Source organism: Emticicia sp. W12TSBA100-4 (assembly GCF_040253585.1).
Classification (GTDB): Bacteria; Bacteroidota; Bacteroidia; order Cytophagales; family Spirosomataceae; genus Emticicia.
Genome location: NZ_JBELAU010000014.1, coordinates 57,672 through 115,342, shown reverse-complemented (window position 1 = coordinate 115,342; position 57,671 = coordinate 57,672). Strand labels below are relative to the sequence as shown.

Annotated in this window: 51 protein-coding genes and 1 tRNA gene (2 of these 52 cut by a window edge); 33 read left to right on the top strand and 19 right to left on the bottom strand. The window is 36.9% G+C overall.

The window, feature by feature from the left end; genetic code table 11:
• The 3 genes in view from lpxK to queG are tightly spaced (at most 15 nt apart) and all read left to right on the top strand, a layout consistent with a single transcriptional unit that may run on beyond the window.
• On the top strand, nucleotides 1-439 hold the 3' end of the coding sequence (gene lpxK / locus ABR854_RS20480; RefSeq protein WP_350267716.1) for a tetraacyldisaccharide 4'-kinase. It extends 620 nt beyond the left edge of the window; the window shows 439 of its 1,059 coding nt (coding positions 621-1,059); the start codon falls outside the window, past its left edge; it ends in the stop codon at nucleotides 437-439.
• A gap of 6 nt (nucleotides 440-445) precedes the next feature.
• Nucleotides 446-1,531, top strand: a complete 1,086-nt coding sequence (locus ABR854_RS20475) for a Tudor-knot domain-containing protein (protein WP_350267715.1) — start codon at nucleotides 446-448, stop codon at nucleotides 1,529-1,531.
• A 15-nt stretch (nucleotides 1,532-1,546) separates the two neighbouring features.
• Nucleotides 1,547-2,485, top strand: a complete 939-nt coding sequence (queG, locus tag ABR854_RS20470) for a tRNA epoxyqueuosine(34) reductase QueG (protein WP_350267714.1) — start codon at nucleotides 1,547-1,549, stop codon at nucleotides 2,483-2,485.
• On the opposite strand, the gene ABR854_RS20465 is transcribed toward queG, so the two are convergent.
• Entirely contained in the window at nucleotides 2,477-3,082 is a 606-nt protein-coding gene (locus tag ABR854_RS20465; protein ID WP_350267713.1) for a Uma2 family endonuclease, read from the bottom strand. The two genes, queG and ABR854_RS20465, sit on opposite strands and share 9 nt — an antisense overlap.
• Before the next feature lie 66 nt (nucleotides 3,083-3,148).
• Here ABR854_RS20465 and ABR854_RS20460 point away from each other — a divergent pair, with 66 nt between their 5' ends.
• A complete protein-coding gene (locus ABR854_RS20460; RefSeq protein ID WP_350267712.1) occupies nucleotides 3,149-3,883 on the top strand; it encodes a class I SAM-dependent methyltransferase in 735 nt (244 codons plus the stop codon).
• Between the two features lie 32 nt (nucleotides 3,884-3,915).
• Here the strand turns inward: ABR854_RS20460 and ABR854_RS20455 are convergent, their stop codons facing one another.
• The 5 genes from ABR854_RS20455 to ABR854_RS20435 all read right to left on the bottom strand — a co-directional run bounded on the left by ABR854_RS20455 (nucleotide 3,916) and on the right by ABR854_RS20435 (nucleotide 9,383).
• The gene (locus ABR854_RS20455) at nucleotides 3,916-4,533 is read right to left on the bottom strand and encodes an ABC transporter ATP-binding protein (protein ID WP_350267711.1); all 618 of its coding nucleotides are present in this window, start codon (nucleotides 4,531-4,533) and stop codon (nucleotides 3,916-3,918) included.
• Nucleotides 4,534-4,580: 47 nt separating this feature from the next.
• Nucleotides 4,581-5,375: an acyl-ACP--UDP-N-acetylglucosamine O-acyltransferase gene (gene lpxA / locus ABR854_RS20450; protein ID WP_305952891.1), complete on the bottom strand. Its 795-nt coding sequence runs from the start codon at nucleotides 5,373-5,375 to the stop codon at nucleotides 4,581-4,583.
• Nucleotides 5,376-5,480: 105 nt separating this feature from the next.
• The gene (locus ABR854_RS20445) at nucleotides 5,481-6,872 is read right to left on the bottom strand and encodes a bifunctional UDP-3-O-[3-hydroxymyristoyl] N-acetylglucosamine deacetylase/3-hydroxyacyl-ACP dehydratase (protein ID WP_305952890.1); all 1,392 of its coding nucleotides are present in this window, start codon (nucleotides 6,870-6,872) and stop codon (nucleotides 5,481-5,483) included.
• Nucleotides 6,873-6,944: 72 nt separating this feature from the next.
• Nucleotides 6,945-7,997: a UDP-3-O-(3-hydroxymyristoyl)glucosamine N-acyltransferase gene (gene lpxD, locus ABR854_RS20440; RefSeq protein ID WP_350267780.1), complete on the bottom strand. Its 1,053-nt coding sequence runs from the start codon at nucleotides 7,995-7,997 to the stop codon at nucleotides 6,945-6,947.
• A 153-nt stretch (nucleotides 7,998-8,150) separates the two neighbouring features.
• Nucleotides 8,151-9,383 (bottom strand): HD domain-containing protein, encoded by a 1,233-nt coding sequence (locus ABR854_RS20435; protein ID WP_350267709.1) that lies wholly within the window; start codon nucleotides 9,381-9,383, stop codon nucleotides 8,151-8,153.
• Between the two features lie 175 nt (nucleotides 9,384-9,558).
• Between ABR854_RS20435 and ABR854_RS20430 the strand changes: the two genes are divergently transcribed.
• The 5 genes from ABR854_RS20430 (at nucleotide 9,559) to ABR854_RS20410 (ending at nucleotide 11,539) form a co-directional block, all read left to right on the top strand.
• Nucleotides 9,559-9,632, top strand: a tRNA-Ile gene (locus ABR854_RS20430).
• A 265-nt stretch (nucleotides 9,633-9,897) separates the two neighbouring features.
• Nucleotides 9,898-10,047 (top strand): transposase, encoded by a 150-nt coding sequence (locus ABR854_RS20425; RefSeq protein ID WP_350267708.1) that lies wholly within the window; start codon nucleotides 9,898-9,900, stop codon nucleotides 10,045-10,047.
• Complete coding sequence (locus tag ABR854_RS20420; protein WP_350267707.1) at nucleotides 10,029-10,301, top strand: hypothetical protein; 273 nt, start codon at nucleotides 10,029-10,031, stop codon at nucleotides 10,299-10,301. Before ABR854_RS20425 ends, ABR854_RS20420 begins: the two co-directional genes overlap by 19 nt.
• Nucleotides 10,302-10,358: 57 nt before the next feature.
• A complete protein-coding gene (locus tag ABR854_RS20415) occupies nucleotides 10,359-10,718 on the top strand; it encodes a DDE-type integrase/transposase/recombinase (protein ID WP_350267706.1) in 360 nt (119 codons plus the stop codon).
• Nucleotides 10,719-10,816: 98 nt separating this feature from the next.
• Nucleotides 10,817-11,539, top strand: a complete 723-nt coding sequence (locus ABR854_RS20410) for an SP85-like N-terminal domain-containing protein (RefSeq protein WP_350267705.1) — start codon at nucleotides 10,817-10,819, stop codon at nucleotides 11,537-11,539.
• A gap of 294 nt (nucleotides 11,540-11,833) precedes the next feature.
• Here ABR854_RS20410 and htpG read toward each other — a convergent pair whose 3' ends face one another.
• Nucleotides 11,834-13,642: a molecular chaperone HtpG gene (htpG, locus tag ABR854_RS20405; RefSeq protein WP_350267704.1), complete on the bottom strand. Its 1,809-nt coding sequence runs from the start codon at nucleotides 13,640-13,642 to the stop codon at nucleotides 11,834-11,836.
• Between the two features lie 331 nt (nucleotides 13,643-13,973).
• Here htpG and ABR854_RS20400 point away from each other — a divergent pair, with 331 nt between their 5' ends.
• Nucleotides 13,974-14,555, top strand: a complete 582-nt coding sequence (locus ABR854_RS20400) for a hypothetical protein (RefSeq protein ID WP_350267703.1) — start codon at nucleotides 13,974-13,976, stop codon at nucleotides 14,553-14,555.
• Nucleotides 14,556-14,631: 76 nt separating this feature from the next.
• On the opposite strand, the gene ABR854_RS20395 is transcribed toward ABR854_RS20400, so the two are convergent.
• Nucleotides 14,632-15,675, bottom strand: coding sequence for a DUF4249 domain-containing protein (locus tag ABR854_RS20395; RefSeq protein ID WP_350267702.1), 1,044 nt, complete (start codon nucleotides 15,673-15,675; stop codon nucleotides 14,632-14,634).
• Between the two features lie 125 nt (nucleotides 15,676-15,800).
• On the opposite strand from ABR854_RS20395, the gene ABR854_RS20390 reads away from it, so the two are divergent.
• Both ABR854_RS20390 and ABR854_RS20385 read left to right on the top strand, forming a co-directional pair.
• Complete coding sequence (locus tag ABR854_RS20390) at nucleotides 15,801-16,856, top strand: LacI family DNA-binding transcriptional regulator (RefSeq protein WP_350267701.1); 1,056 nt, start codon at nucleotides 15,801-15,803, stop codon at nucleotides 16,854-16,856.
• A gap of 34 nt (nucleotides 16,857-16,890) precedes the next feature.
• The gene (locus tag ABR854_RS20385; RefSeq protein WP_350267700.1) at nucleotides 16,891-17,760 is read left to right on the top strand and encodes a glycoside hydrolase family 16 protein; all 870 of its coding nucleotides are present in this window, start codon (nucleotides 16,891-16,893) and stop codon (nucleotides 17,758-17,760) included.
• A 128-nt stretch (nucleotides 17,761-17,888) separates the two neighbouring features.
• Here the strand turns inward: ABR854_RS20385 and hemF are convergent, their stop codons facing one another.
• Nucleotides 17,889-18,785: an oxygen-dependent coproporphyrinogen oxidase gene (gene hemF, locus ABR854_RS20380; protein ID WP_350267699.1), complete on the bottom strand. Its 897-nt coding sequence runs from the start codon at nucleotides 18,783-18,785 to the stop codon at nucleotides 17,889-17,891.
• 235 nt (nucleotides 18,786-19,020) lie between these two features.
• Here hemF and hisC point away from each other — a divergent pair, with 235 nt between their 5' ends.
• Nucleotides 19,021-20,067, top strand: a complete 1,047-nt coding sequence (gene hisC, locus ABR854_RS20375; RefSeq protein ID WP_350267698.1) for a histidinol-phosphate transaminase — start codon at nucleotides 19,021-19,023, stop codon at nucleotides 20,065-20,067.
• Between the two features lie 46 nt (nucleotides 20,068-20,113).
• Here the strand turns inward: hisC and ABR854_RS20370 are convergent, their stop codons facing one another.
• Nucleotides 20,114-20,461 carry a hypothetical protein gene (locus ABR854_RS20370; protein WP_350267697.1) on the bottom strand — a complete coding sequence of 116 codons (348 nt, stop codon included), beginning with the start codon at nucleotides 20,459-20,461 and terminating at the stop codon, nucleotides 20,114-20,116.
• 529 nt (nucleotides 20,462-20,990) lie between these two features.
• On the opposite strand from ABR854_RS20370, the gene ABR854_RS20365 reads away from it, so the two are divergent.
• Nucleotides 20,991-24,032 carry a beta strand repeat-containing protein gene (locus tag ABR854_RS20365; RefSeq protein WP_350267696.1) on the top strand — a complete coding sequence of 1,014 codons (3,042 nt, stop codon included), beginning with the start codon at nucleotides 20,991-20,993 and terminating at the stop codon, nucleotides 24,030-24,032.
• 25 nt (nucleotides 24,033-24,057) lie between these two features.
• On the opposite strand, the gene ABR854_RS20360 is transcribed toward ABR854_RS20365, so the two are convergent.
• Complete coding sequence (locus tag ABR854_RS20360) at nucleotides 24,058-24,939, bottom strand: LysR family transcriptional regulator (RefSeq protein WP_350267695.1); 882 nt, start codon at nucleotides 24,937-24,939, stop codon at nucleotides 24,058-24,060.
• A 157-nt stretch (nucleotides 24,940-25,096) separates the two neighbouring features.
• On the opposite strand from ABR854_RS20360, the gene ABR854_RS20355 reads away from it, so the two are divergent.
• From ABR854_RS20355 to ABR854_RS20345, 3 genes are read left to right on the top strand one after another with little or no spacing between them, the layout of a single operon-like run.
• A complete protein-coding gene (locus ABR854_RS20355) occupies nucleotides 25,097-25,843 on the top strand; it encodes a hypothetical protein (RefSeq protein ID WP_350267694.1) in 747 nt (248 codons plus the stop codon).
• A 4-nt stretch (nucleotides 25,844-25,847) separates the two neighbouring features.
• Complete coding sequence (locus ABR854_RS20350; protein WP_350267693.1) at nucleotides 25,848-27,269, top strand: pyridoxal phosphate-dependent decarboxylase family protein; 1,422 nt, start codon at nucleotides 25,848-25,850, stop codon at nucleotides 27,267-27,269.
• Entirely contained in the window at nucleotides 27,229-27,588 is a 360-nt protein-coding gene (locus tag ABR854_RS20345; RefSeq protein ID WP_350267692.1) for a VanZ family protein, read from the top strand. Before ABR854_RS20350 ends, ABR854_RS20345 begins: the two co-directional genes overlap by 41 nt.
• 45 nt (nucleotides 27,589-27,633) lie before the next feature.
• Here the strand turns inward: ABR854_RS20345 and ABR854_RS20340 are convergent, their stop codons facing one another.
• Both ABR854_RS20340 and ABR854_RS20335 read right to left on the bottom strand, forming a co-directional pair.
• The gene (locus tag ABR854_RS20340) at nucleotides 27,634-29,091 is read right to left on the bottom strand and encodes a S41 family peptidase (RefSeq protein WP_350267691.1); all 1,458 of its coding nucleotides are present in this window, start codon (nucleotides 29,089-29,091) and stop codon (nucleotides 27,634-27,636) included.
• A 98-nt stretch (nucleotides 29,092-29,189) separates the two neighbouring features.
• Nucleotides 29,190-30,701 (bottom strand): S41 family peptidase, encoded by a 1,512-nt coding sequence (locus ABR854_RS20335; protein ID WP_350267690.1) that lies wholly within the window; start codon nucleotides 30,699-30,701, stop codon nucleotides 29,190-29,192.
• A 166-nt stretch (nucleotides 30,702-30,867) separates the two neighbouring features.
• Here ABR854_RS20335 and nusB point away from each other — a divergent pair, with 166 nt between their 5' ends.
• The 8 genes from nusB (at nucleotide 30,868) to ABR854_RS20295 (ending at nucleotide 36,512) form a co-directional block, all read left to right on the top strand.
• Nucleotides 30,868-32,004, top strand: coding sequence for a transcription antitermination factor NusB (gene nusB, locus ABR854_RS20330; RefSeq protein ID WP_350267689.1), 1,137 nt, complete (start codon nucleotides 30,868-30,870; stop codon nucleotides 32,002-32,004).
• Nucleotides 32,005-32,096: 92 nt separating this feature from the next.
• Nucleotides 32,097-32,417 carry a YtxH domain-containing protein gene (locus ABR854_RS20325; RefSeq protein WP_064198399.1) on the top strand — a complete coding sequence of 107 codons (321 nt, stop codon included), beginning with the start codon at nucleotides 32,097-32,099 and terminating at the stop codon, nucleotides 32,415-32,417.
• A gap of 125 nt (nucleotides 32,418-32,542) precedes the next feature.
• The gene (locus ABR854_RS20320; protein WP_350267688.1) at nucleotides 32,543-33,013 is read left to right on the top strand and encodes a DUF1573 domain-containing protein; all 471 of its coding nucleotides are present in this window, start codon (nucleotides 32,543-32,545) and stop codon (nucleotides 33,011-33,013) included.
• Between the two features lie 49 nt (nucleotides 33,014-33,062).
• Nucleotides 33,063-33,341 (top strand): preprotein translocase subunit YajC, encoded by a 279-nt coding sequence (gene yajC / locus ABR854_RS20315; RefSeq protein WP_350267687.1) that lies wholly within the window; start codon nucleotides 33,063-33,065, stop codon nucleotides 33,339-33,341.
• Between the two features lie 113 nt (nucleotides 33,342-33,454).
• Nucleotides 33,455-34,108, top strand: coding sequence for a YbbR-like domain-containing protein (locus ABR854_RS20310; protein WP_350267686.1), 654 nt, complete (start codon nucleotides 33,455-33,457; stop codon nucleotides 34,106-34,108).
• A gap of 110 nt (nucleotides 34,109-34,218) precedes the next feature.
• A complete protein-coding gene (locus ABR854_RS20305) occupies nucleotides 34,219-34,524 on the top strand; it encodes a DciA family protein (protein ID WP_350267685.1) in 306 nt (101 codons plus the stop codon).
• 88 nt (nucleotides 34,525-34,612) lie between these two features.
• The gene (locus ABR854_RS20300; RefSeq protein ID WP_350267684.1) at nucleotides 34,613-35,572 is read left to right on the top strand and encodes an ion channel; all 960 of its coding nucleotides are present in this window, start codon (nucleotides 34,613-34,615) and stop codon (nucleotides 35,570-35,572) included.
• Between the two features lie 25 nt (nucleotides 35,573-35,597).
• Nucleotides 35,598-36,512 (top strand): S66 peptidase family protein, encoded by a 915-nt coding sequence (locus tag ABR854_RS20295; protein ID WP_350267683.1) that lies wholly within the window; start codon nucleotides 35,598-35,600, stop codon nucleotides 36,510-36,512.
• Between the two features lie 161 nt (nucleotides 36,513-36,673).
• Here ABR854_RS20295 and ABR854_RS20290 read toward each other — a convergent pair whose 3' ends face one another.
• Entirely contained in the window at nucleotides 36,674-37,435 is a 762-nt protein-coding gene (locus ABR854_RS20290; RefSeq protein WP_350267682.1) for a hypothetical protein, read from the bottom strand.
• Between the two features lie 54 nt (nucleotides 37,436-37,489).
• Between ABR854_RS20290 and ABR854_RS20285 the strand changes: the two genes are divergently transcribed.
• The 3 genes from ABR854_RS20285 (at nucleotide 37,490) to ABR854_RS20275 (ending at nucleotide 40,927) form a co-directional block, all read left to right on the top strand.
• The gene (locus tag ABR854_RS20285; protein ID WP_350267681.1) at nucleotides 37,490-38,002 is read left to right on the top strand and encodes a hypothetical protein; all 513 of its coding nucleotides are present in this window, start codon (nucleotides 37,490-37,492) and stop codon (nucleotides 38,000-38,002) included.
• Nucleotides 37,992-40,151 carry a 3-hydroxyacyl-CoA dehydrogenase NAD-binding domain-containing protein gene (locus ABR854_RS20280; RefSeq protein WP_350267680.1) on the top strand — a complete coding sequence of 720 codons (2,160 nt, stop codon included), beginning with the start codon at nucleotides 37,992-37,994 and terminating at the stop codon, nucleotides 40,149-40,151. The genes ABR854_RS20285 and ABR854_RS20280 overlap by 11 nt, the downstream gene beginning before the upstream one ends.
• Nucleotides 40,152-40,411: 260 nt before the next feature.
• Nucleotides 40,412-40,927 carry a hypothetical protein gene (locus tag ABR854_RS20275; protein ID WP_350267679.1) on the top strand — a complete coding sequence of 172 codons (516 nt, stop codon included), beginning with the start codon at nucleotides 40,412-40,414 and terminating at the stop codon, nucleotides 40,925-40,927.
• A gap of 208 nt (nucleotides 40,928-41,135) precedes the next feature.
• On the opposite strand, the gene ABR854_RS20270 is transcribed toward ABR854_RS20275, so the two are convergent.
• Entirely contained in the window at nucleotides 41,136-42,758 is a 1,623-nt protein-coding gene (locus tag ABR854_RS20270; RefSeq protein ID WP_350267678.1) for a glycerol-3-phosphate dehydrogenase/oxidase, read from the bottom strand.
• A gap of 509 nt (nucleotides 42,759-43,267) precedes the next feature.
• On the opposite strand from ABR854_RS20270, the gene ABR854_RS20265 reads away from it, so the two are divergent.
• The 5 genes from ABR854_RS20265 to ABR854_RS20245 all read left to right on the top strand — a co-directional run bounded on the left by ABR854_RS20265 (nucleotide 43,268) and on the right by ABR854_RS20245 (nucleotide 48,861).
• Nucleotides 43,268-43,858 (top strand): hypothetical protein, encoded by a 591-nt coding sequence (locus ABR854_RS20265; RefSeq protein ID WP_350267677.1) that lies wholly within the window; start codon nucleotides 43,268-43,270, stop codon nucleotides 43,856-43,858.
• 119 nt (nucleotides 43,859-43,977) lie between these two features.
• Entirely contained in the window at nucleotides 43,978-44,769 is a 792-nt protein-coding gene (locus tag ABR854_RS20260) for a hypothetical protein (RefSeq protein ID WP_350267676.1), read from the top strand.
• Nucleotides 44,770-44,884: 115 nt separating this feature from the next.
• The gene (locus ABR854_RS20255) at nucleotides 44,885-47,818 is read left to right on the top strand and encodes a hypothetical protein (RefSeq protein ID WP_350267675.1); all 2,934 of its coding nucleotides are present in this window, start codon (nucleotides 44,885-44,887) and stop codon (nucleotides 47,816-47,818) included.
• A gap of 2 nt (nucleotides 47,819-47,820) precedes the next feature.
• Nucleotides 47,821-48,360 (top strand): hypothetical protein, encoded by a 540-nt coding sequence (locus ABR854_RS20250; protein ID WP_350267674.1) that lies wholly within the window; start codon nucleotides 47,821-47,823, stop codon nucleotides 48,358-48,360.
• Nucleotides 48,361-48,363: 3 nt separating this feature from the next.
• Complete coding sequence (locus tag ABR854_RS20245) at nucleotides 48,364-48,861, top strand: hypothetical protein (RefSeq protein ID WP_350267673.1); 498 nt, start codon at nucleotides 48,364-48,366, stop codon at nucleotides 48,859-48,861.
• Nucleotides 48,862-48,872: 11 nt separating this feature from the next.
• On the opposite strand, the gene ABR854_RS20240 is transcribed toward ABR854_RS20245, so the two are convergent.
• From ABR854_RS20240 to ABR854_RS20225, 4 genes are all read right to left on the bottom strand, one after another.
• On the bottom strand, nucleotides 48,873-50,051 hold the full coding sequence (locus ABR854_RS20240; protein WP_350267672.1) for a galactokinase: 1,179 nt from the start codon (nucleotides 50,049-50,051) through the stop codon (nucleotides 48,873-48,875).
• A 339-nt stretch (nucleotides 50,052-50,390) separates the two neighbouring features.
• Nucleotides 50,391-53,735: a VCBS repeat-containing protein gene (locus tag ABR854_RS20235; protein WP_350267671.1), complete on the bottom strand. Its 3,345-nt coding sequence runs from the start codon at nucleotides 53,733-53,735 to the stop codon at nucleotides 50,391-50,393.
• 179 nt (nucleotides 53,736-53,914) lie between these two features.
• Nucleotides 53,915-55,771, bottom strand: coding sequence for a RagB/SusD family nutrient uptake outer membrane protein (locus ABR854_RS20230; RefSeq protein ID WP_350267670.1), 1,857 nt, complete (start codon nucleotides 55,769-55,771; stop codon nucleotides 53,915-53,917).
• Nucleotides 55,772-55,782: 11 nt separating this feature from the next.
• Nucleotides 55,783-57,671 carry the 3' portion of a SusC/RagA family TonB-linked outer membrane protein gene (locus ABR854_RS20225; RefSeq protein WP_350267669.1) on the bottom strand. 1,303 nt of this gene lie beyond the right edge of the window, so the window shows 1,889 of its 3,192 coding nt (coding positions 1,304-3,192); the start codon falls outside the window, past its right edge; its stop codon occupies nucleotides 55,783-55,785.

Genomic DNA, 57,671 nt, shown 5'->3' with positions numbered 1-57,671 from the left:
TCGGAGAGAAGTTTGGGCTTACACAAAAGCGGAAGTTTCCGTGTTTTTTTCGAAAATTAGTTATCAAGAAATTACTTCTTATGCTTCAAAAAACAATTTTGATGCTACAAAAAATATTGGAGTTTTGACGGCTATCGCTAAACCCGAAGCTTTTATAAAATATCTTTCAGATAAGCCTTTAAAAATTGAAAAAAACTTTGATTTTCCTGACCATCATGCCTTCTCGAGAAAAGATATTGATAAAGTTTTGGGAGAAAGCAACGAAAGCTTACAAATAATTACTACTGAAAAAGATATGGTAAAGCTAAAACCACAACTTTCGGAGAACGAGATAAAACGTTTTTTTTATGTGCCTATCGAAATTGAGATTGAAAATAAAACTGCGTTTGATGCGTTAATAAATGCTGAAATAAATACATTCATTTTACCAAGTAAATAGCCGATAATGAAAGAAAAAGTCCTATTATTTATACTTACGATATTGAGCTTAAAAGGAATTTCTCAAGAAAAATTGGACTATAAACGAACATGGGTTTTTATGGTCGGAGTCTTAGAATGGGCAGATGCCAAGACTTTTGCATCGTTTGATAAAAGAGGTAGAGTTGATGCCAAAATTATGAAATTCTTTGAAAAACAAGGTGTGCCAGCTAACCAGATGCTTTATATAAAAGACCAAAATGCTACCACAAATGCTGCCAGAGAGGCATTTTCATCTTTTCTGAAACAAGCCAAGAAAGGCGATATTTTGTTCTTTTATTATTGTGGACACGGCTATAAAAATGATGGTGGAAAGGTCTGTTTTGCCAATTACAAAGGTGCAGATTGGACTGCCGAAGAAATTGTGAAGACTGTAAACGAAAATTTTGCTGGAAACACCGCATTGTTTACTGCTGATTGTTGTAATTCGGGTGGTTTGGCTAAGGAAGTTCAGAAATATAAAGTCCGAAATTACGCTGCTCTCAACTCAGTTGTGCCAACCAATGTTTCGACTGGAAACTGGACTTTTTCAAATGCTTTATTATATGCCCTCGAAGGCCGAAATTTTGTTGATACCGATAATAATGGGGTAATTCAACTTGAAGAATTATCGCAATATATTGATGCTGAAATGGCAGTTGTTGAAGGTCAAAAAGCATCCTATTTTATTCCCGCAAGTATGAAAAACTGGACTTTGAGTAGCGGAATAAAAGCCAAGAAAAATAATAGAATTGGCGAGAGAGTGATGGTAGATTATGACGGAACCGATTGGCTTGGATTTATTGAAGGCGTAGAAGTAGATAACAAACTAAAAGTCAGGTTTTATAGCTATACTAACAACGAAGTTGATATTGTTGAGCCTTCAAGAGTGAAGCCTTTTAAGTGTGCCAGTGATTTCCCGATTGGGGCATCTGTAAAAGTGTATAGTTCAAGTGATGAAAAATGGTATCCAGCAAAGGTTTTGAAGAAATTTTCGTGCCTGCATTATATTCATTACACTGAATATGATAATGAGTGGGATGAATGGGTAGCACCAACTAATATTAAAAAGTAATAATTTTTTTAAAATATGCAGCTACTGCTTCAACAAAAGTTTTCTCAACTCATCAAATTAAAAGCCGATGAATTAGGCTTTGATGCTTGCGGTATATCGAATGCTGAATTTTTGGAGGAAGAGGCCCCACGTTTAGAAAAATGGCTCAACCTAAATTATCACGGAAAAATGGCCTATATGGCCAATCATTTTGATAAACGCCTTGACCCACGTAAATTAGTTGATGGAGCAAAATCAGTTATTACAGTCATTCTAAACTACTTTCCTGAACAAACTTTACCCGAAAACGATGATAATTATAAAATCTCAAAATATGCTTACGGCACAGATTATCATTTTGTGCTGAAAGATAAACTCAAAGATTTGATGACCTATATTTCGGAAGAAATCGGTGAGGTAAACGGTCGAGTATTTGTAGATTCTGCTCCTGTGATGGATAAAGTTTGGGCAAAAAAGAGTGGAATCGGCTGGGTTGGTAAACACACAAATCTGATTACGAGAGAAATCGGGAGTTTTTTCTTCATTGGAGAAATCATTTGTGATTTAGAGCTTCAAGCCGATGTTGGAATGAAAGATTATTGTGGAACTTGTACCCGTTGCGTAGATGCCTGTCCAACCGATGCCATTACGCAGCCTTACGTGGTTGATGGCTCGAAATGTATTTCTTATTTTACGATTGAACTCAAAGAAGCCATTCCCGAAGAAGTAAAAGGGAAATTTGAAAATTGGATTTTTGGTTGTGATATTTGTCAAGATGTTTGTCCATGGAATCGTTTTTCTCGACCAACGCAAACCCCAGATTTTAAACAACACTCTCATTTGGAGCAATTTACAAAAACCGATTGGGAAGAAATTTCACAGGAGGTTTTTCAAGAGGTTTTTAGAAGAAGTGCCGTTAAACGCACAAAATTGGAGGGTTTGAAGCGAAATATTGAATTTGTGAAGCTAAGCTAATAGGTGATTTACGTCTTCTTCTTCGAGTAAATCATGTAAATTTAAAACTACACCTTCCATCACTACAACATCTTTATTCCAGTCTAAAATTTGTGTCGTTTCATTTTTTGAAAACACAAATATTTTCTTGTGTTTGGTAAGTACCCAAAGGATTCTTTCAGTACCAAAATTCATCATTTCATCTGATTTTGAAAAAACATAATCTAAATCTTTATCAGTTTCAATTTTTACATCAACTTCTATGGCAATTTCGGGAGCTATTTCAAAGTATTTATCATTCAAAACTACTTTTTCTTTTAAAAAAATGCCAATATCGGTTGCAAGATTATTCTTAGTTCCTAAATGAAGTCCTGTTTCGTTGGTAGTGAGTGAATATTTTTTTCTATTTATTTTTGAAAATAAAATACCTGAAATAAAAGCAACCAAAAATGATTGCAAAGAGCTGCTCCCCATAATTTCTTCGATTTGTTTAGTACCATTCATTACACTTTTGTAGCCTTTGTAGTAGTAAGGTTTACCATTTACTACTTCCCTAATATATTTTGCAGGGATTTTTCGTGTTCGGGTTTTGATTTTTTCTTCTACTGGCTTTACCATATTCTTGTTTTTTTTACGAAAGTAAAACAATTTATGAATAATTTGCAATACAATTTAAAGTGAAAGATGATGGCAAAAGACAATTTTTCTAAGCAAGCGAGCATTTATGCACAGTTTCGTCCAACGTATCCCAAAGTGGTTTTTGATTATTTGAATGAGGTAGTAAAAAACAAAAATACTGTCTGGGATTGTGCCACAGGCAATGGCCAAATGGCAAGAGAACTCGCCAAAACTTTTGAGAAAGTTTATGCCACCGACATCAGCCAAAAGCAATTAGATAATGCTTTTCAAGCTGAAAATATAGTTTATTCGATAGCAAAAGCTGAAGAAACTTTGTTTGCTGATAATACTTTTGATTTGATTACGGTTGCTCAAGCCATTCATTGGTTTGATTTTGAAAAATTTTATGCCGAAGTCAATCGAGTGGCAAAGTCTGGGGCTGTTTTGTTTGTAATTGGCTACTCTATGCCTCGTTTTGAAGGAATAATTGATGAGATTTTGCAGGATTTTTATTGGAATGTCACTGGTCCATATTGGGATGCTGAGAGAAAACATTTAGATAATCGACTCGAAAGTGTGCCGTTTCCGTTTGAGAAAATCGAATGCCCGCATTTTACAAATGAATATCGTTGGACGCTCGAAATGGCGGAGGGATATTTTAATTCTTGGTCTTCAATTCAGCATTACATCAAGAAGAATGGTAAAAATCCTGTCGGAGAAGTAATTGATAAATTAAGAGAATATTGGAAAGAAAAACAACGAGTCGAATTTCCGTTATTTACAAAAGTTGGAAGAATTTGAGGAATAAAATTCTGTTGACTATCGACCGTGGACTACTTATAATCTCTAATATCAACAATATTATTGCAGAAAGCATACTCATTTGGCTGATTCGAGCATATAATCAGCAATCGGTCAGTTGTATGTTTTTCGATTTGTTCGAGATACCAAGCCGTTCCCTGAGCATCAAGATTTGAAGTTGGTTCGTCGAGCAGAATGATTGGAGCTTCAGAATAAAACGCTAAACCGAGTTTAAGGCGTTGCTTCATTCCCGACGAAAAATTCTTGACAATTTTATCTTTATGCGGTGCAAGCTGTATTTTTTCGATGAGTTCGGCAGCAGAAAGATTATCTTTGAAAGGTTTGAATTTTTGGTGAAATTCAACCGATTCGAGCAACGTAAATTCCTCTACCAATTCGAGATAAGGTGCAGCGATTACGATTTTTTTATAAATATCATCAATCGAAACTTCTTGATTAATATTGTTATACGAAATTTTTCCTTCGGTATGAGGCATAATGCCAATCAAAACCTGCAAAAGAGTAGATTTTCCGCTGCCATTTGGTCCGACGAAGGTATAGTTTTTACCTGCCTCGAAACTTAAATTGACATTTCGGAAAATCCATTCTTTACGAAATTTCTTACCAAGATTTTCTAATAGTATATTCATCTAACAAAACTCCCCCTTTAGGGCGGTCAGTCGTTACTGGTAGGGGATTATTCTTCCGCTCCTTTTTTAACTGGACTTTTGATGATTCCTCGCTCTGAATTTGATATAAAATTCAAAATATCATCACGCTCTGGAGTAGCAGGGAAATCTAATTCTACTTGCGTGATTGCATCAGTATTATTTAATCCACGTAAGTAAATCGAACGATAAATACTTTGTATTTCTGCTATTTTTTCGTCAGAATAACCTCTTCTACGTAAACCAACTGAGTTGATTCCAGCATAAGAAAGAGGTTCACGAGCAGCTTTAATGAATGGCGGAACATCTTTACGGATTTGTGAACAACCTCCGATATAAGTATGTTTTCCAATTTTAACAAATTGCTGAACTGCCGACAAACCACCGATATTAGCAAAATCGCCAACAGTAATATGTCCTGCCAGTTGCACACAGTTGGCTAAAATTACATTGTTTCCGACGATACAGTCGTGAGCAATATGAGCATAAGCCATAATTAGGCAGTTTGCTCCGATTTCTGTACGGTGTTTATCTACAGTACCACGATTGACGGTTACGCACTCACGAATAGTGGTGTTATCGCCAATGATAGTTACAGTGTTTTCGCCTTTAAATTTCAAATCCTGCGGAACGGCTGAGATGACAGCTCCTGGAAAAATCTTACAGTTTTTGCCAATTCTGGCACCTTCCATAATGATAGCGTGCGAACCTATCCAAGTTCCTTCGCCAATTTCTACGTCTTTGTGGATTACAGCAAACGGTTCTATGACAACGTTTTGTGCAACTTTTGCATCGGGGTGTATATACGCCAACGGTTGATTCATTTGATAGAGTTCTGAGTTCTGAGTTCTGAATTCTTAGTTATTTGTTGTGAGTATTTAAAAAACTCAGAACTCAGAACTCAGAATTCAGCACTTTTATCTTGTGTATTATTTTGCTTTTTTTACTAATCGGGCGGTCATATTAACGTCACAGACGAGGGTTTTGCCAACCCATGCTTCTCCGTGCATTTTTGCTACACCGAGTCTGATAGGAGCAAGAAGATTACATCTGATAATTAACGTATCGCCTGGTAAAACATTGCGGTAGAATCTACAATTGTCAATTCCAACCAAATATGGCCAATAGGCTTCTGGGTCGCCCGTTGAGGTAAGTACTAAAACACCGCCTGTTTGTGCAATCGCCTCAATTTGGAGTACTCCTGGCATGACTGGATTGTCAGGGAAGTGACCTGTAAATTGCGGTTCGTTCATTGTAATATTTTTCACTCCAACTACCGTATTTCCATCGAGGTAAACAATCTTATCTACGAGAGCAAACGGATAACGGTGGGGTAAGAGGCGAGCAATATCGCTAACATTAAATACAGGCGGCGTATTTGGATCGTATTGCGGTGTACTTTTTGCTGAATCCGCTATTTGTTTTTTTATTTTTTTAGCCAAAGCCACGTTTGGCGTGTGTCCAGGGCGTGCTGCCAAAATATGTGCTTTCAATGGGCGACCAATCAAGGCCAAATCGCCCATAACATCAAGCAATTTGTGGCGAGCTGGTTCATTAGGAAAACGTAATGGCATATCATTTAAAATGCCAGTTTTTCCAACGCTGATTTTTTCTTTATTGAGTAATGTTGCTAAGTTTTCGACTTCTTCTTCTGAAATTTCACGGTCAACAATTACTACGGCATTATCAATATTTCCGCCTTTGATTAAACCTGCTTTGAAAAGTGCTTCGAGTTCATGCAAGAAAACAAATGTACGACAAGGAGCAATTTCTTGCTTGAAAAGACTAATATCGTGCAATTGAGCATGCTGACTGTGCAAAACCGTTGAATTATAGTCAACCATTACCGTTAGGCGATAGTCATTGAGTGGCAGAGCCGCCAATTCGATGCTTTGGTCGTCGTTGCGGAAATGAATCGCTTCTTCGATTTCGTAGTAATTACGTAAAGCGTGTTGCTCTTCAATGCCAGATTCTTCGATTAAATCTACAAATTGAATGGCACTTCCATCAACAATTGGAATTTCTGGACCGTCGAGTTGAATTAAAACATTATCGATCTGAAGGCCAACCAATGCCGATAAAATATGTTCAGTGGTATGTATTCTTACACCCTCTTTTTCCAAGACCGTACCCCTTGAAGTATCAACAACGTAATCAACGTCGGCTTCTACAATCGGCTTATTCGGCAAGTCAATTCTTTGGAATTTATATCCGTGATTGACCGCTGCAGGTTGTAAGAGCATGGTTACTTTTTCGCCAGTGTGTAAACCTACACCTGTGATTGATACTACTTTTTTGAGGGTTTGTTGTTTAACATTCATTGTAAATTCTACTTATTTTCTTAGGCAAATGTATTTGTTATATCGAATAGAGGAATTGCTTATATTTTGATTTTATGCTAAAACACCTTGTTGATTCAGCTCTAAGAGTTGTTCTTCGAGGGCTTTTATTTGTTTTTCGAGGGCAGGCAGTTTGCGTAAAACTGCCATCGAACGCAAGTATTCGGTTGCATCGAAGGCTGGATTGCCGTTGAGTGAGGTTCCTGCTTTCTTGACACTTTTTGTAAGACCTGCTTTACCTCCTGCTTTTGTTCCATCGGCTATAGTAATATGTCCATTGACACCCACTTGGCCTCCTAACACACAATTTTTTCCGATTTTGGTCGAACCTGCCACGCCAGTTTGAGCGGCAATTACGGTGTTTTCTCCAATTTCTACATTATGAGCAATTTGTACCAAATTATCAATTTTTGCTCCTTTACGAATAATCGTTGATCCCATCGTGGCACAATCAATGGTTGAGTTTGAGCCAATGCTCACATTATCTTCGAGTATTACATTTCCCAACTGTGGAATTGTCTTGTAAGTTCCATCGGCTTGCGGAGCAAAACCAAAACCATCGCTGCCAATGACAGCTCCAGAATGAATTACGCAGTTGTTTCCGATCACACAATTGGCATATATTTTTACACCAGCATAAATAATCGTATTGTCGCCGATGCTTACATTATCACTGATATATGCTTGTGGGTAAATTTTTACATTTTTACCAATTTTGCAGTTTTTGCCAATATACGAAAATGCTCCTTGATAGATGCTTTCACCAACAGAAGTTCCTTCGCCCACAAAAGAAGGCTGCTCGATACCCATTTTAGAAGCATCCAGCATTTTCTGATATTCTTCTAAAAGTTGCGTAAAGGCTGTATATGGATTTTCAACAAGTATAAGTGTAGTGGTATAAGCTTTGCGAGGTTCAAAGTTTTGGCCTACTATTACGGCCGTTGCATTGGTTGTGTAGAGAAAAGGTTCGTACTTTTCATTGGCGAGAAAAGAAATATCGCCCGTAGTACCTTCTTCAATTTTGGCTAACTGACTGATAGTGAGGCTTTCGTCTCCTTTTACTTCACCATTCAGTAGGTGTGCTATTTGCTTAACCGTAAATTTCATCATGTTTGGTGTTGTGCAAGCTGATATTCTTGCTGAAGTTTTGCGTTAGTACTTTTCCATTTAGTTGTACAGACTATTTATATATCCGAATTCAATAATTTTATTTAAAAATAATCTTTAAATAATACAAAAAGCTATCTTATTGTCGCAAAATCATTGCAAAGATACGTTTTTGCCCCAACATACATAGTATTTTTTCACGATGTTGCTCAATGCCTTGATAGTCGGTAAGTCAGAAGCATCGGCAATATCTACTACATTTCGGTTTTTTGTAAGGATATTGATTGTTTCATCGCCCGAAACATAGCCTTTGTTGCTTACATCGCCTTCAGTAATAAAATATCTTAGCTCGTTTTCGGCAATACCTTTTTCGAGTAATGATTCTTTAATATTTTCGATAAATGATGCCTCAATCGGGAAATTAGAAATCTTGACTTTGTACAAATTTCGATTTAGTAAATCTTTACAGATTGTCGATAAAATTTTGTCGGAATGGTGCTGCCAAGTTTTTATACACGCCCAAATATCATAATCATCAATTTCGGTAAATGCTTTTAGATATTTTTCATCATTATCAAAAGATTCAAGCGAAATATCTTCTTTCAAAAACAACGAAAATGATGGTGTAATAAATAAAGTTTCCCCTGATTTTATTAATTCTCTGGCCCGACCGATAATCTGAATGAGCATCGCTTCGGTACAAATTGAGGTTTTATGCAAATATACTTGCCAATACATTAACCGACGTGCGTTCAAAAAGTTTTCGACACTCAGCAATCCTTTTTCTTCAACAACTAATTGATTATCAACCACGTTGAGCATTTTTATGATGCGGTCAACGCCAATTGTGCCTTCGGCAACACCTGTAAAAAAGCAATCACGGTTGAGATAATCCATTCTGTCCATATCAAGTTGACTTGAAATGAGTTGATGAAAAAACTCTCGGTGATAAGTACCATTAAACATTTCAATTGCCAAATCGAGTTGTCCGCCAAACTTTTGATTAAGTTTCTCCATCAGTAAAGCCGAAATATGCTCGTGATGCACATCGTTCAAGATTGTATATTCGAGTACGTGTGAAAATGGCCCGTGACCAATATCGTGCAATAAAATAGCAATTTGTGCCGCCTCAATCTCTACATCGAGCAAATAGTGTCCTTTGGTTTGCAAAACTTGCAAGGCTTGCCCCATAAGGTGCATTGCCCCCAATGCATGATGAAAGCGAGTATGCAAAGCCCCTGGATAGACGTATTCGGCCATGCCCAGTTGTTTGATACGACGTAAACGCTGGAAAAAAGGATGCTCAATTAAATCATAAATTAAATCAGAAGGTACGCTAACGAAGCCATAGACAGGGTCATTGAATATTTTACGTTTGTTGGTCATGCTTTTCAATTAGCGTTGGCGAGTGTACAAAGTTAATATTTTATTTTTTGATGCTTCTCTACAACAACACAAAGAAGAAAATTTTAGTTGTGAAGAGGAGAAAAATGAGGATAAAATTTTGTAGTGAATCAAGAAATGCCTAATTTTGCAACACGAAATCAATAAAATGGTTTTAGGGCCTATAGCTCATTCGGTTAGAGCAACTGACTCATAATCAGTAGGTGCCTGGTTCGATCCCAGGTGGGCCCACTTCTTAAATAACTGATAGTCAGTATCTTATATAGAGAATTTCATTTGTTGAAATTCTCTATTTTTTTTTGTTGCACAATAAAATGCACAACATCCTGATTGTTTTACTGGTTTTAAGTATAAATAATCTAAATTTTCCACATACATTTTCAGTAGTTTTTGGTTGAGGTAAACTGTCTCAAAAGATGTGGACAACAAAATATGTGCTGTACCCCATAATTTAGACAGTTCCGATAATTGCAAACTTGTTTAAATTTACAGAATTATGAGCAAAAACAAACGCAGAAACTTCGGTGCCGAATTTAAGGCAAAAATAGCGATAAAAGCTATCAAAGAAACTCAAACGCTTTCAGAGTTAGCCGCTAATTACGAGCTACACCCTAACCAAATTAGAGAGTGGAAACAACATTTTTAGAGAGAGCAAGCCAAATATTTAGTACGAATGTTAATAAACGAAAAGAGCAACAAGAAGATGTATCGGTTTTATATGAGCAGATAGGTCGTCTGAAAATGGATATAGAATTTCTTAAAAAAGTTATAGAGAAACCCTCGTGTGCACGGGTTAAGTTAGTTGAAAGAGAGCATCCATCAATTAGTGTTAGTCATCAATGCGATGACTTATTAGATGTGTGCCGTTCGAGCCTCTATTACAAACCAATTGGTCAGTGAGTGAATTGAATTTGACCTTGATAGCAGAGTTAGATAAGCAATATCTAAAAACGCTATTTGACCATTCATTTGCAAAGCATAGGATATACTATTAATCATAAAAAGGTTAGGCGTTTACTGCGAAGAATGGGTATAGAAGCGATTTATCGCAAGCCAAACACATCAAAATCTAATAAAGAGCATGAAATTTATCCTTATTTGCTAAGAGGGCTGAAAATTATTCGACCTAATCAGGTATGGGCAACCGATATTACCTATATTCCAATGACAAAGGGATTTATGTTCTTGATTACTATTGTTGATTTATTTTCACGAAAAGTCTTAGCGTGGTCGGTTAGCAATACGATGGAAGCCGAAGGGTACACGTCAGTCATTGATTCAAAAATTTTAGCAAACACAAGCTACACACAACCCTAACTGTTCATTTGTCACCAATTTTTTCCTTGTTAATAAATTTTTGGTCTTTTTATTGATACAGTATTATTTGAGTATAAACGCTTTAAAATGTACTGTTCATGTCATCAAGAAAACTTATCCCCCAATTTATTAAAATACATTTAATACTATTTCTGTATTTTGCCATCTTAGCAGAACTGTCTTTTGCAAATACGAACAAAATTATTAGAGAAATAGACCCATGTGCTGCTAATGTTCTAAAAAGTTATAACATTAGTAGCCCCCAATTTTTATGTTCTGACCCCAATATAAATGGATTCGTGTTTTCAATTGAAGGGCAAGATGTTAGTACTGGATATTACATTTTAAAACCTAACTCTAAACCGATTTTGGTTGAATACACTGATGGAACTTTTAGGTTGGAACTAACAGTAGTGATGAAATCAGATATAACGAAAGAGTATCTGATTGAAATGTCTGGGTCTGTAAAAAGTATCAATATACCTGAAGTTGGCTTGACACCTGCTCAAAATTATTGTGCAAGTACAAACACTGAAGGATGGGTGTTTTATAACCGTTTTTTAATGAGGCTCACTGGTAAAAATGCAAACGCAGGACAATTATTTGAGTTTAATTCGCCCCAGAGTAATGGTCATACCTTTCAAATTGGTCAAGGGGCAAATACGTGGCAACCAACTTTAGGTACTGGTCTGTGGTTTGATAATGCAAACACACATGGTGGAACTGCAACAATCAAAGGTGATTTACAAATATCTCTGGCACCTTATGAATGTTGTAAGAAGCCTATTTGTGTACCTTTTACAATTATGAAAAATAATTAGTGGACCTGCAATTAGTAAATGCCTAAAGGTATATTTTTTTTAGGCCTCTTTATTTGAACATTATCAGACTTGAATAACTCAAGAGTTTTGAATAGTTCCAATTTTCGTTAGTTAATCTTATTATCAAATAAAATTTGGTTCTTTATCTCCATTACATGTTTTCTACATACAATTCTGAAACAAAAATACATTTGCAATAAATTGGCCAAGTTAATTCCTGAATTGTATGATACCAAAAAAAGAGACTGCCCTTTTCGAGACAGTCTCTTATATAGAAAATTTTTATTTGTTGTTTTACAAAGCCGCTACTGTACGCTCTACAAACTTAGTCAAATCAGCACCAGTCAACATTCCTTGAGCTAATAATCCTAAATCGTATAATTGCTTCGTTAGAGCTTTTTGAGCACCTGCATCTTCTGTTTTTAGCAATTTAGCGATCAAACTGTGGTTTGAATTAATTACCACATTATTCGGCATTGGCATTGAGCCAAACATATCACCTTGGCCGCTGATGCGTTGCATATCTTTCCAACGACGCATAAATTCTGGCTGTACTATTGTTACAGGGACTTCATCCGCTGGAAGCGACTCTAACTGAATCGTATTTGCACCTGCAACTTCCTTGAATAACTCTTCTACTTTTTTCTTCTCATCATCGCTCAAAACGCTTTCGAGGTTCAAGCCTTTATCAATCAATTTGTCGATGCTGTCAGAGTCAACACGCTTGAACGTTGTCTTTTCGAGTTTCGATTCTAAAGCGTTGATAAAGTGGGCATCCAAAGGTGAATCCATCACTAAAACATCATATTCACGCTTTTTGGCCGATGCAATAAATGCATCTTGCTGGTTTACATCATTGGCATATAAGAACACCACACTTTCATCTTTGTTAGTTTGAACTGCCTGTACTTTCTCACGGTATTCGTCGAGTGTAAGATGTTTATTACCAGCATTTTTCAATAAGATAAATTCTTTTGCACGGTCGTAGAATTTATCATCCGATACGATTCCGTATTTCACGAACACACCCACACTTTCCCATTTTTCTTCAAAACCTGTTCGGTCGTTGCGGAAGATTTCTTGTAGTTTATCAGCTACTTTTTTAGTGATATGTGAATTGATTTTCTTCACATTACCATCAGCTTGCAGATAGCTACGGGAAACGTTGAGCGGAATATCTGGTGAATCAATCACACCATGAAGCATCTGCAAGAATTCTGGAACAACGTCTTTTACATCGTCAGTAATGAAAACCTGACGGCTATATAATTGTACTTTATCACGATTCAGCTGGAAGTCTTTCTTAATTTTCGGGAAGTATAACACACCCGTTAAGTTGAACGGATAGTCAACGTTGAGGTGAATCCAGAAAAGTGGTTCTTCGCCAAAAGGATATAATTCTTTATAGAAAGCTTTATAGTCTTCATCGGTTAATTCTGACGGAGATTTTGTCCAAATTGGATTTGGATTATTGATTACTTTTCCATCAAATTCGATTTCTACTGGTAAGAATTTAGCGTATTTTTCAAGAATTCCGCTGATTCTGAAATTATCTAAGAACTCTTCTGAGTCGGCCGCAATGTGCAAGATGATGTCAGTTCCACGCTCTGCTTTTTCGGCTTCGGTGATTTCAAACTCGGTGCTACCATCGCAAACCCAACGAGCAGGAGCGTCATCACGGAACGATTTTGAGATAATTTCTACGTTTTCCGACACCATAAATGCCGAGTAAAAACCTAAACCAAACTGACCGATGATTTGGTTTGTATCTGGCGTATCTTTGTATTTTTCTAAGAACTCCTTCGCACCAGAAAATGCAATTTGATTGATGTATTTTTTAATGTCTTCGGCACTCAAACCAATTCCTTTGTCAGAAATAGTAATTGTTTTTGCTTCTTTATCAACCGAAACTTTGATAGTCAAATCGCCCAATTCACCATTGAATTCACCCATTGAAGACAATTTTTTTAATTTTTGTGTGGCATCAACGGCATTTGAAACTAACTCACGTAAGAAAATCTCGTGGTCAGAATAAAGAAACTTTTTAATGATTGGAAAAATATTTTCCGTGTTAATCGAAATTGTACCTTTTTCAGCTACCATAATATGTTTTAATGTATAATGTAAAGTGAATAATGCAAAACAGACGTTTTTACATGAAAAAGTCAGCGAAACCTATCTCATCAAAGGCTGTTCCAAAGCACAAAAAACTGACAGATTGTCAGATATAAGTTAACAGTCGGCAGTCAATAGTCCACCATAGACTGCTTGAAAAGTATAGTTCAAGGCTGATTAACTCGCTAAACATCGTTCATCGTTTTAATATTTTCTACGAACTGACTAAAAATAATTATGTAAGGTTTTATACTAATTTTGCTCAAAATAATGTTTATTCGGTTAATTAGTTTTATTAAAACCAACCACAAAAACAACCGTGAAAAAATTTCTTATTATTTGTTCATTTCTTGCTATTGTTTCAGAATCTTTTGCTCAAGCCGAATATCATACGCCGTTCAGATGGGATATTGGTATGCACTACGCTCGACCTAAGAACTATGGTTTTGGCTTGGGAATTTATACCGAACCAAAATATTTAGTCAATGATAATTTATCAGTAGGCTTGCGTTTGGAAGGAACTGTATTGGGACGTTTAAAAGTAAATGCTTCATCAGACAACGGAGGCTCATTGGGCTGGGTAAGTTCGCTTCTGGCCATTTCAGATTATCATATCGGCGAAGGTCATTTCCGCCCAACAGTTGGACTTGGAGCTGGACTTTACCGACCAACAGCAGCATCGTATAGCCAAGGCGAAATGTATCCTGATTTGGCTCGTGGTAGCAAATTTGGGGTTTCGCCACGTATAGGCATTGATTTATGGCATTTCAGATTTTCAGCTGATTATAATTTTATTTTTGGTCAAAGAAATCTAATTGACGGACAAAAAATTGACCTTAATCAAAATCACCTCACTATCAAGATGGGAATTTTCTTTGGTGGTGGTTTGAGACAGGAATAAGGATTGGCTACTGATTTTCTTCTTTTTGCGAACGAAATGTGGCACATCCTTCAAGGTGTGCCACATTTTTATATTCTCATTCCCTCCACCACAAAGGTTTTTGTGGCGTTCGTGTTGGGCCTTCGATACAAATTGCGGTTGCTCCAAAACTATTAGGATTGGGTTTTCGGCCGAGTAAGCCCACAGGCGTTGCTTTACCTTGTGCGTTTTCTCGATTAAGCCAATAATTAATGGTATTTGCACTTCCCACCATAAAGAAGCCAGCAACTGGTTCACTGGAATTCGTTAGATTACGTACGTTTCCGATGATGGCAGCAGGGGGCGTATCGACCAAAGTTCCTGTTCGCTCGGTTTGTTCAGAAAGTATTTTTAAGAACCTATATGCCTCTTCTGAAATAGCCAGTTGTTTGATTTCAACCAAAGCACCATCGTAATTATAATATGGAATCTGAGCAACGAGTTTATTAAGAACAGGCTTACCATCTGAATAAATATCACTAAAAATATTCCAAGTGTCATTCCGTAAAATTTCCCAGCAGTTTTGGCGGCAATAATAATCGACCGAAAATTCTGTGTGACACACAAACTGACGTTCCCAGAGTGTCCAAGACCAAGTATAATAATTTTGTTCGTTGGCAGGATCTTGAAAATCGACGTATAGATTATTGCTTGGAACTTTACCAGATTCTTTATTAATTCCATCTGCCACAAATTCGTCATGAAGTCTGTCAACTTTTATACCTTTTGGCATTATTTGCTCAGTTGATTCGTATTTTGTGCCATCTGGTTTCTGAAAAATAATTTTGTACGAATTTCCATTTTTTGCTCTAAAATTTTCGGGCAAAGCATAAATACCTTCTCCTTGATGGGTCAGCGAAATCATTTCTTTTCGATTGACCAAAATATCGACTTTCAGATTAGTAATTGGCTCACGAAAGACAACATCCTCTTTAGCAACTGATTGATGAATACTAATTTTTTGCTGAATGTCTTCGTCAGTAAGTGTGGCATCAACTACCAACTTATTGAGTGAGTTTTCGGAGAGTGTTTCAAAAGGTTCGACACAAGCACAAGCCCAAACGGTCAGTAGAGTAAAAAGTATTTGTTTGTGCTTTGACATTGGTTTAGTAGGCTATAAATCAGTAATTTAGGTATAAACAAAATTAGAGAGATTTTAACCGAATTACTGAAGTCCTACGCAAATTTTTACGAAAAAACATAAAAATATGAATCAAAAATATACCTTTGCGAATAAGATTAACAAGGATTTTGGCCGCTGTGAAAGGTAACTCTCAAATAATCACGATTAAAGACATAGCAAGAAAGTTTAAATGCTCGCCTTCAACAGTTTCAAGGGCATTGAACGATAACCCCGTGATTAATGAAGAAACCCGAAAGACGATTCAGGAATACGCCGAAAGAATGGGCTATCAGCGAAACATCATTTCGTTGAGTTTACTCAATAAATCGTCAAAAACATTGGGCGTAATTCTGCCGAATATTAATCATTTTCATGAATCATCGATGCTCGAAGGACTACAATCTACTTTTCAGCCACTCGGATATTTGCTCAATATTTGTGTAACCAACGAAAGTTACGAACTCGAAAAACAATACATCGAACGCCTGCTGGCTAATCGAGTTGATGGGATTTTTCTGTCAATTTCGCAAGAAACTTACGATGGCGGGCATTATGAACATATCGAAAAAGTTATTAGAAGAGATATTCCGTTGGTGTATATCGACCGAAAATACGATGCCGCTTTGGCCAATGGCGTAATCGTTGATGATTATGACGGTGCATTTATGGCTACTCAGCATTTGATAGAAATCGGGTGTAAGAGAATTGCACATTTGCGTGGACCAAAAGGTTTGACGGTGTCAGAATACAGATTCAACGGCTACCGAGATTGCTTGCTAAAACATAATTTACCAGTAGAAGAAACTTTAGTTTGCACGACAAATTTTGAAGTTGAAAGTGCCATCGAGCCAACTAAATATCTGCTTGATTTGCCCGAAAGACCCGATGCTATTTTTGGTGTCAACGACCATGTTTGTATCGGAGCGATGTCAGTTATCAGAGAACGTAATCTGCATATTCCGCAGGAAATTGCACTTGTTGGTTTCGATGATTCACCCATCGCTCAATATTTTTGTCCACCGCTGAGTTCGGTACAGCGTCAAAGTCGGCAAATTGGCTTAGAAGCTTCAGAACTTCTTTTGGGCCAGCTAAACAATAAAGTATTGGATAGCAAAGTTTTATCTTCAAAACTTGTTATTCGGGAGTCTTCGAGAAGATAAATTCTAATAACTCATTCAACCTAAAAACAAAATAATGCAAAAGCAAATCTTAATTTTCACTTCTACGGCTGTATTACTGCTATATGTGGCTTGTCAAAAACAGCCAAACGAAGCACCAATACCCGTCAGTACGCCCACTATACCAACAGTAGAAGTGGAATACAAAATTGATAAATCGGCACCCGTTTGGGCGGATGAATTTGATTATAAGGGCTTACCTGACTCAAAAAAATGGGGCTATGACATTGGTGGCGATGGTTGGGGAAATCAAGAAAGCCAGTACTACTCGAAAGAACTAAAAAATGCCCGTGTGGAAGATGGGAAATTGATTATTGAAGCCATCAAAGAAAGGTACGAAGGCCGTAATTATTCTTCTGCTCGCTTGGTTAGTAAAGGAAAAGGCGATTTTTTGTACGGTAGAATTGAAATAAAAGCTAAACTACCTAAAGGGCGTGGCACATGGCCTGCCGCTTGGATGCTGGCTACTGAGCAAAACTACGGAACGCAATACTGGCCCGATAATGGAGAAATCGACATCATCGAACACGTAGGTTTCGACCAAAATCGTATTCATGGAAATATTCATACGAAAGCATTTAATCACAGTATTGGTACGAATAAAGGCAATAATATTGTGGCCGAAAGTGATGTATCGGATAATTTTCATGTGTATGCCTGCGAATGGCTACCAGACAAAATAACGATTGAACTCGATGGAAAACCTTATTTTACATTCAATCGCCCAAGTAAACTTTGGCAGGAGTGGCCTTTCGATAAGAAATTTCATATCTTACTCAATATTGCCGTTGGTGGCAGTTGGGGTGGCCAACAAGGCATTGATGATAGCATTTTTCCGCAACGTATGGAGGTTGACTACGTAAGAGTTTATCCAGCAGTCAAGTAGAAGTTAGTCCATGGTCAACAGTCCACAAGTCCACAGTTTAACAAACAGGACAATAAAAATCCCTCTGAAAAGATTTTCAGAGGGATTTTTATTACATTCACCATTAATCATTCATAATTAAACATTATCTATATCCAATCAATACCTTTTTTCAGTAAGCTCAACGTACGTTCTTCGGGGCTATTGGCTTGTGGTTTGTAATCATAAACCCAATTGGCCACAGGCGGCAAACTCATCAAAATCGACTCGGTACGGCCATTAGTTTCGAGGCCAAATTTTGTGCCTCTATCCCAAGCCAAATTAAACTCTACATAACGTCCACGACGCAGCATTTGCCATGTTTTTTCTTCTTCTCCGAACGGAATCTGAGCATTTTTTGCCATCAAATGCGTATAAATTGGAGCAAAGGATTCGCCTACCGACTTTACGAAATCAAAAGTTTTTTCTTTTTCTGTGGCGTCTTGTGATTTCAAATAATCAAAGAAAATTCCACCTACTCCACGAGTTTCTTGGCGGTGCGGAATATAAAAATAATTATCGGCCCATTCCTTATATTTTTTATATGCATCGGCATCGTGCTTATCACAAGCATTTTTTAGTTGCTCATGAAACCAGCGAGCATCTTCGTCAACTACATAGTGTGGTGTAAGGTCAATACCACCACCAAACCAAGAAATACCATTTGACATCTCGAAATAACGAACATTCATGTGGATAATCGGTACCATCGGGCTAATAGGGTGCTGCACAATACTTACGCCAGTTGCAAAATAATCTGCTTTTTCTTCGAGTTTTAGCTGTTTTTGCAAAGCATCAGAGGTTTCTCCCGTAACGACCGAAAAATTCACACCGCCTTTTTCGATGATATTTCCGTTGGCAATTACACGAGTTCGACCACCACCACCGCTATGATGCTGCCAATTATCTTCTTGAAATTTGCCTTTTCCATCGGTAGCTTCGAGGGCTTGGCAAATGGTATCTTGGAGGGTTTTGAAGTATTCGGCAATATTTTCTTTGGATAACATAAGATTCTTTTGAAATTTTGTAACAAAGTTAGAATTAAGATTTAAAAGTTTTAAAGATTAATGTAATTACGAATTATGAGTTACGAATTACGAATTCTTCAAAACCCTTAATATCAGTATTTTAACTACCAAACAAGTACTTTCAATATTCATAAAAATTGCAATGATGTAAGATACGCTATCGAACTGAAATTCGTAAATCGTAAATCGTCATTCGTAAATCGTCATTCGCCTCATGTTTTCATTAAGTAAAGTTATTCGTCCACATATTCTTTCGCTCACACCCTATTCATCGGCTCGTGATGAGTATTCGGGTTCGGAAGGTACATTTCTCGATGCCAACGAAAACCCATTTGGTTCGGTAATTTCGGGAAATTATAATCGCTACCCTGACCCTTATCAGTCGGTTGTAAAAGAAAAATTGGCTACAATTAAGAAAGTGCGTCCAACGCAAATTTTCTTGGGAAATGGCTCAGATGAAGCCATTGATTTAGTTATTCGTGCCACTTGCGAGCCTCAGCAAGATAATATCTTGATTTTGCCACCCACCTACGGCATGTATAAAGTTTGTGCCGATGTGCAGAACGTTGCCGTAAAACAAGTACCACTTACGCCTTACTTTCAAGTAGATACGAAAAAGGTACTCGAAACGGCTGATGCAAATACAAAAATTATCTGGATTTGCTCTCCCAATAATCCATCGGGTAATATTATTGAGCGAGCTTCGATTCTACATATTTTAGATAATTTCACCACTGGCTTGGTCGTGGTAGATGAAGCCTACATTGATTTTGCCAAAGAAGAATCTTTTACTCAGCTACTCGATAAATATCCAAATTTGGTTGTGATGCAAACATTCTCTAAAGCTTGGGGATTGGCGGCATTACGTTTGGGAATGGCCTTTGCTTCGGAGGAAATTATCAAGATTCTGAATAAAATTAAGTATCCTTATAATCTAAACGGCGTAACCCAAAAACTACTCTATGCTGCTTTGGGGAAAGAAGAGAAAAAAGATAAGTATGTAAAACAAGTGCTTAAAGAGCGTGAGCATCTGCATAAAAAATTGGCCGATTTAAGCATCGTAAAGCACATTTTTCCATCAGATTCTAACCAACTTTTGGTAAAATTCACTGACGCTAATGCTATTTTCCATTACCTAATTGAACAAAAAATCATTACTCGCCTTCGTTCAAGCGTTATTTTGTGTGAAAATTGTATCCGCATCTCGGTCGGTACAAAAAAGGAAAATGAAATACTTTTGAAGGCTTTGAAGAAATATTAAGGTAAACATCCACTCATAGAGCAAACAAAACTATGAGTGGACAACTTTAATTTGTGTAGCTATACAAAAATTTTACTCGGATGTTATTCTTATCTGTCTTCTTAACTTTGGTAATAAATCCTATCCCCATTCCACCTTCTCTCTGACCTCTTGTTACAATATTGATTGTCAATATTCCGTTATCTTCGTTCACTAAATATTGCCTTATACCATCAACATTACGGCACTTATTTGTAAAACCTAAGACTAATATATCTTTTGAAAAGTCAATACTCGGAAGTTCCTTTTTTAAGGTGCTGCAAGTAAAAAGTTCTTTGTATTTTTCTTCATTTTCAAGAAAAGTAAAGAATTCATAGACAGAATTACTACTTGATTTATCAATAAAGGTTTTCATAGAATTCGTGTACAAGCAATACATCTGGCTCTCAGTAAAAGTAGTATTAAACTGAGTGTTGTAGTCGTCTATCTTATCAATTTCCCTCGTCAGACTCGGCATAATTGAATTATCCTTTGATGAATTACAGCCAAAAGCGATAAAGCAGATACAAAAAAAGCAGAAAAGTCTTTTCATAATAAGTGGATTTTATATACTCAAAACGAAAAACAGTATCCAATATTTAATTTGTTTCGAGGAAAATATTTTCAAATTTTCACTTTAACAGTGTGAGATTAAACGGTAAAATCATCTCAAACAAGAATATTTATTATCAAGCTTACAGGTTTTTATTTGTCACCATTAAAAAAGCTGAGTAAATCTATCTCCTTCTCCACAATCTCAACGAAAGGCTTTAAGTCTTTCTCTCACCCAAGAAGTTAAACCATCAGCATTAAGGTCTTTAAGTTAAGATTTTTTTATTTATACACAACCTTCTAACTTCATTTTACGTATTCGCTTTATCCTCTATTATTTACCAAACTATAAAATGAAAACTAAACTAACCTATTTATTTATTATACTTTTAGTGCCGCTATGTTCTTTTGCGTTTTTACCGACCCTGAGCTACCAAAATACCAGTATGGTTTATGGCGATGTAACAAGAATCAGAGCAACGGCAACGAGTCAAAATAGCACTTATGCTCTTCAGAATATTCCTACGGCTTTGGTCGGACACATTTCAGTTAATGTGAATAATGGCGATATTAATGTAGAACCTACTGCCCCTGCTGGTGTTTATACGATTACAAACCGAGCAACTGATAATTCGGGGTCAACCGATGCAAGTTTTACGCTTACAATCAATAAAGCTCCGCTGACAATTACTGGACAAAATAAAACCATCACTTATTGCGACGCATTTCCTGTTTGTGCGGCAAGTTACAGCGGTTTTAAAAACAATGATAATGCGGGTTCGCTTACAGGAACATTAATCTGTGACTACGGAACAACCGCCCCTGCTCCCGCTGGCACTTACGTGAATAACCTCAACACCAGCACATTAAGCAGTTCAAATTATACGATAACATACGTAAACGGCTCCTTACTTGTCGATAAATCGCCGACTTCGGTTGTACTTACTCAAACAAATGCCAATATTTTAGTCGGTCAATCGGTTACTTACAGTGCGTCTATCAACTCCAATAAAACCTGTGTGGCAACTGGAAGCGTTGTTTTTACGATTGATGGAATTGAACAAACAGCAGTGACTGTGAATAATGTTGGGGTAGCAACGCTGACGATAACAAATTTTGCGGTTGGCATACACACAGTTTTTGCTACATACAGCGGAAGTGTAAACCAACTGAGTAGTTTTTCTACAAATATTAGTACTACCGTTTGCCCAATCATGACCCTGGGTAATATCTCAAACGGCACAATAAATATTGCTTATAATCAAACAGTTAGCGTTTCGCCCGCAGATGCTTATATTTTTTCTATTCCAATCGGGCAGTTGCCCAAAGGCTTAACTCTGAGTGCTTCAACTGGGCAAATCAGCGGCACGCCAAGCGAAGCAGGAATTTTCAATTTTACTATTGTAGCCAAAAACGGTATTGCTTGCTCGAAAAGTAAAGAAATAGTTTTAAAAATTGCAGGAAACAACTGCTCAGGCAGACATTTTGATCCTTCAAGTGCTTCACCAGTTTCAACAGGGAATGTGCCACAGGCATTTACGCCACAATCGGCAGCAGGTGACTATCATTTAGCTAATGCCGATTTCAATAACGACGGGATTTTGGATATTATCATTCCTTCAAAAAACGGTACAACTGCTGCTTACAGCCTATTTTTAGGCAATGGAAACGGTGGTTTCACGGGCGGAACGCCCATTTCAACACGAGCTTCGTTGGGTAATAATATTCCAGTAGTTGCTGCCGACTTTGATGATGATGGCGATAAAGATGCCATCATGGCCGAGTCTGATTTTGGCGATTTAGTTATTTTAATCAATGATGGATTGGGTAATTTTACGGTCAGTACAACTGCATACAACACTATCCGTACGCCAACTTCGGCAGCTACTGGAGACTTCAATCAAGATGGAAAACCCGATGTAGCTATCACAATGGCGAACAGTAATCGTATACAAATTTTCTTGAACACAACAGTTGGGGGTGTTGTAAGTTTCAGTAATCTGGTAGCGGTCAATACCGACCTTTTGCCTCGTTGTATAGTTGTCGGAAAATTTAATAACGATGATTTTTTAGATATTGCCACAGCCAACTATACAACCAACAATGTAAGTGTGGCATTCGGCACGGGAACGGGGTCTTTTTCGGTAGCGACTGAATATGTAGTTGGATTAAATTGCCGAGATATTGCCACTGGCGATTTTGATATTGACGGCGATTTTGATTTAGTGACGGCTAATTACGGAGAAAGCACAATTTCAATTTTAACCAATAATGGCAATGGTATTTTTGGCGTAACGGCAAAAACTGTTGCGGCAAAAATGAATGGTGTCACCGTCAACGATTTCAATGCCGATGGTTTCTATGATATTCTTGCCACCTCTCAACTAATTATTTCACCAGCCAATACCCAATCTTATACCTATTTGCTCTATAATAATGGCAGTGGTTCGTTTATAACTCCAAACACTTTAGGTACTGACTATTTTTCGGTTGGTTTGCAGCCAGGTTCATTAATTTCAGGCGATTTTAATCAAGATGGCTCATTAGATTTTATCTCTGCCAATATCGGCAGCAACGGAAATACTGGAAGTTTGTCAGTTTTACTTAATAATTGTCCACCAGTAGCTACTAACTTTAGTTTAAATCACGGCATAGGCGTTACGAACAATACTAAAATACTAACGGCATTTGATGGCAATCAAGCAGCCAATACTTTAATTTCAAAAGTGAACGGCACCACATCGGCCACTCAAAATGGCATCACCATCTCAAACCTTTCTGTCAATTCAAATGGTGAAATCATAGCCGATGTTGCGGCAAGCTGCTTGGCAAGCAACGCAACTTTCTCAGTTTCGGTTACAGATAATTTTAATAAAATCTCAACCGCTACTTTGAGCATAAATATCGTTTCTGGGCCAATAATAAGTACACCTCCTACTAATAAAGCTACTTGCGATGCTACTCAAATAAACATTCCAATTGTTGTTACGGGTCTGGGCTTAACTTACCAATGGCAATTTAGCACCGATAATGGTCAAACTTATAATAATGTGCCAAATACTGCCCCATACACTGGAATCAGCACAGATAATCTCATAATTCTTGCTAATGCAGCACTCAACAACTATAAATATAAATGTTTGATAACTGGTGCTTGTAGTGCTATTGAAACCAATTTCATTACATTGAGTGTTCAAGGCTCACCCATAACGCTTGGCGGAAACGTATCAAGCGGAACAACTCAAGTTTACAATTCAACTCAAATTACCAGTACTCAAAAGCTGGCAGCAACGAGCCAAATTGAATACCGTGCAGGAAAATCAATCACGCTAAATAGCGGATTTTCGGCCGATAGCCAAAGTGTTTTTATGGCAAACATTGCTGGATGTCAATAAAATTATGAAAGTAATGAGTGAATCACTACAAACTCATTACTTTCTCCACAATCTCAAAGAAAGGTTTTAGTTCTTTCTCTCTGCCACGCAGCCAAAGCATCAACATTGATGATTTCAAAGAAATATTGTTTAATTCGATAAACTTCACATTCATATTTTGCCCACTCAATGCCGATTTTGGCTCAATTGAGATTCCCAGACCCGCTTCAACCAATCGCAACACTGTATTTGAATTACCTGATTGATAAGCCACTTTCGGAATAAAACCATACGATTGGCACAGAGCCTCGAGACTTTCTACGTAGCCCGAACTTTCGCTTCGAGGTGGTAAAATAAAATTCTCATCGGCCAATTGTGCCAACGACTCAAAGTTTGTTGTGTCTAAATGATGATTCTGTGGCAGAATTATCACAAAGTTTTCTACATAAATTGTGCGAGCGTTTAGCTCTTTCGGCACTATCATGTTTGGCCCAAACGCTACATCAATCGTGCGGTTTATTAAAGCATTGATGCCATAGAGGTTGGTTGTTTCGTTCAAATTTGTTTTCATTAAAGGCATTTCGGCTTGAATTTTTGCCAAAATATTCGGTAATAAAAACTGCATCGACGAACTCGAATGAGCTATTTTTATTTCACCACCTTCGCCTTTATGAATCTGAAAAGTCCGCTGTTTTACTCGCTCAAAATCTTCTAAAATCCGCTCACATTCTTCCTTAAAGTATTCTCCAGCAGTTGTCAAAGCCACATTTCGCTTATTTCTATCAAATAAAACTACGCCCAATTCTTCTTCCAAAGCCATTATTTGTCGGCTGAGGGCAGGTTGAGCAATGTATATTTCGTCGGCTGCTTTTCTGAAATTTAGCGTTTCAGAAAGTTTTAAAAAGTGTTCAATTGTTCTAAAATCCATTATTGATTCATTTTTGGCATCAAATAATCAAAATTAAGTATTTTTTGTTATCAAAAATAAGTGATTGTTTTGTATTGACAAATAGTAGTATTTACAATAAACGCTTGAAACCAAAGTACTACCATAAATCGCTTCATTATACTTTCTCAACAAACAAATGAAACCACTATTATTTACTTTTTTAACTTGTTTTATTACTTTTAGGGCTTTTTCGGAAGATAAAAAAGATTCGATTCAAACCCAAAAATCACCGATTCAGTTTTTGGGAAACGTGCAGCTCACCAACAATGGTATTTCGCCCGTACCAGCATTTGCACTCGGAAAACCCGCACTCATGACAGGTTTTTCTATTAGAAAAGGTAACTTTTCGTTTTCACCTGCCTTCAATTACGGCATTGATGGCAAACCTTGGGTTTCGAATAGCTGGTTGAGAGTACAATTTCCACACAAAAAATTTACCTTTCGTATGGGAATTAACTGGTCTTTATTTTTCAAACGAACCAGCGTCACCGAAAATGCACAAACATTTGAAGTGCAACGAGCCAATAAATATTTGGAATTTGAAGCAGCAACAACGTATAAAATTTCCGAAAATTCGAGCATCCAAGCATTGTGCTGGTACACGAAAGGTATTGATATAGATGCTGTAAAATACGGACTTTTTTACAGCCTTTCAGCAAATATTAGTAAAATTCGTATCTCAAATTCGGTAAAGTTAGCACTCAAACCCAACTTATTTTATATTGATAATAGCATTCCGTTTAAAGGATTATTTGCTTCTGGAATTGCCGTTTGGTCGTATAAAAACTTACCATTTTCGGTGTCGATGCAAGCTGTAAAACCGCTCATCGTGACACCCAAAAGTGATTTTAATTGGAATATTGGTTTAAATTTTGATTTCTAAAAAAATGACAAATCTTCAAAAGGCTTTTTCGCCCGATTCTTTTCGCCAAAATGCCCATACTTTAGTCGATTTATTGGCTGACTATCTGGAATATGCTCAAAATCAGACGATTACGAGTGTAATTCCATACCAAGAACCCGAGGAATCGTTGGCTTTTTGGCAGGCAGACTACAAGCAAGGAGCAGGAAATATTGAAGATTTTTTCAAGAAAACTATCGAAAAATCAACCCATTTGCACCATCCACGTTATATGGGGCATCAGGTTACGCCACCGCTGCCCATTACGGCAATAGCCAGTATGCTGTCGGGCTTGCTCAATAATGGCATGGCAGTTTATGAAATGGGTTTAGTGTCGAATCCTTTGGAGAGAATTTTATCAGAATTATTGGCCAAGAAAATAGGATTTGATAAAAATGCCAGTGGCTTACTAACTTCGGGCGGAACACTCGCCAATCTTACAGCACTTTTGGCTGCACGTGCCGCTAAAACTGATGTTTGGGAAGAAGGAACAAGTGAAAAGTTGGCGGTCATGGTTTCGGAAGAAGCCCACTATTGCATCGACCGTGCCGCCCGAATTATGGGAATGGGCAGCGAAGGAATCATAAAAGTTCCGACAAATGAGAAGTTACAAATCCGAACCGATTTATTAGAAAAATACTACAACGAAGCTACTGAAAAGGGTTTTAAGGTGATTTGTATTGTAGGTAGTGCTTGTTCAACCTCGACGGGAAGCTATGATAATTTAGAAGAAATTGCAGTTTTTGCACAAAAGCACAATCTTTGGTTCCATGCCGATGGAGCTCATGGTGGAGCGGTTATTTTCTCCGAAAAATACAAACATAAAGTGAAGGGCATAGAACAAGCCGACTCGGTGGTAATTGATTGGCACAAAATGTTGATGACACCTGCATTGGCTACGGCATTGATTTTTAAGCGTGATGAAGATGCTTTCAAGACTTTCCAACAAAAAGCACAATATTTATGGGCAAATCAACACTCAAAAGATTGGTTTAATTCAGGAAAACGTACTTTTGAATGTACAAAATTGATGATGAGTCTAAAAATCTATTCAATTTTGAAAGCTCACGGCGAGCAGATTTTCACTGAAAACGTAGAATATTTACATGGTTTGGCTGAAAAATTTGCCGATTTGATAAAAACACGACCTAACTTTGAATTAGCCATTGAGCCTGAAAGCAATATTGTTTGTTTTAGATTACTTTCGTTAGACACCAACTTAAATGACCTCAACTCAAGCATCAGAAAGCAGCTTTTGCAAGAAGGTAATTTCTATATTGTACAAACAACTTTAAAAGAAAACGTTTATCTTCGTGTGTCGTTGATGAATCCACTCACAACCGAAACCGACCTAAACGCACTTTTAGATGAAATTGAAAGAATTGGCAATCAAATTTCTGGAGAATAAATATTTAGCTTTTGTTATTACGCTTGTCATTTTTGTGCTTTGTACAATGCCAAGTGAGCAATTGCCCAAAGGGAACGATAAAACTGCCCATTTTGTAGCCTTTGCAGGATGTGCTTTTTGCTGGCAATTTGCCTTTAAAAACTATGCTAAAACACTTATTTTAGGCATTATTTACGGAATCTTGATTGAGTTTTGGCAAGGTTCATTACCAACATCTTTTCATCGTAGTTTTGATTGGTATGATGCACTGGCTGATGGTATTGGGGTTCTAATTGGTTTGTTTTTATTTTACTTATCAACAGTTTTCAAAATAAAGTAGTAAAAAAAGTGTCATATTTTATCTGAAACTACTGAAAAATATTCTTTACCTTTCTCTCAACGCCTTGCTCTGCCGAATCATTTCCACCGTAAAATCAATCACGCTTGTATTATTTTTCAGTAATTCTTCACGGTTTCGGTTTACCTCATAATCAGGTTTAACGAAAAAATCCTTGTTTACTTTATTGGGTAAATTATGGTTGATTTTCATCAGTGGCGTATGTACAATATATTTTGTGTTGGGTAGCTTAAAATCTTGCCAATTCACAGCAAAACTTCCCCAAGTAGCCCCACCGACTTGTTGACCAATTATTTTTTCGGGGATTCCTAAATCTTTGGCCAGATTAATTGTAAAAGTAGTTGCCGAATAGCAACCAGGGTCGGTTATGAAGTATGTTTTTCCTCTGTAAGCCAATGCTTTTTCGGGTTTATGTCTGTCGTTTCGTTTGTTTACTCGATACATAAATTCACCATCACGCTTCATAAAACCCAGCCACATCGTGACTGGTGGACCAAAATAATAAGGCTTGAAAATTGCAAAATAGGCCTTTTTCTTAAAAGCCACCGTATCGACTAAAGTAAAGGGTTTTGGTGAAAGATATTTCAGCAAACGTGAAACATTAGGAATAAATCCACCACCATTTGCTCTAAAATCAACAATCAAATGCTCAACTTTTAGTTGTTTGATTGTTTTGAATCTGGCTCGTAAAACCCGTTTGAATTTTTGCTCGCTTACATCTAAAAACTTTCCTGACATTGAAAAAGTGGTAATGTCAAGTTTTGCGATATGATTAACGCTATCCATAATTTTGAGCGAAAGATTTGGACGACTGAGGTTTTTATAACGTTTTTTATCGATTTTTAGAATTTCACTATTGGTCTGACAAGCTACTTTTTTATTGAAAACACTATCATTTTTCGGTAAACGATAGGAGATTTTAATCGAATCTACTTCTCCAAAATATCTTTTGTAATAAGTCGGAAACGCACTCACTGTGTAATAGTCTTTTGAGTGTTCGTTACCGTTATCGCTTGAGACAAAAACCTTTAGTTTTTGAATTAACTGTTCAACAGGTTCATCATTAAAGGCCAAAACCTCTGCACCTCGAATGATAGTTGAGTCGGCGGAATAATTCAAGGCTAAATAATAGTTTTTGTCAATTTTACGAAGATAGAAAGGTACAAACTTGGCATTTTTTTTATTAAATCGTTTTTTATCGTATCGTAAATTTGTGTGTCCGTCTTTTACATTTGTCACTAATCGAGATAGAACTCGAAACGTTTCGAGATAGCTAAGTGGTTGATTGATAGTATTATAGAGCGAATCGTACTTTTTATTATATTCTTCTTTGCTCATATAGTAATACATTCCTGGATGGATTTTTTCAAAACGTTTTTTCAAGAATGCCATATCTGCCCGAACCTCTTCTGGAGTGAAAGAATCTTTTGATTTTTGAGCTTGTAAAAAAAGTGGGAGCAGTAAAAGAATGAAAATCTTTTGCATAGTTTAGTGGTGTACTGTAAATTAGTGTACTGATTGCTGGTAATTGCTTACTGGTTTTCGCTGTTGACTGCTGACCGTAGCCTGTCGACTAAATAAAACTATCTAATCTTAACTTTGTTTTTAATCAAATTTAGGGTGTATTTCAGCACCGTATCTTCGTTATTCAAGAAATCTTCAAGAGTTGAATTTACTTCAAAATCAGGTTGGAGAATCGGTTTATTATATTTTTTGGCATCAATATTATACAAAATTCTACCCAGAGGCAGGGAAATCTCTAATTCGGTATTGGGTAATTTTATTGAAGAAAACTGAGCAGCCGAACAACCATCATAGGCACCTCCGCAAGTCATGCCTACATAAGTACCAACGCCCATGTTATGAAGTTTTGAAACCAACAAAGCAGCCGCTGAAAACGTACCTCCGTTCATCAGCACATAAACGTTTTTATTAAACCTAAACTCATCGTGAGGGCGTTGTTTTTGTTGGTATTTACTTTCTAAATAGCCCTCAGCGTCTCGTACAGTAAACTCTTTATTGAGCCTCGAAGCTGCCTCTTTGGCCAAATACGCATCGTATTTTTTATAATCTTGCTTGAGTCGCTGTAAGCCTTCATCTCTGAAACCTATTTTGTATGCATCGAATGGTTGATTGGCGAAATAACGCAAAAAGAAGATCGAATAGTCAATGATTCCACCCGAATTACCTCTTAAATCCAAAATCAAATTTTCAATTTTATTTTCTTCCAGTTTTCTGAAAATCTTACGAGTTTCACCTTCAAAATTAGTGCCACGTCCGTAGTCTTTCATGCCATACATAAACGAACGAATATCAACCATTGCCACTTTTTGGCTTGAATCAATTACCCGATAAGATACAATTCCTGTAGTATCTTCATCAACATCAGGGTAGCGAGTTTCGAGCATTTTCTCCATAAAATCTATACTTTGGCCTTCTATTTTGCTCGTTTTGGGCTTACTTTGCCCTTGTTTTTGATAAGTTACTAAAAAGCTTTCTTCTTCGCCTTTCCATAAATAATACAATTTCCTGAATTCTCGAATCGCATAATATTTTCTTGCGTTCGGGTTTACGCCATCGCCATTGTAGTAAGAAATCTTTTCGAGATGCTCTAAGATTTTCTTGACAGGCTGACCATCAATTTCTAAGATTTCGGTGCCACGAGTAATCTTTTTATCAGCAGAATAATTACGAGAAACCAACAACTGATTGTTGATATACCGCACACTAAACGGAAAGAACTTCGGGCGTTCGGTAAAAGAATTACTCTTAGAAAGCAACCTACGATCGGGCGACATATGCGTGTGTCCGCAGCCAACGGCCTGCACCAAGGGTAAAAATGTAAAGTAGGCTTCACGAAGCGAATATTTTCCCGAAACTCTTTGTAGCAAAGAGTCTTGCAAGAAAGCAAATCGTTCTTTTGAAATATATTTGTAAGGGTCTGGATGATATTTCTCAATCTCGTTTTTCAGATTCACGAGGTCTTCTTTTATCTGTTCAGCCGTGTAAGTCTGCGAAAAACCATTCAACTGATTGATCAGCAGTAGTATGAAGAAAATATATCTTGCTTTTATATTCATTTTAGCTTTTTTCATAAACTCAAATCTACTCTAAAATAACTATTTTTTAGTACCAGCCACAAAATAATCTATCTACTAAACACAAATTTCGCATTGGTGACGGTCGGCCGCTGCCGTTTGGGGTTGTGAATTTTTTTTACTAATTTTGCACCATAATAAAACTTCAGTTCTTTGAACGCCTATGCTTAACAGACGCCTCATACGGATTCGTGCGATGCAAGCCCTTTTTGCTTATAAACAAGCTGAGGGTGCGAATTTCCAATTAGCTTTAGACTTAATTGCCGACCACTTCTCTCCAGATTTGAACTCGATGGAGTATCAAGATAAAGAGAAACTCGAAGGATTAAAAAAATTAGGTCAAAATCTTTTTCAAGAAGCTTTTTCTCGACAAGAAGCTGAAAAATTTGACGCACCCGACGAAGTGTTGAGAATGGTCGAAAAAGCAAAAGAATTTTATCTTCTCAAAAACAAAAAAGACGTTCAGCATTATGCCAGCCGTATGGTAATCGAGGCGGAAAGAGTTTATGAATTGTATCTACAAATCTTATTACTTTTTATCGAACTCGGTAATCGTGCCAATCAAGATAGCAATGGCGATGCAAAATCAAAACTCATTGATAATCAGGTTATAAAGGCTTTACGTCAAGAAAAATCACTCGAAATACTATGTAGTCGTCGAAGTATTAGTATGCTCAATGAGCAAGTTTTTGTGGCTAAATTATACCGTGAAGTAATTCGTGGCAATGACCGCTACAAAGAATATACATCGAAAACCAATCATACACTTGAAGAAGATTTTGCGATTTTGAAATATCTACTCAAAAACGTAATATTGAAGCACGAAATTGCTTGGGAATTTTTCGAGAAACAAGATTTGTATTGGATCGATGACATCGAAACTCTCAGAGCGGCCGTCACGCATACTTTTCAAGCATTAGTCGAAGAAGGCAAATTAAAATTGGCTACCTTAGACGACGAATGGGACGAAAGAAAAGAATTTTTGCAAACTTTGTATCAGAAAAGTATTCTTGAAACCAAAGATTTAGAAGAAATTCTGATTCCAAAACTCAAAAACTGGGAAATAGAGCGTATTGCCATCACTGACCATATTTTATTGAAAATGGCAGTAGTCGAAATGCTCAATTATCCGAGTATTCCAGTAAAGGTTACGATAAACGAAATCATCGAAATCGCTAAAGATTATAGTACACCAAAAAGTGGACAGTTTGTCAATGGTATTTTAGATGGCGTATCGAAAGACCTCAAAGAATCGGGCAAACTTCGCAAAAGCGGTAGAGGTATGTTGGATAATAAATAAGTCTAAAAAAGAGTTCTCTATAAATATAAAGTAGTTTTAGTGGGAAATTTACTCACTCATTCAAACATTCAAACATTCACTCATTGAATTTTATGAGCAATTCATCAAGAACTTTCATTGCATTTTTGGCTGGAGTAGCCACAGGAGCAGCCATCGGTATTTTATATGCACCCGATAAAGGCGAAGTAACTCGTGATAAACTGTCATTCCGTTTATCGAAATATCGTGAACAATTACAAAAATTCATCAACGACCTCATCGAAAGAGGCGATGAAGTAGCGATGGAAGTAGTTGGTGGCGATAGTTCGGCCAAAGCAGAAGGACAAAAAGTAGTGAGCGAAGCACGCCAAAAAGCCGAAAAATTACTCGAAGACGTAGAGTCTTTGATGAGCCAAATTAAATCAAAAAACTAACAGGATTTAGAAGACGGTCGCCGTGCGATTTTAAGATTGATGAAATTTTGAGAACCCTTGCAATTGCAAGGGTTCTCAAAACTAAACATAATTAATTTCTAATATACAATTTATTAAAATACGAAATGAAAAAAGTATTTTTAGCTCTTACTTCAACGATTATTTTGGCAGGAATGAATTTTTCTTGCAACCTAATTGATTCAAAAAGCCAGACGGGAATGAGTAAAGAAGATTCATTAGTCGCTTTGGCAAATGCTCCAATCATGGAGTTTGATAAAGAAGTAGTTGATTTCGGCACACTTACCGAAGGTGATACGGTTTCGCACGTATTTAAGTTTAAAAACGTTGGTAAAAGTGCTTTGACAATTACCGATGTGCAAGTACAGTGTGGTTGTACAGTTGCCTCAAAGCCTGACCATCCGATTGGTGTTGGGCAGTCTGACCAAATTACTGTGCGTTTCAATAGCCAAGGGAAAGCAGGCACAAACAAAAAATTTGTAACAATTTTTTCTAATGCCAACCCTCCACAAACTGTTTTGTCTTTTACGGCAGTTGTGCAAGGAAAAGATATGGCAGATACAGTAAAGCCGCAGTAGAAAAAAATAAGAGTTTTCAGCACATAATCTAACCAAAAAATCTAAAATAATGATTCTTTTACAAGCACAGAGTGGAAATGGTATGTTTTCGATAGTGATGATGGTCGGAATGATAGCAGTATTTTACTTCTTCATGATTCGTCCACAACAAAAAAAGGCAAACGACCAAAAGAAAATGGTTGAAGAATTGAAAGAAGGCGATGAAATCGTAACTTTCGGTGGAATGCATGGTAAAATCGTTTCAAAAGACGAATCAACTGTAACTGTTTCGGCAGGTGGCGGTGCAAGATTGACTTTCGATAAAACTTCTATCGCAAGAAAAAAATAATAGTAACGAGTGGTGTTCCGTCGGACGGCGGAATGCTCCACTATAGATAGTTTATAGTCAACAGAAAATAAATGTATCTGTCGATTGTGGACTACTGTCTATTGACTTACCCAATGAATATTAGAACCTTAGTACTGTGCTTTTTGGCCGCCTTCGTAATTTGGCTGCTAAACTCTCTAAACAAATCGGGATATTCGGCTAAAATCAACTATCCCCTCACCATCAAATATAACGATTCCCTTTACATTTCGACCAAACCTTTACCCAAGCAGTTGAATGTAAGTATGTCGAGTACAGGTTGGGATTTATTGAAATATAATCTGTTTTCAAATGCAACACCGCTGGTTTATGAAATTGACAACCCTTTGAAAATCAATAGATTAGACAATGCATCATTACTTGAGTCGCTAACAAATTTACTACAAAGACCTAAATTAAATTATATTTTGGCAGATACCACAACTTTGCATTTTGAGCGAAGACAAAAGAAAATAATCAAGCTAAAAGTGGATAGTTTGGGTATTGATTTACAGAAAAACTTTGTGGTATCGAGTCTAATAAATATTTCACCAAATGAGATTGTTTTAGATGGTCCAGAGTCGGTATTAAAGGAGTACGAAAACGTAATCTATCTCAAAGTACCAGCTAAGCGTTTAGCCACAAACTTTGATGATAAAGTAATCATTTCTTTACCATCAAATACTTTTGTAAAATCAAACGTCGAAAAGGCTTTGGTAAGTTTTGAAGTAGCTGAATTATTGAAATAAATTACGGGATTTAGGTTTCAGGAATTAGAATTTATGAAACGTTTTTACATATATTTCTAACTCTCAGACTAAGCCCTAATTCCTAATATCTAACTCCAAATCTTTCAATCATGGCATCAGAAACCACCCGTCGTTCGCAAGCTACTCCGATGAAAGATGCCATCGAAGCATTTTTGAAAACATTTGACCTCAAAACTCGTTTTAACGAAACCTATTTGATAGCGTTTTGGGGTCGAATGATGGGGCCAACAATTGCCTCTCGAACCAAAGAAATCTACGTTAAAAATAGGGTTTTATATCTCCGAATCGACTCCTCTCCACTTCGTCAAGAGCTTTTCATGGCAAAAACTAAGCTTCTCGACCTCATCAATAAAGATGTAGGTGAGTCTGTGGTTGATGATGTTGTGTTTCTTTGAAAACTTTTTTATAGTAAAATTGTGTTTCTGTTTAAAACTTAGCTAACAGAGTGCGGTCGATGCCCAAGATTTGCAACACAATATATTTATGAAGAAAAAAGATTCACTTGTAGAAAAAGAACGTAATCGTCAGGATTTAGGCTTCGGTACAAAAATGACCGACCGCCAAACTCGACTAATCACTGGTTCTGGACAATTTAATGTAAAGCGTGTCGGACAGTCGTTTGAAGCTTGGCTCAATCTTTATAACCGATTGATTACAGTGCATTGGGGGACATTTATTTTGCTTGTTCTTCTCGTTTACCTAATGCTAAACCTCGTTTTTGCAGGTTTATATTACCTCATTGGTGTAGAGCATTTAGTAGGTGTCGATATGACCAATACGCATTCTCAGTTTTGGGATGCTTTCTTTTTCTCGGCACAGTCGCTCACTACCGTTGGTTATGGGCGTATTGCTCCAGTCGGATTTGCTGCCAGCTTTATAGCTGGTATTGAGGCTTTGAGTGGTTTGATGATGTTTGCTATCATTACGGGCTTACTCTATGGACGTTTTTCTCGCCCAAATCCTCGAATTTTGTTTAGTAGAAATGCTATCATTGCTCCTTATCTTGATACTAACGCTTTCATGTTCAGAATGGTTAACGAAAAGAGCAATCAGATTATTAATTTGAGCGTAAGTTTAGTTTTTTCAAAGGTAGAAGAAAAGAATGGAGTTAGAAATCGTCAATATTATGCTCTCACACTCGAACGCTCGAAAGTAAACTTTTTTCCTACCAATTGGACAATCGTTCACGCCATTACCGAAGATAGTCCACTTTACGGTGAAACAGCTGAGTCTCTTGCCGAAGCCGATGCTGAATTTATGATTGCCACCGAAGGCATTGATGATACATTTGCTGATGCAGTTCATAAACGTCATTCTTATTTCAATGATGAACTCGTTTGGGGAGCAAAGTTTAAACCAATGCTCGAAAACAACGGCGATGAAAGTTATATTTTAGATTTGCGTAAAATTCATGATTTCGATAAAGTAGCTTTGAATCCTTGATTTTAAACCAGTAACACTAATCATTTTGAACTCACTAATTTCCCCTCCAAATCTAAAAAAAGGCGATAAAGTGGCCATTGTAGCCCTTGCCAGCAAGCTAAACCCTGACGATATACAGTCGGCCATTAATCTCATGCAAGAAAACTGGGGAGTTGAAGTAATAGTAGGCGAATCAGTAAGTGCTACATATTACGGTTTTGCAGGAACAGACGAAATTCGCTTGCGAGATTTTCAACAACAACTTGATAATCAAGAGATTAAAGCAGTGTTTTCGGCCAGAGGTGGCTACGGAAGTTCAAGGATTATTGATGCCGTCGATTTTACAGAATTTAAGAAAAATCCTAAATGGATTATCGGTTTTTCTGATATCACGGCCGTTCATGGACAGCTACAAGTGATGGGTTTCCAGAGCCTTCATGCACCAATGCCCAAAACGTTCACACGAGATTATGATTCAGTTCAGAAACTCGAAGCATTTCTTTTTGGTAAAGATATAAATTATACAATTCCATCAAAACCCTTCAACAAACAAGGAGTAGGAGCAGGGCAAATTGTAGGTGGAAATCTTTGTATTTTTGCTCATTTGCTTGGCTCGCAATCAGAAGTCGATACTGATGGTAAAATCTTGTTTATCGAAGATATTTCGGAATACCTCTACAACATTGATCGAATGTTGGTCCAACTAAAAAGAGCAGGAAAACTTAAAAACTTAGCAGGCCTGATTGTTGGAGATTTTTCGGATGTAAAAGAAAATGATGACCCTTTTGGCAAAACTTTCTATGAAATTATTGCTGAACATACGGCCGAGTATAATTATCCAATCTGCTATGATTTTCCAGTTGGTCACGAAGCTATAAATTGGACAATGCCTTGTGGTCGATATGCTTCATTGAGTGTTGATAATGAGGAGGTTAGGTTGAGTTTTAATGATTTTAGTTAAATATACTGTAATTTAAGTCACTCTATTTTTTGTGTCGTTGTCATTCCGAAGGAATCTGTTCGCAACAAACAATTTTTGATGATTACAGATGCTTACAGCATGACATTACCGACGAAAAATTTTGTATAGACTTAAATGATAGTGTATTAAATCACTAAAGTTTATTGAGAATCTGAAAAAGTTTGGAAAATTTTTTGATTAAAACTTTGCCATATCTCATTATCTCCAATAGATATTAGTACTTGTTTATTCTGTACATTACTCACTTCTACAAATACATTGTTATTAAGATTTTCATCAGAGAAGAATATTATTCCAAAGGCATTTATTATAGTGAGATGTACACTATTATTGATATTGTATGCTGTTAATAGGATATTTTCAGGCAATTTAGGTTTGATGATACAAAAATGAAATAGAGGTGTAGATAAATCTTCAAATGAATTTAATAATTGAGGTTTGTTATTTTTTAAACCAGCATTTAAAAAGTCTCTAATGTTTTCAACAACTTTTTCAGATATTTTATAGTTTTTGAATTCTTTGGAGTGTGAAATTGCTAACCGCCAGATAATCGTATAGATAAAAAGCTTAAATAAAATAGGATGAACTTTAGTGCATAGTAATAAGTTTTTATCCAATAAAGTATATTGTTCTGGAAATGCAGTAAAGTTTTCCCATTCCTTGAAAAATCTGCCAAAATATGTTTCAATAACTTCTATTCTTTTTTCACAGTTTGTGCATAAAATATTATCTTCCTTAATTGAATCTTGAGCTTTTCTTTCTTTTTCCCCTTTAACAAATCTTAAAGTATGTCTGTGTGGAATTTCCGCAAATATACCCTTACACAAAAATTTAGGAATAATGTGCGAATTCATTTTATCAGCTTTATTAGTCAAACATAGTTTACAGATTGGGAGATTCATAATTATAAATTATAATATATAAAATTAAACATATTTTTTATATTTGCAGATAGTATGCAAGCATACGGTATTGGAATGATAGAAAGAATTAAAAAATCAATCGAAATTATTGCTAACGATTTAGCTCAACTGAAAGACACATTTTATGTGGTTGGAAGCTCTGCTTTGGTATTGGCAGGTATTCCGCTCGAAACGATTGATGACGTTGATTTACTGACATCAAACCGTGATGCTGATTTCTTGAAACATCTTTGGCGGTCAAACAAATTAATAGATTATTCGCCCGCTCATGCCGATAAGTTTTTATCGAATTTTGGACGCTTTAAAATTAATAAATCCCTTGTGGAAGTAATGGGCGAATTAAAGGTTTTTCATGAAAATAAATGGCAAATCTTAGAGATAAAAGAATGGCAAGAGCTTGAAATCAATGAAAAATTGCAAATAAAAATTCCAACCTTAGCGGAGCAGTATCGAATTTTTACGCTATTTGGCAGAGAAAAAGACCTCAAAAAAGCAAACCTGATTTTACAACAAACAACATATATTCAACCATCTAATGGAAATTAACTATAAAGTAGAAAACAACGTGGCGATTATCAGTTGGAACATGACGACTTCGCCGATGAACGTTATGAACGATATTTCGATTCCTGAATTTGAAGGGCATCTCGAAACGGCTTACGCAGACCCCGAAGTAAAAGGAATTATCATCACTTCCGAAAAAAATGAGTTTATAGCAGGAGCTGATGTAAAGATGATTTTGCGTAATAATAGCAAAGACCAAAGCGAAATGCACAAGTTTTCGCTTGATTTTAATGCTATTTTTCGTAAACTCGAAACTTGTGGAAAGCCAGTAGTTGCGGCCATGAACGGTACGGCTTTAGGTGGTGGCTATGAGGTTTGTTTATCGTGTCATTATCGTATTGCTCTTGATAATCCAAAAGCCGTTATTGGCTTGCCCGAAGTTCAACTTGGTTTGCTTCCCGGCGGTGGTGGTACGCAACGTTTGCCTCGTCTAATCGGTATGGAAGCTGCTCTGATGCTAATGGTTGAAGGTAAGCGAATTTCTCCAAAAGAAGCTTTAGGTTATGGCATGGTGAATGACATGGCTGCTACTCGTGAAGAAATGATGGAAAAAGCCATGAAATGGATTTTGGCTAATCCGAAAGCTATTCAACCGTGGGATGAATTTGATAAGAAAACAGGAGCAATCAAGGCTCGTGAAAATTATAAAGTACCAGGTGGAAACGTTCAGTCGCCAACAGGTATGCGTACGTTTGCTGGAGGAACAGCTATGATTATGGATAAAACCAAAGGAAATTATCCTGCTCCAATTGCAATTCTTTCCTGCGTTTATGAAGGCTTACAAGTAAATATGGATAGAGCGATTCCGATTGAGGCTCGTTATTTTGTGAAAGTGGCCACTTCTCGTGAAGCAAAGAACTTAATTGGTGTGATGTTTTTGGGCAAAAATGAAGCTGATAAAGGAGCGAGTCGCCCAAAGAATATTCCTGCTACTGATGTCAAAAAGCTCGGTATTTTAGGAGCTGGTTTTATGGGAGCAGGTATTGCCTATGTATCGGCAATGGCGGGGATTGAAGTTGTTTTGAAGGATGTAAGTATCGAAGCGGCCGAAAAAGGAAAAGATTATTCGAGAGGCTTGGTGCAGAAAGGTATTGAAAGGGGTAAAACCACAGCTGATAAAGGCGAAAAACTATTGAGTTTGATAAAGCCAACGGCAGAGGTGGCTGATTTGCAAGGGTGTGATTTGATTATCGAAGCAGTTTTTGAAAACCGTGAGTTAAAAGCAACAGTTACTAAAGAAGCAGAGCCAATGTTGGCTGAGAATGCGGAACGCCGCCCGGGTGTTTTTGGCTCAAATACTTCCACAATTCCGATTACAGGTTTGGCAAAGGCTTCTGCAAAGCCCGAAAATTTTATCGGCATTCACTTTTTCTCGCCAGTCGATAAAATGATGCTCGTTGAGCTGATTCGTGGTAAAGAAACATCTGATTATGCGGTGGCTTTAGCGGTTGATTTCGTGAAGAAAATTCGCAAAACCCCAATAGTAGTCAATGATTCACGTGGGTTTTACACTTCTCGTTGTTTTAGCACTTACACCACCGAAGGAATTGCTCTATTGAAAGATGGCGTTGACCCAGTTTTAATTGAAAACGCAGGAAAAAATGCAGGAATGCCTGTCGGTGCATTAGCAGTTTCGGATGAAGTTGCTTTAGATTTAGCCTTGAAAATTTCTAAACAATCAATTGCCGATGGAGCATTGACTGAAGAAGATGGAGCATATCAAGTAACCAGAATGATGGTTGAAGATTTAGGCCGATTTGGTAAGAAAAACAAGAAAGGTTTTTACGAGTATCCAGAAGGAGGGAAGAAGTATTTGTGGGAAGGCTTGGCTGAATTTTTTCCAGTTTCGGAAATTCAACCTGATGTTGAGGAAGTAAAAAAACGCTTACTTTACCGCCAAGTAGTTGAGTCGATTCGTTGTATGGATGAAGGTGTTTTGATGACAAAATTAGATGGTAATATCGGTTCGATTTTGGCTTGGGGATTTCCACCATATGCTGGCGGAACGCTCAATTTTCCTGATTTTGTAGGCACAGAAACTTTCTTGAATGAAGTAGAACGCTTGGCAGATACTTATGGCGAAAGGTTTAGATTAACTGCAAAACAAAAGGAATTAGTCAGAAATCTGTAAGTAATATTCAAACGTACGTATAAAAAAAGGCGAGGTAACTCGTCTTTTTTTATGACTAAGTATTTGAATTTGTAATTTTTTAGACTTAAAATTCGTTTTGAAAACATTGTAACGGTTAGAAAACCACAAAATATTATTTAATAGATATATTTTGGCACGTTTTTATCTTACTTTAATTGACGTAATCCTATAATCGAGTGAAGTATTTTCTAACCCTCATTATTTTAATCACATTGTTTGAGACAACTAATGCTCAGATAATGTATCGTACACGATATCGTACGGCTATTATGGCTGAGTCTTTTGCAATTAGTCCGTTGGGCTCTATAAATGTAGAATATCTGCCAGTTAGGTGGCAAAACAGTTTTTTAGCATTACGTACAGGAATTGGTTTTTTGCCCGGTGGCCAAACTACTGGAGTTGGTCAGGTTGCAAATGGTGGAGGTGTTTCGATTCCAACTTCGGTTACCTATAATTATTTGATAAATAATCTTCGTAAAGGTATCAACAAAAGAGTGAGTGTAAGGTGCAAATCAGCACCATCGAAAATTGCGGCAGAATGGTTTGTTGAAATGGGTACTGGCGTAACGCCCGTTGCGTATAGAAGTGCTGAAACTCGTAGCTACATATTTGGGATTTTGGGGTTGAGACAACAAGTTATTTTTGATATTCCACCACACCCCAGAGTAGTTTTTTTGAGGGTAAATGTAACTCCTTCATATTCATTCGGTAAATATGAACTTCGTGGAGGTGTTAGCTTGGGGGTTTCTCTTTAAGATTACTTTATTTGCAGTTACTAACCCCCAAACTGCTTTTGAGTGAAACGGAAAATTTATCTTACTCCAATTCTTGGTATTAGAAAGCAGTTTGTTAAGTGGGGGAAGTCGGATATTTTTTCTATAAAATTCATTTGACACCAACTTACGCCAAAAACACTTCAGTTGTAGGGAAGGGGTAAGTTTAGGACATTTAATTTGATATGATTTAAAGAGCATTAGCCGTTTGAATAAAGTTTTTTAGAAGCTTTTTGTAGTCTGTAATATTTGCTTGTTTTTTGATTTCTGACCAAGCTAATTCAACAGCCATAATTTCGGCAACGGTATCAACCGAATTAAATGTCGCCTGCCAATCCATTAATTCCATTCGAGTTCGGCGAGCTAAAAAATCTCTTAAACTACCCACCATTTCTTCACGAATCGTATAAACAATTTCGGCTTTGATGAATGGATAACTTTTATGAATTCGTTCGGTTAGAGTTGAATTTTCCAGCACATTGTTCGCCTTAGTTCCATATTTTTTTACTAAATGCTGACAAATATCTTCATCGAGATTATATTTTTTCTGAATATTTTTCCACTCATCAAAAGTATAATTTTCTCCACCAACCAAGTAGTGTAGTTCGGTTTTACATTCAGTTTCAGTATTCAAAAGTTTACAGGCTTCGTCAATTGTATCTTTGGCCATTAAGCGATAGGTCGTCCACTTTCCTCCCAATAAACTCAATAAATTAGACTTTTCATCATATTCTACTTCGTGGTCACGTACAAGTTTTTTGGTAGCTTTTGAGCCAGATGAAGCAATGAGTGGGCGTAAACCGCCAAAACCAGATTTTATTTCTGATTTTGCAGGAACTTTGGCAAGATACGGACGAAGCGTATCAAGTAAAAAGTCGATTTCTTGTTCAATTAAGATAGGCTCTTTTTCTAAATCACGGTATTCATCATCGGTTGTTCCGACCATTACTTCTCCTTCAAACGGAATCACAAATATTACTCGGCCATCTTGGGTTTTTGGAATCAGCATTGCATCTTGGCTATTTAGTACCTCTTCTGGAAGCATAATATGCACGCCCTTGCTTGGGCGTAGGCGTTTTTCTTGAGCAGGGTTCGCTAAAAGTCTGATACTATCTCCGTGTGGTCCTGTACAATTGATGAAAAGTTTAGCTTTTACAGCGATATTTTTTTCGGATAAATTATCTTTAACGATAGCTGTTGTTATCTTGCCATTGGTATCTTTTTGAAAACCTGTAATAGAGGCATGATTAACTACTGATGCACCCGCTTCGTCAGCCGAGTGTGCAAGAGCCAAACAATAGCGAGCATCATCAAGCTGGCCATCATAATACATGACCGAACTATGAAGTTTAGGCGTGAGCGTAGGAATATGCTCAAAAGTCTCTTTTTTATTGAGCCATTCAGCTTTGGGCATTAAATCATTTTTCGCAAAAAAACCATAGATTGTCAAGCCAATTTTGAAGTAAAAACCTTCAAACCAACTAAAAACAGGAGTAATCAATGCCAAAGGATGTGCCAAATGCGGTGCATTTCGGATTACTGTGTGGCGTTCTTCGAGGCCATGTTTTACTTGACGGAGTTGAGCAAAATCAAGGTTTTTGAAGGCTTGTTCTAAATACCTTACACCACCATGAATCAGTTTAGTTGATTTAGAAGAGGTTTCGGCAGCAAAATCTTGTTTTTCAATCAGAGCTACTTTGAAGCCTCGTAGAACTGCGTCTAAGGCACAGCCTGCACCGCTCGCACCACCACCGATGATGCAAATATCAAATTCTTCGTTTGTTAACCTTTCGAGGTTTTTACTTCTGTTCATGGATTGCTGTACGTGATACTGATTGATTTGGACTTGTCTGTAAATGATTAGCGAAAATAATATTTATTTTTTAGAAGGATAACACTTTTATGATTTACTTTAGGCAGTAAGATGTTCACCGACTTTTTTTTACGAGTTTTATCTCAATTTGTAAATAATGGAATGGTACTATTTTTGCTTGTAATTATTATATAAAATGACTTATATATAATAAATATTATTTTGTCTATTACTAACCAGTAATGTGTGAATTCTCTATCACTTTTGTTGACTGGTATATTTTTTGACCTAATTTCTAATACTAAAGCTGTCTGGAAATAAAACCTGAACTCTCCCTTAAATACCCCCTTTTAATAAGAAATTAATTTTTGAATCATAATGTGTGATTCTGAGATTGGATAACCTATTATATAAAATTCATATTGAATGCTATTAGTGAGTTTGAATGACTGTAAAGTTGTATTATAATTTATTATATCCATTTTTTTATTAAACCTCCATTTACTTCAATGAAGAAGATAACTTTCGCACTTGCACTTTTAAGTGGAATCTACGCCGAGTCATTCGCTCAAACCACATCTCATAATGTTAGTATTGAGATTCCCGCAGTTACAATGATTAGGATTAGTCCGACAACGGGTAATACCAAAACATTGACCTATTCAGCACCTACATTGGCTGGCGACCCAATAACGGGGGCGGTTGCGAGTGGTTCAGCATTGTATTTACAGTATTCTTCAATAATGGGGGCAGCCGTAACTGACCGAAAGATTTATGTGACAGCTACTGGAGTTACGTCGCTTACTAACGGTTTGAATGTTAAGGTTGCGGCAGCTACACCTTCATCGGGTGCGGGTGTACTTGGCACAACTACTGGAGCTCAAATTGTGTTAGCTCCTGACCAAACGTTGGCTTCTGGTGTTGCTGTCAAAGTCTTGGATGGAATCACGAGTTGTTATACTGGCACAGGGGCTACCGACGGTAGTTTACTAACCTATACATCTGATGTATTGCCTGCAACCCTCAGTTCAGCCCAGTACGGAGCATTAAGAGCAGGAACTTACACATTAACGGTTACTTATACCTTGGCTGATAATTAATTTAGGTATCAGCATTAAGTATTATTGTGAAAAATGTTAGACTTTATGGTTTAGTTATTGGTTGTAGCTAAGCCATATAGGTATTAGATTGCTTGTGCCAACAAAAATCCATCTTTCCAATGAAAAATAATTACGTCGCTGCTTGTTTGATTTTATTACTTTTTTGGTCGCTGAAAACCTTCGGAACGATTGTGGTTTTAAATGGACTTACGCATCAACATACGGGTTCGGATGGAAGTATCTTTACTGGAAAAATAAAACTAAAAAATGATGGTGATAAGCCCGAAAAATTTGTGGCTTATAAACAAGATATGCTATTTTCTTGTGGTAAGGGTGAAGTTTTTTCAAGTACTGAAACCCATGATAGAAGCCTAAAAAATTGGCTAAAAACCAGCACTGACGGAAAGAGTCTGTCGGCAGGAGAAGAATATGACTTATTTTATACTGTTAATATTCCACGTCAAGTAGATAGAAAGGGTACGTATTGGCTCGTCATAATGATTGAACCTGGTGAGCCGATTTCAAATAGCGAAAAAAATGGCTTAAATATAGCGTCAAAGGTGCGATATGCTGTTCAGGTATTGGTTGATTTAGGTTCATTTGAGTCTCCAAAAATGATTTTTGAAGATGTAAGACTAAAGAAAACACAGATTTCGTCTCGATTAGTGGAGGTTCAACTTAAAAACGAAGGATTGTTTTCTGTTCGTACTAAGATGCAATTAGAAATTTATGATGCTAAAGGTCAGAAGGTTAAGACTTTAGAAGGACGTTCTCGCCGAGTATTTCCTGAAAAATGTAGCAATTTTGAAATCGAAGTAAGTGATTTGCCCAAAGGCAAATACGATGGTGTATTAGTGGCAGATAATGGTAGGGGGCTATTTGGCTCAAATCTTACGATTGAAATAGAGTAAAATAATAACTCCTAATAAATCTTTGAATGATAACCCTGTGAAGCTCCTTGCCCATATATATTTTTTTATAATGATTTCTTTTGACTGTCTCGGACAGGAGGGATTGGAAATAAATATGCTTAATCTTCCCACAACAGCTTCGCCAGGTACCCATTTTACTATCGTTTTTGAAGTAAAAAGCTCAACCAAACTGCAAGAACCTATCATTGTCTCGCTTGGAGTACCTGCTTATTGGCAAGTACTTTTTAAGAAAGAACCACAAAATCAAATCAACCAAGAAACTCTTCGATATATTTATACTGTTTTACCGCCAAAGTTTGCTAAAGCAGGCAGTTTTACGCTTTATGTTTATGCTAAAAGAAAAAATGGGGCAATTATTTCAAAAAAACTATTGATTGATGTACTCAGAGCTAGAAGAGTTGAGATAAACCCCGTTATGATACCTGAATATGTTAAGGAAGGAGACACACTAAAAGTAGAGTATCTGATTCATAACCAAGGAAATAGTCAGGAGGCAATAAAGATAGAGAGTATAGATGGAAGAATAGAATTCAATTTAGATACGCTAAAAGTAAATCCGAATGAATCTGTTAGGATAAAAAATATACAATTGATAAAAGAGAGTGATAGCAATTCATGGGAGACACCGCTTGGTATAAAGGCTTACTTGAAAGACTCGCTTGTGCCAATACAAGTAATTAATTTAGTACCTGTATATTCAACAAAAATAAAGAAAAAAGACCCTTATCTTAGGTTTCCAATCGAAGCTGGAGTGTGGTACACCAATTATATGATTGGCAAACAAAATATTGCTGGAATACAGTTTGACATAAAAGGTAAGGGTTTTTTGGATACAAAAAGTAAGCATTTTTTAGATTTCACGGCTCATGGCCCTACCAATATTGAAATTCCGATTTTGGGAAGCTACGATGTATATTCTCTCAATTATAGTTTTAAAAATCAAAATTTTATTAAACTTGGCGATTATACATTGCAATTCAATAACCTCATGGAATTTGGCCGATTTGGTCGTGGGGTGCGTATTGATAATGAATTTAAGAAAATTGGTTTTTCTGGATTTTTCATTCAACCAAGGTTTTTTAATGAACAAAAAGAAACATTTGGAGGTAGTTTTTTCCTCAAACCAAGCTCTAAGTTTAGGGTCTCGATTGATTATATGTCGAAATACATGGCCAGTAGAAATAGTGTGTTTTGGTCAGATTTATTGGGAGTTTCCACTAAATTTAAAGGAAAAGTATTGAATTGGGAAACCGAAATTGTCGGAAATAGGGTAGAGCAAAAGTATGATTACGGACTTTTTAATAGAGTTTCGATTCAACTAAAAAGATTTCAATTACATAGCGATTATATCTATGCAGGTAAAGACTTTTATGGCTATTACAATAACAGCTATTTGTTGGTTAATAATCTTTCATTTGCCATTAGTAAACATATAAGTATAGGTGTTGGCAATAATATTACACGAATAAATCCGAGTTTAGATGCCATTAATTTCAATACTTCACCTTATAATTCAAGTATTCAAGCATTTACAAGCTTTCAATTGAATAAATTTAGCAACCTGATGCTGAGTTATAATAAACAAGAACGAGAAGATAGACTCGAACCCAAAACGTTTCATTTCAAACAAGATTTTGCTCGAATTGCCTATAATCTAAATGCTCCCAAATTGATTATTTGGTATGAAGGAAGGTACGGAACTGCTCAAAATCTTTTACTGGCCAATGACGCAAACGTGCCAAGAGAGTCGATAGCTAATTCGTTACAACCACAAGTGCGTGTTTTTACGTGGATGTGGCTTGGTGGAATAGCTGAGCATCAACGAACAAGTAAGTTTTCGACAGAAAATACTTTGACAGATTTGTTTTTTTATGGAGGTTCATTACGAATGTTCGTGGGTGAAAAGTTGAGTGCTAATTTTTCTTACAGAAATAATTATGCTCCTGATGAACTCATCGAAAATAGAAGTTTACTTGACTTGTCGGTAGGCCTTAGACTTAAAAATCATACTTTTAATTTAACTGCGGGACAAACTTTTATACCCAACTTGTCGGCTGATTTTCAAAAAAACACTTATTTGTCACTGAAATATACGCTAAGAATTAATGCTCCTGTGGCTAAAAATAGAAGTTTGAGTAATATCAGAGGGCAAATTTTGGGTCTTTCTACCAATGCAAGCAAAAAGGGAATAGTTGTACAATTAGGCGAAAAACGTATATTGACTGACGAAAACGGTAATTTTTATTTTAATAAATTAATTCCTGATAAGTATTATCTTGAAATAGATAAAAGTACAACTCCATTTGGGGTAATTACGAATGTAAAACTACCATTAGAAGTAAATTTAAAAGCTGACAGTACAAGCAATATTCAGATACAGTTAATAAAAACGGGTGGTATCGAAGGAAAAGTTTTATTTGAAGATAGTGAAAAAATAGCGACAAATTATACCGAAAAACCAGTTGTTTTAGTCAAACTTTTTAATGAAAATGAGAGTTTTACAACTCAACTTAATGAGAATAATGAGTTTTCGTTTAAAGAAATGAAGCCTGGTACTTGGCAAATTTTGGCAACTTTAGCGGGGAATCAAGAAGGTTTTACGGTAATAAATGCTCAACAAACGATTGAGATTACTGTAGATAAATTTAAGAAAACTGAATTTGCCGTACGCCCCGTTGAGCGTCAGATTGAGTTTATGCCTCGGACTTTCAAACTCGTAGATAATCAACAAGGTAAAAAACAAAATTTAACTCAGGCTGCTACTGATAATAAAAAGAAAGTATTGGAGTCTGTTTCCAAAAACACTAAAACTAATCAGCCTCAAAAAACTAAATTATTTGATGCCATTCCTATTGGTTTTATTCCAAAACCAGAAACGAGGTTTATAAAATTAGAGGTTGAATTCAGGTTTCAGTTAAAAAATAGAATTGTCCAGCGTAATAAAACAAAAAATATAGAGAGTAAACGTGTGTCAAGTATCAGCCCAAGCGATAACCTAACAAAAAGTGTTGCTTCTAATTTGGAATAGAAATGAAAAACCTTGTGCTTACATTACTATTTACTCTTTTTTTTCTGAAGAATCAAGCTCAAACATCGGGGAACGTCTCAGTGAGTTTGACCTTTAGTAGTGTTGCTCGAATAAGTATTGCATCAAGTGGAAGTAGCACACTCACACTGGGTAGCCCATCGACGGCTGGGTCATCAATTACTACGACTGTTAGTGATGAAACCAAATGGCTTAATTTTACTTCAGCAGTTGCGAACGGAGTAAGTAGGAGAATAGAAGCCAGTGTGTCGGCGGGTACTGTACCGAGTGGTTTACAATTAAGAGTAGGTTTAAATGCAGCAGTTGGTGGAGGCGGAACGCTCGGAACATTAGTAGCGACTGTTGCAAGTCCAGTAACACTCGGAACTGCTGCAACTGTATTGAATAATATAACTGGAGCTTATACAGGGGTTGGAGTAGGGAATGGTTTTAAACTCACTTATACGGTAAATGTTTCAAATTATGGATTGTTGAGAAGTGGAACAAACGTTGTCCAAATCACCTACACACTCATTGATAATTGACTTATGAAGATTATATTACTTATATTTTTACTAACCATAACCTTTTGTGCAAAAAGCCAGGCGATTTCGGTTAGTGGAAATTGGCTTCCTTCAATTACAGCTATAACGGTTACTGGAAGCGATTATTCGCCCAGCTCGCTGACCAGTGCGACTAATCAAACACTCATTACTGCAAGTGGTTTAGGGTCTTTGTTATCAACAAAAAACTATCGAATTTCTGTAAGTCAAAGCAATACCGATTGGCATGATAATTTGATTCTTACTGTTCGTAGAACTGGTGGTGGAACTCCTTTTGGAACTGTGAGTGCCAGCGGAGGCACTACTGCTCAAACCATTACAACTATTTCAACTTCTTTTTTTACAATAAATGTTAGTTTTCTGAGTCTTGGTGGTGCAAGCTTAAGCAACATTCCGATTGAATACACTCTTAGTGGAATATCAGTTATTTTACCTGTGAAAACATACAGTACCACAATCACCTACACAATTGTGGAGCTATGATGTAAGATTGTCTATGATAATTCTTCGAAAACCTCTTCTATGGCTTCAACACCATTTGAGATATTTACAATGTATGTTTGTAACTGAATATTAAAAACTTGATGATACGCAAGACTTATTTTTTTAATAAATTCATCAACAGCATCGGCCTTTATTAAATTTATAGTACAACCACCAAAGCCACCACCCATCATTCTTGCTCCAACCACTGCTTCAAAATCTTGACTTTGCTCAACCAAAAAATCTAATTCGGGACAGCTGACTTCATATTCTTTGCTTAATCCTTCGTGAGTTTCGTACATTTTTTGCCCAAAACTGCTTAGATTCCCATTTTCGAGAGCTTTACAAGCAATCGTCACTCGTTCAATTTCTTCAACAACATATTTGCAACGTTTGTAAACTATCGGCGACAGTTTATCGGCTTGACTACTTAGCATTTGCATCGTTACATCTCGCAGACTATCAACTTGAGGAAACGCCCTTTGAAGTATTTTTATACCTTCTTCACATTCGGTTCGGCGTTGATTATATTCACTGTCACCGAGGTTGTGTTTTACTCCTGTATTGCATAAAACAAGGGTGTAATCGGGAAAATCGAATGGGAAATATTCAAAACTAAGATCTTGACAGTCGAGTTTGATTACTGCATTTTCTTTGCCATGAATCGAAGCAAACATGTCCATTATTCCACAATTTACGCCTGCGTATTTATGTTCGGCTTGTTGGGCAATTAGTGCCAAATCAAGTTTAGAAAATTCTAAATTATATAGCTCATTGAGGGCAAAACCAATGCCACTTTCAACTGCTGCTGATGATGATAAGCCTGCACCAAGTGGAACATCTCCACCAAAGACCACGTTAAATCCTGTATTGATTTGTTTGCCTTTAGAGGTGATTTCTGCCAAAACTCCAATTAAAAAATTAGCCCAACCTTTTTCTGATTTTTGGAGATTATCTAATGAAAATTCGTACAAATCATCTAAATCATAAGCATAAACTACACATTTTTGGTCGTTTCGAGGTGAAATAGCAAAATAAATGGCTTTGTCGATTGCAGCAGGCAACACGAATCCATTATTATAATCTGTATGCTCACCTATGAGATTAATGCGGCCTGGAGCTCTAACTAAAAGAGTAGGGTTTGCGTTGAAATGTTCTTTAAACTTATTGGTTAAAATAGCGTTTATCATAATATTATTATAGAGAAAATGGCAGTCTGAATCAAAGGTTTGGAGTTTTATGAAAATACTCCAAAATACTAACTTTTCAAACGTTTGGAAAAAAGAAAGCCCCAAGAAACTTAGGGGCTTCTACGAATGTTTTGTTAACTTAATCACTTTTTTTCTACTGTTATCAAAAATAGTGTTTTTTTTAATGTTCTGTATAAATAGTTTTAGATATCACGTATAGCCTTTGGTGTGCAATCGTTTGACTATCAATATTTTTGATTAATTCATGACATTGCAAAGCATTGCACATAATTTATTTTTGTATGATTTCAAGAAAATATATGATGTTTTTGTTGAATCTTAATAAATTATTTTAAATGCTCGAATGTTTTGCTGGTTGATACCAAAAAATATATTGTCTTTTATTGATAATGATGAACGTACATCTCCTTGTAAATTAAAGCCCGATCGACGCTGTGGAATGTTTGTAAACTGTCCTTTACCATCCCCTCTCAGCAATAGGCCATAGTTGGCATCATACTTGCCAAATTTTAAGCGTGATTTATTTAAATTACCAGCTAAAATAAGGTCTTTATTTCCATCTTTGTCATAATCTAAGATTGTTATCGTAAATATTGGAGCAAATTGAGCTTCGATAGGCAAAGATTTTTCTTCAAACTTACCTTCTTGGTTCTGAATCAATAAAGCTGTTTTTAGGTAATTTACTTCGAGCTTCTTGGCATTTTTTAGTTCATCTTCACCAAAAATATCGGTTAAAGTTGCATTTGAATAGCTATCGTAAGACGTAAACTTTGGGCGTTTGGTTGGCACTTGTTCTAATAATTCGTCACGAGTTAGATACGGATAGCTTTGTGCTTGAATATACGTACACAAAATTGGGTCGATGCTACCGTTATCATCAAAATCTTTATAATACAACTCTACGGGCTGTTTATCGCTTGCTTTCGCTTGGCTATTTAAACCTAAATTTCCGACCAGTAAATCAGGTAAACCGTCGGCGTTGAGGTCATCTACTACAAGTTTATTCCACCAGCCAGATAGTTTTCGGTCAAAATAATTTTCGGTTTTTTCAGTCATTTTCCCATTTTCATTTTCAAAAACCGTTATAGGCATCCATTCTCCAACAATTATCAATTCTTGTTTTTTATCTTTGTTTAAATCAACAAAAGCAGCATCTGTAACCATGCCTATATTTTTTATATTTTCGGGTGTGTTTTCTTTAAATAGTGGTGCCGAACCGTTCCCTTTGCCTTCATTAATCAACACATAACTGCGAGGAATGTTTGGATATTTACCGATAGAAACTCGTCCACCCACAAAAAGGTCTGGTTTTGAGTCTCCGTTGATGTCGGCTACTCGTACACAACCAGTACTTGTGAGCATAGCGGGTAGGGCAGAAGGACTTAATGTAAAATCGCCTTTTCCGTTATTCAAAAATAATTGGTCTTGTAAATTAGGATCGTTTTCGGTGAAATTTCCGTAGCCACCATAAGCCACATAAATATCTTGGAAACCGTCGCCATTTGCGTCGAAGAAAACAGCATCACTTACATCTGCATTGGGGTTAGAGGGGAAAGGTTTCTTTATGAATTGTAAAGAAGTACCACTCGATTGAATGTAAAGTTCGCTACCTTTTCCGTAGCTTCCACCTACAAATATATCTTCGAGACCATCTTTATTTACATCGCCTTTGACCATTATTGGACTAATAAATGACTGAGAATTAGTCAATAGAGGTTGTCTTTTAAAGTCATTATGCGTGGTTTTGTTTTGAACCGAAACGATTGGTGAAGTTATTTCTGTAAAAAACGTGTTGTTCTGAATGTTTGGATTTAGTTTTACAGAAGTATTCTTTTCTTCCAGAACTAAAGTTTGATTCGCTTGTACGTTTCTCAAGACTTGGCTCTTATCTGAATTCCAAACTATTTTTATCGAATCTATTTTGGTATTTTTACCCAAACCAAAATTCATCATAAAACTCACATTCGACTGATAACCACGAGTAGGCATTTGTTCTTGGTATTGGGTATTTCCTTGGGCATAAAGATAAACTTTTGCTCCAATCCCCATTTTGTTGCTGTTTTCACCATTGAGTTTTACCTTCAAAAACTGATTGCCGAGCTTGGTATTTGCTTCATTTTGATAAATAAATGCGGGCGAATTAATATTGTTTACAACTAAATCTAAATCTCCATCATTATCTAAATCAGCATAAGCCGCCCCACTACTATTCGATTGCTCACCCATGCCCCAATTAGTGGTTTGGTCTTTAAAGTTTAGCTTACCATTATTTCTGAAAATATAGTTTTTTACATTCGATGAAGGCATTTTTTGCACTAATTCAAGTACATCGGTTCGTTGAAAACCGCCTTGTTTGGTTGCCATAAAATCATCCATGTATTTCAAGAAATCAAGATTTGTATAGTCGTGCAGATAGCCGTTGGTAATGTATAGGTCTTTCCAACCATCATTGTCATAATCGGCAAAGAGTGCCGCCCAGCTCCAGTCTGTGTTCGATATTCCAGAAACCTGTCCAATTTCGCTAAAAGTGCCATTTCCGTTGTTGAGTTGAAGCATATTTCGCATATATTGGTGATGAAAACCAGACCTTACGCCCAAATCAAATTTATCATAGTTATCGGGCGACATCAACAATTTTTGACGGCGATTGTCTTCGGGAAGCATATCAAGCGTAAAAATATCGGGTAGTTGGTCGTTGTTAATATCGGCTACATCATTTCCCATCGAAAAATTGGAAGTATGTCCGATTTGTTCGTGGCTTACTTCTCTGAATCCACCTTTTTGATTATTTATGTAGAGTCGATCAGGCACGGCATAATCATTACTCACATAAATATCTGGCCATCCATCTTGATTAATATCGGAAATTCCTGCTCCCAAACCATAAGATAGTGCCGAACTTTGAATGCCCGCTTGGCGAGTTATATCTTTGAAAAATCCATTATCATTGCGGTAGAACCTCGAACCACTCACAGCATCATCGACTTTTACAAGAGCTGCTGTGCGGGCTTCATCAAGAACTGGAAGGGATTTTATGTTATGGTTGAGCAAGAACATATCTAAGTCTCCATCTTTATCGGCATCGAAGAAATAGGCGTTTGTGCTTGAGGCAGGGCTATCAAGTCCAAATTTTGCTGCTTGTTCTACAAAAGTTGGAATTCCATTGGCATCGTTACCTTGATTGATAAACAGTTCGTTTGCTTTCTTTTCGGGTTGTAGATTTCCTGAATGACACACATAAATATCCAACTTCCCATCGGCATTAATATCGACCATTGTTGTGCCAGTTTTCCATGGACCTTCTCTACCTGCTACACCTGCTTTAGTGGTAATATCTTGAAATTGCATCGTCCCTTTATTCAGATACAATTTATTTTGCTGCATATTGCTCGTAAAATAAAGGTCTTCAAATCCATCACCGTTTATATCGCCAACTGCTACTCCGCCACCATTATAGAAATATTCGTACATCAATACATTTGTATTCAGGCCTTCGTTAATGACATTCTGAAAGTCGATGTTTGTTTTATCAGGGAAAAGTAGGGTAAAGATTGGTTCTTGTTTTTCTTGTTCTTCGCTTGTATTTTCTTCTGATGGAGAATTTTTACAGGAAGAAAAGAATAGACTTATTGATAATAGGTATGTGATGGTAGAAATTTTCATTTTTAGGTTATAAATCTCCGATTGAGATAAAAATATGTAAGCTTGAGATTATAGAACAAATATACAAAGTTGTGCATAACTTCCCGAAAGTTTTAAACTTTAGGGAAGTTATTTGAATAAAAAAAGGGTAGCCAAAAGTTTTGATACTTCTGACTACCCGATTGTCTTATAACAAAAGATTAGTATCCAGGGTTTTGGATTAATTTACTGTTACGGTTCATTTCATCACGATGAATCGGTAAGAAATAAATTTTGTCATCCCAGTTACGATTTTCCTTACCTGGGTCAATTTTACCGACTGTATAAGAATAATCGTAGTTGCTTGGATCATACTTATAAATCGAAACGGTTTTGCCCGCTTTTAATGTTCCTTTTACATTGATGATACTTGCTTTGCGTCCGAGGGTTGTTGGAGCAATCATCCAACGACGAGCATCGTGGTAGCGTTGTTCTTCAAATACCATTTCGATACGGCGTTCGTTGCGATAACGTTGGCGTAGAGCGTCGCCAGTTTCTGTAATTGCTGGCATACCTGCACGGAAACGAATTTGATTTAACCATTTTTGAGCCTCAATGTCTTCGCCAAGTTCGATACAAGCTTCAACATAGTTGAAAATTGCTTCAGTATAGCGTAAAAACGGCCAAGGAATTTGTTGCCAAGAGTTTTGATCAACTAAACCTGGATTTGGATCAGTAAACTTACGCATATAATAGCCAGTGTAGCTACCATTCCAGTCTTCGATGCTACTTTTACGTGTATCTAAACCGAAGTGAGTTTTCTTTGCTCCACCCGAAACAACTTCGTATTCACCTGTTTGAATTTGATTAGCAGGGTCAAGTGGGGCTGCACTTGCTGAACGTGGTTTCCAAGGTGAACCTTCATACAAGATTGTTGATTTCAAACGTGGGTCACGGTTATCGTAAGGAGCTTTTGCGTGTTCAGGCTTGTTCCAGTCGAATTTTGTGCCATCCATCATTTCATAATCATCAATTAACTCTTGGATTGGCGTATTTCCAGCCCAGTTGTTATAACCATTTGGTCCGTTGAAAAGCCCAACACGTCCACCATCTTCGTTTTTACTTTGAATAAAGTAGCGTCCAAAGATGATTTCGTTTTGGCCACCATTTCTTCCCAACGACTGATTCATGTAGTTGGTTGCTGCAACATCGGCTGAAACAGGAGCAGTAAGCCCTAATTGGAATCCAAATCCTGGTAAATCTAACACTGCTTTTGCGGCAGCTTTAGCTTTTTGCCAACGTTCAGTGCGATTGCCACTTGGAAAACCCATCAATTCTGGTTTTCCGAAAGCAGCCATTGCTTTCGATTTTGCTTTGGCCGTTGGTACATCATACAAATCACTGGCAGCATAAATCAACATACGAGATTTTAGAGCCAAAGCAGATGCCTTCGTTGCACGGCCTTTTTGAAGTGATTTTCCATCAAGCAATACTGCCGCTTCGTCGAGGTCTTTTATAATAAAGTTTAAACATTCTTCAAAAGTGTTACGGGCAGTGAGGAAATCGGTATCATTCAAAGAGAAAGCTTTGTCAACGATTGGTACACCACCGTAGTAGCGAACTAATTGATGATAAAAATAGGCTCTCATAAATTTAGCTTCTCCTTGCAAACGCTCAACAATCTTGTTGGTATTTGGGAATTGTGGGTTTTCTAAATTTTTCAAAGCAAGATTGCAGGCTCTGATACGAGAATACATATTTCCCCAGCTTAAAGTACCATTAATCCAACCTGGATCAGCAGGATTACTTCTACCTTCTGTAATGGTTGTAATACCTCTTCCTGGGTGAGTAAAAATAGCTTCATCAGTCAACGATGCAAGCATTTGCTCATTGAAACCACCCACACCTAAACCACCATATAACTCACTCACAAAAGCCTCTGCCAGAGGAGCATCGCCCCAAACTACGTTTTCTGATAATTGGTCGAGCGGTTTTGTATCTACAAAGTCATCGTTACAGCTAATCGTAAAAAACGAAACTGCAAAGAATGACAAAATTAATTTTTTATACATTTTCATTTTTCTATTAATTAAAATTTAACGTTTAAACCTAAGTTCACTACTCTTGATTGCGGATAATACTGACCAGTTGTATTTGCTGTTTCTGGGTCAAATACTTTCAATTTATCAACCGTAAACAAGTTAACACCACTTGCGTAGATTCTCATGCTGCTGAAACCAACTTTTTTACCAATTGATTCTGGAATAGTATAACCTAATTCAAAGTTCTTCAAACGTACATAGTCCGAACTTCTCAACCAATAAGTATTATTACTTGAGTAGTATTGGTCAGAACGGTTAGCGATACGTGGGTGAACATCACTTGGATTGTCGATTGTCCAACGGTTTTGGTAGATGTCAAGTAAGTAATTACCAATATTACCCATTTCGCCAGCACTTACGTATTGTTTTGCACCAGCCGCACCTTGAATCAAGATTGTTAAGTCAAGGTTTTTATATTGACCTCCCAAATTAATACCACCTTGGAACATCGGAAGCTGTGTAAAGTCAGTTCTTACTTGGTCATCTGGTGTGATTTTACCATCGCCGTTGTAATCTTTATACTTCATATCTCCAGGGCGAAGTTCTTTTACGATTGCTGAATAATCAATTCCACGAGCATCAATAGCTGCTTGGTCTTTAAATACACCATCGTAAAGGTAAGCCATGAAAGTATTCATTGGGCGACCAGTAGTGCGTTGCCATTCTGGAGCTCCAGGAGCTTCATCCCAGAAATCAATTCTGTTTTTAGCATAACCACCGTTTACGCTTACGTTATATTTAAACTCGCCAGTTTGGCCACGGTATCCAATGTTGAAGTCAAAACCACGGTTAGATACTTCACCAAAGTTTTGTGCAGGAAGTGTAATACCTGTTGATTGTGGCACAGATGCATTTTTGAACCAAAGGATTTTTGAACGCTTATTTACAAAATAATCAAATTCAAAATTGATTTTACCATTGAATAATTGACCTTCTAAACCAATGTTTGAGTTAGAAGCAACTTCCCAAGTAATGTTTTCGTTTGGAAGACGAGTTTCAAACAACGTTTTTTGCTCGGCATCGCCCAAAATAACACTGCGGAATCCGTAAGTAGAAAGATACTGGTAGGTAGCAGGAGTATTAGAGTTAGGAAGGTTTACTTGGTCATTACCCAATTGTCCCCACGAACCTCTCAATTTCAAGAAGCTAATAAATGAAAGGCTTTTCATGAATTTCTCTTCTGACATCACCCAACCTGCCATTACACCAGGGAAGAAACCATAACGTGTTGCTTTCGGGAAACGGTCAGAACCATCGTATCTCCACAAAAACTCAGCTAAATATTTCTCTTTGAAGTTATAAGCCACACGACCAAAATAGTTGATACGAGCAGTTTCATAACCACCACCACCGTTGTTCCTTTCTAAATCTCCACCTGCAAACATTTGGTCAAGTGCTGGTGAAATAAAGTAACGGCGGAAGGCATTAAAGTTATTTCCTTCGATAGTTTCTGTATTTGTACCAGCTAAAACTGTTAGGCCATGTACGCCAAATGTACGCTCATAAGTGGCTACTCCACCCAATAAGATATTCAACTGGTCGTCATAAGATTGATTTAAGTTTGGTTCAGCTGGACCTCTTTTGCTTGCTACGAGTTTAGGAGTAGTGCCATCTGCTTCAAATCCTGAACCTTGTTGGTAAAGTGTCCACGGAATTTGCCATAACTTTCTTGTTCCCAATCTTTTATCAATCGCTGCTGTTCCTGTTAATTTCAAACCTTTTACCCAAGGAATTTGAATGTCAAGAGCTCCATTTGTTTGAATAAAATCTTGTTTTTGACGGTCATAGCCTGATAGGTCAGTTGTGATAACCACAGGGTTTTCACCATTTTCGATGTCTGGGCCAGGAAGACCATTTGGCCAGAAAGCTTGCTGTT

What these genes read in the sequence shown, in the direction of transcription:
- ABR854_RS20320 (WP_350267688.1), top strand. Translation starts at nt 32,543, where the DNA reads ATGAAAAAAGTATTTTTAGCTCTTACTTCAACGATTATTTTGGCAGGA.
- ABR854_RS20425 (WP_350267708.1), top strand. Translation starts at nt 9,898, where the DNA reads ATGAGCAAAAACAAACGCAGAAACTTCGGTGCCGAATTTAAGGCAAAA.
- ABR854_RS20410 (WP_350267705.1), top strand. Translation starts at nt 10,817, where the DNA reads ATGTCATCAAGAAAACTTATCCCCCAATTTATTAAAATACATTTAATA.
- ABR854_RS20370 (WP_350267697.1), bottom strand. Translation starts at nt 20,461, where the DNA reads ATGAAAACCTTTATTGATAAATCAAGTAGTAATTCTGTCTATGAATTC.
- hisC (WP_350267698.1), top strand. Translation starts at nt 19,021, where the DNA reads ATGTTTTCATTAAGTAAAGTTATTCGTCCACATATTCTTTCGCTCACA.
- ABR854_RS20455 (WP_350267711.1), bottom strand. Translation starts at nt 4,533, where the DNA reads ATGAATATACTATTAGAAAATCTTGGTAAGAAATTTCGTAAAGAATGG.
- ABR854_RS20275 (WP_350267679.1), top strand. Translation starts at nt 40,412, where the DNA reads ATGTATCGTACACGATATCGTACGGCTATTATGGCTGAGTCTTTTGCA.
- ABR854_RS20240 (WP_350267672.1), bottom strand. Translation starts at nt 50,051, where the DNA reads ATGATAAACGCTATTTTAACCAATAAGTTTAAAGAACATTTCAACGCA.
- ABR854_RS20280 (WP_350267680.1), top strand. Translation starts at nt 37,992, where the DNA reads ATGGAAATTAACTATAAAGTAGAAAACAACGTGGCGATTATCAGTTGG.
- ABR854_RS20475 (WP_350267715.1), top strand. Translation starts at nt 446, where the DNA reads ATGAAAGAAAAAGTCCTATTATTTATACTTACGATATTGAGCTTAAAA.
- ABR854_RS20345 (WP_350267692.1), top strand. Translation starts at nt 27,229, where the DNA reads ATGAAATTGAAAGAATTGGCAATCAAATTTCTGGAGAATAAATATTTA.
- ABR854_RS20285 (WP_350267681.1), top strand. Translation starts at nt 37,490, where the DNA reads ATGCAAGCATACGGTATTGGAATGATAGAAAGAATTAAAAAATCAATC.
- lpxA (WP_305952891.1), bottom strand. Translation starts at nt 5,375, where the DNA reads ATGAATCAACCGTTGGCGTATATACACCCCGATGCAAAAGTTGCACAA.
- ABR854_RS20300 (WP_350267684.1), top strand. Translation starts at nt 34,613, where the DNA reads ATGAAGAAAAAAGATTCACTTGTAGAAAAAGAACGTAATCGTCAGGAT.
- lpxD (WP_350267780.1), bottom strand. Translation starts at nt 7,997, where the DNA reads ATGAAATTTACGGTTAAGCAAATAGCACACCTACTGAATGGTGAAGTA.
- queG (WP_350267714.1), top strand. Translation starts at nt 1,547, where the DNA reads ATGCAGCTACTGCTTCAACAAAAGTTTTCTCAACTCATCAAATTAAAA.
- ABR854_RS20290 (WP_350267682.1), bottom strand. Translation starts at nt 37,435, where the DNA reads ATGAATCTCCCAATCTGTAAACTATGTTTGACTAATAAAGCTGATAAA.
- ABR854_RS20355 (WP_350267694.1), top strand. Translation starts at nt 25,097, where the DNA reads ATGAAACCACTATTATTTACTTTTTTAACTTGTTTTATTACTTTTAGG.
- ABR854_RS20245 (WP_350267673.1), top strand. Translation starts at nt 48,364, where the DNA reads ATGAAGATTATATTACTTATATTTTTACTAACCATAACCTTTTGTGCA.
- ABR854_RS20460 (WP_350267712.1), top strand. Translation starts at nt 3,149, where the DNA reads ATGATGGCAAAAGACAATTTTTCTAAGCAAGCGAGCATTTATGCACAG.
- htpG (WP_350267704.1), bottom strand. Translation starts at nt 13,642, where the DNA reads ATGGTAGCTGAAAAAGGTACAATTTCGATTAACACGGAAAATATTTTT.
- ABR854_RS20445 (WP_305952890.1), bottom strand. Translation starts at nt 6,872, where the DNA reads ATGAATGTTAAACAACAAACCCTCAAAAAAGTAGTATCAATCACAGGT.
- ABR854_RS20260 (WP_350267676.1), top strand. Translation starts at nt 43,978, where the DNA reads ATGAAAAATAATTACGTCGCTGCTTGTTTGATTTTATTACTTTTTTGG.
- ABR854_RS20385 (WP_350267700.1), top strand. Translation starts at nt 16,891, where the DNA reads ATGCAAAAGCAAATCTTAATTTTCACTTCTACGGCTGTATTACTGCTA.
- ABR854_RS20230 (WP_350267670.1), bottom strand. Translation starts at nt 55,771, where the DNA reads ATGAAAATGTATAAAAAATTAATTTTGTCATTCTTTGCAGTTTCGTTT.
- ABR854_RS20360 (WP_350267695.1), bottom strand. Translation starts at nt 24,939, where the DNA reads ATGGATTTTAGAACAATTGAACACTTTTTAAAACTTTCTGAAACGCTA.
- ABR854_RS20350 (WP_350267693.1), top strand. Translation starts at nt 25,848, where the DNA reads ATGACAAATCTTCAAAAGGCTTTTTCGCCCGATTCTTTTCGCCAAAAT.
- ABR854_RS20305 (WP_350267685.1), top strand. Translation starts at nt 34,219, where the DNA reads ATGGCATCAGAAACCACCCGTCGTTCGCAAGCTACTCCGATGAAAGAT.
- ABR854_RS20270 (WP_350267678.1), bottom strand. Translation starts at nt 42,758, where the DNA reads ATGAACAGAAGTAAAAACCTCGAAAGGTTAACAAACGAAGAATTTGAT.
- hemF (WP_350267699.1), bottom strand. Translation starts at nt 18,785, where the DNA reads ATGTTATCCAAAGAAAATATTGCCGAATACTTCAAAACCCTCCAAGAT.
- ABR854_RS20465 (WP_350267713.1), bottom strand. Translation starts at nt 3,082, where the DNA reads ATGGTAAAGCCAGTAGAAGAAAAAATCAAAACCCGAACACGAAAAATC.
- yajC (WP_350267687.1), top strand. Translation starts at nt 33,063, where the DNA reads ATGATTCTTTTACAAGCACAGAGTGGAAATGGTATGTTTTCGATAGTG.
- ABR854_RS20265 (WP_350267677.1), top strand. Translation starts at nt 43,268, where the DNA reads ATGAAGAAGATAACTTTCGCACTTGCACTTTTAAGTGGAATCTACGCC.
- ABR854_RS20325 (WP_064198399.1), top strand. Translation starts at nt 32,097, where the DNA reads ATGAGCAATTCATCAAGAACTTTCATTGCATTTTTGGCTGGAGTAGCC.
- ABR854_RS20340 (WP_350267691.1), bottom strand. Translation starts at nt 29,091, where the DNA reads ATGCAAAAGATTTTCATTCTTTTACTGCTCCCACTTTTTTTACAAGCT.
- ABR854_RS20335 (WP_350267690.1), bottom strand. Translation starts at nt 30,701, where the DNA reads ATGAAAAAAGCTAAAATGAATATAAAAGCAAGATATATTTTCTTCATA.
- ABR854_RS20365 (WP_350267696.1), top strand. Translation starts at nt 20,991, where the DNA reads ATGAAAACTAAACTAACCTATTTATTTATTATACTTTTAGTGCCGCTA.
- ABR854_RS20310 (WP_350267686.1), top strand. Translation starts at nt 33,455, where the DNA reads ATGAATATTAGAACCTTAGTACTGTGCTTTTTGGCCGCCTTCGTAATT.
- ABR854_RS20235 (WP_350267671.1), bottom strand. Translation starts at nt 53,735, where the DNA reads ATGAAAATTTCTACCATCACATACCTATTATCAATAAGTCTATTCTTT.
- ABR854_RS20435 (WP_350267709.1), bottom strand. Translation starts at nt 9,383, where the DNA reads ATGACCAACAAACGTAAAATATTCAATGACCCTGTCTATGGCTTCGTT.
- ABR854_RS20250 (WP_350267674.1), top strand. Translation starts at nt 47,821, where the DNA reads ATGAAAAACCTTGTGCTTACATTACTATTTACTCTTTTTTTTCTGAAG.
- nusB (WP_350267689.1), top strand. Translation starts at nt 30,868, where the DNA reads ATGCTTAACAGACGCCTCATACGGATTCGTGCGATGCAAGCCCTTTTT.
- ABR854_RS20255 (WP_350267675.1), top strand. Translation starts at nt 44,885, where the DNA reads ATGCTTAATCTTCCCACAACAGCTTCGCCAGGTACCCATTTTACTATC.
- ABR854_RS20395 (WP_350267702.1), bottom strand. Translation starts at nt 15,675, where the DNA reads ATGTCAAAGCACAAACAAATACTTTTTACTCTACTGACCGTTTGGGCT.